General features: G+C 54.9%; 45 protein-coding genes and 6 tRNA genes (2 of these 51 cut by a window edge). 31 read left to right on the forward strand and 20 right to left on the reverse strand.

Going from position 1 to position 57,671, the window contains the following annotated elements; all coding sequences use genetic code 11:
* Positions 1–1,574, forward strand: partial view of a M28 family peptidase gene (locus tag A3850_RS09845; protein ID WP_068216062.1) — the 3' portion only. Its footprint begins 31 nt before the window's first position; 1,574 of the gene's 1,605 nt are visible here — the last part of the coding sequence; the start codon falls outside the window, past its left edge; the stop codon is at positions 1,572–1,574.
* Between the two features lie 35 nt (positions 1,575–1,609).
* Here the strand turns inward: A3850_RS09845 and A3850_RS09850 are convergent, their stop codons facing one another.
* On the reverse strand, positions 1,610–2,917 hold the full coding sequence (locus A3850_RS09850) for a Pycsar system effector family protein (RefSeq protein WP_068216064.1): 1,308 nt from the start codon (positions 2,915–2,917) through the stop codon (positions 1,610–1,612).
* A 48-nt stretch (positions 2,918–2,965) separates the two neighbouring features.
* Complete coding sequence (locus A3850_RS09855) at positions 2,966–3,349, reverse strand: YkvA family protein (RefSeq protein ID WP_068216066.1); 384 nt, start codon at positions 3,347–3,349, stop codon at positions 2,966–2,968.
* Between the two features lie 165 nt (positions 3,350–3,514).
* Between A3850_RS09855 and A3850_RS19925 the strand changes: the two genes are divergently transcribed.
* Positions 3,515–5,494: a peptidylprolyl isomerase gene (locus A3850_RS19925; protein WP_197494030.1), complete on the forward strand. Its 1,980-nt coding sequence runs from the start codon at positions 3,515–3,517 to the stop codon at positions 5,492–5,494.
* 69 nt (positions 5,495–5,563) lie between these two features.
* Positions 5,564–6,775 carry a M20 family metallopeptidase gene (locus A3850_RS09865; protein WP_068216068.1) on the forward strand — a complete coding sequence of 404 codons (1,212 nt, stop codon included), beginning with the start codon at positions 5,564–5,566 and terminating at the stop codon, positions 6,773–6,775.
* Here the strand turns inward: A3850_RS09865 and A3850_RS09870 are convergent.
* Complete coding sequence (locus tag A3850_RS09870; RefSeq protein WP_157501037.1) at positions 6,737–7,744, reverse strand: SMP-30/gluconolactonase/LRE family protein; 1,008 nt, start codon at positions 7,742–7,744, stop codon at positions 6,737–6,739. The two genes, A3850_RS09865 and A3850_RS09870, sit on opposite strands and share 39 nt — an antisense overlap.
* Positions 7,745–7,802: 58 nt before the next feature.
* Between A3850_RS09870 and rsmA the strand changes: the two genes are divergently transcribed.
* Complete coding sequence (gene rsmA, locus A3850_RS09875; RefSeq protein ID WP_068216073.1) at positions 7,803–8,564, forward strand: 16S rRNA (adenine(1518)-N(6)/adenine(1519)-N(6))-dimethyltransferase RsmA; 762 nt, start codon at positions 7,803–7,805, stop codon at positions 8,562–8,564.
* Positions 8,565–8,621: 57 nt separating this feature from the next.
* On the opposite strand, the gene A3850_RS09880 is transcribed toward rsmA, so the two are convergent.
* Complete coding sequence (locus A3850_RS09880; protein WP_068216075.1) at positions 8,622–9,209, reverse strand: FKBP-type peptidyl-prolyl cis-trans isomerase; 588 nt, start codon at positions 9,207–9,209, stop codon at positions 8,622–8,624.
* 31 nt (positions 9,210–9,240) lie between these two features.
* On the opposite strand from A3850_RS09880, the gene A3850_RS09885 reads away from it, so the two are divergent.
* Positions 9,241–9,915 carry a toxin-antitoxin system YwqK family antitoxin gene (locus A3850_RS09885; protein ID WP_157501039.1) on the forward strand — a complete coding sequence of 225 codons (675 nt, stop codon included), beginning with the start codon at positions 9,241–9,243 and terminating at the stop codon, positions 9,913–9,915.
* Between the two features lie 8 nt (positions 9,916–9,923).
* On the opposite strand, the gene A3850_RS09890 is transcribed toward A3850_RS09885, so the two are convergent.
* On the reverse strand, positions 9,924–11,426 hold the full coding sequence (locus tag A3850_RS09890) for a sulfatase-like hydrolase/transferase (RefSeq protein WP_068216079.1): 1,503 nt from the start codon (positions 11,424–11,426) through the stop codon (positions 9,924–9,926).
* A 111-nt stretch (positions 11,427–11,537) separates the two neighbouring features.
* On the opposite strand from A3850_RS09890, the gene A3850_RS09895 reads away from it, so the two are divergent.
* The gene (locus A3850_RS09895) at positions 11,538–12,842 is read left to right on the forward strand and encodes an aminotransferase class I/II-fold pyridoxal phosphate-dependent enzyme (RefSeq protein ID WP_068216082.1); all 1,305 of its coding nucleotides are present in this window, start codon (positions 11,538–11,540) and stop codon (positions 12,840–12,842) included.
* On the opposite strand, the gene A3850_RS09900 is transcribed toward A3850_RS09895, so the two are convergent.
* The 3 genes from A3850_RS09900 to metH all read right to left on the reverse strand — a co-directional run bounded on the left by A3850_RS09900 (position 12,843) and on the right by metH (position 18,658).
* The gene (locus A3850_RS09900; protein WP_068216083.1) at positions 12,843–13,673 is read right to left on the reverse strand and encodes an alpha/beta hydrolase; all 831 of its coding nucleotides are present in this window, start codon (positions 13,671–13,673) and stop codon (positions 12,843–12,845) included.
* Between the two features lie 30 nt (positions 13,674–13,703).
* Positions 13,704–14,852 carry a T9SS type A sorting domain-containing protein gene (locus A3850_RS09905; protein ID WP_068216086.1) on the reverse strand — a complete coding sequence of 383 codons (1,149 nt, stop codon included), beginning with the start codon at positions 14,850–14,852 and terminating at the stop codon, positions 13,704–13,706.
* Between the two features lie 86 nt (positions 14,853–14,938).
* Positions 14,939–18,658: a methionine synthase gene (gene metH / locus A3850_RS09910; RefSeq protein WP_068216088.1), complete on the reverse strand. Its 3,720-nt coding sequence runs from the start codon at positions 18,656–18,658 to the stop codon at positions 14,939–14,941.
* 452 nt (positions 18,659–19,110) lie between these two features.
* Here metH and A3850_RS20515 point away from each other — a divergent pair, with 452 nt between their 5' ends.
* Both A3850_RS20515 and A3850_RS09920 read left to right on the forward strand, forming a co-directional pair.
* On the forward strand, positions 19,111–21,936 hold the full coding sequence (locus tag A3850_RS20515) for a sigma 54-interacting transcriptional regulator (protein ID WP_157501041.1): 2,826 nt from the start codon (positions 19,111–19,113) through the stop codon (positions 21,934–21,936).
* Between the two features lie 168 nt (positions 21,937–22,104).
* A complete protein-coding gene (locus A3850_RS09920) occupies positions 22,105–22,431 on the forward strand; it encodes a co-chaperone YbbN (protein WP_068216090.1) in 327 nt (108 codons plus the stop codon).
* An 80-nt stretch (positions 22,432–22,511) separates the two neighbouring features.
* Here A3850_RS09920 and A3850_RS09925 read toward each other — a convergent pair whose 3' ends face one another.
* Complete coding sequence (locus A3850_RS09925; RefSeq protein WP_068216092.1) at positions 22,512–23,534, reverse strand: AraC family transcriptional regulator; 1,023 nt, start codon at positions 23,532–23,534, stop codon at positions 22,512–22,514.
* Between the two features lie 270 nt (positions 23,535–23,804).
* Here A3850_RS09925 and A3850_RS09930 point away from each other — a divergent pair, with 270 nt between their 5' ends.
* The 4 genes from A3850_RS09930 to A3850_RS20590 all read left to right on the forward strand — a co-directional run bounded on the left by A3850_RS09930 (position 23,805) and on the right by A3850_RS20590 (position 25,452).
* Positions 23,805–24,338, forward strand: a complete 534-nt coding sequence (locus A3850_RS09930; protein WP_068216094.1) for a hypothetical protein — start codon at positions 23,805–23,807, stop codon at positions 24,336–24,338.
* Positions 24,322–24,663, forward strand: a complete 342-nt coding sequence (locus A3850_RS09935; protein WP_068216096.1) for an energy transducer TonB — start codon at positions 24,322–24,324, stop codon at positions 24,661–24,663. The genes A3850_RS09930 and A3850_RS09935 overlap by 17 nt, the downstream gene beginning before the upstream one ends.
* 226 nt (positions 24,664–24,889) lie before the next feature.
* Positions 24,890–24,963: transfer RNA gene (locus tag A3850_RS09940), tRNA-Asp, on the forward strand.
* Between the two features lie 225 nt (positions 24,964–25,188).
* Positions 25,189–25,452, forward strand: a complete 264-nt coding sequence (locus tag A3850_RS20590; RefSeq protein WP_068216097.1) for a GIY-YIG nuclease family protein — start codon at positions 25,189–25,191, stop codon at positions 25,450–25,452.
* Between the two features lie 374 nt (positions 25,453–25,826).
* Here A3850_RS20590 and A3850_RS09950 read toward each other — a convergent pair whose 3' ends face one another.
* The 3 genes from A3850_RS09950 to fsa all read right to left on the reverse strand — a co-directional run bounded on the left by A3850_RS09950 (position 25,827) and on the right by fsa (position 27,708).
* Positions 25,827–26,336: a DUF937 domain-containing protein gene (locus A3850_RS09950; protein WP_068216100.1), complete on the reverse strand. Its 510-nt coding sequence runs from the start codon at positions 26,334–26,336 to the stop codon at positions 25,827–25,829.
* A 118-nt stretch (positions 26,337–26,454) separates the two neighbouring features.
* Entirely contained in the window at positions 26,455–26,961 is a 507-nt protein-coding gene (locus A3850_RS09955) for an NADPH-dependent FMN reductase (RefSeq protein WP_068216102.1), read from the reverse strand.
* Between the two features lie 87 nt (positions 26,962–27,048).
* Positions 27,049–27,708, reverse strand: a complete 660-nt coding sequence (gene fsa / locus A3850_RS09960) for a fructose-6-phosphate aldolase (RefSeq protein ID WP_068216104.1) — start codon at positions 27,706–27,708, stop codon at positions 27,049–27,051.
* Between the two features lie 446 nt (positions 27,709–28,154).
* Between fsa and A3850_RS09965 the strand changes: the two genes are divergently transcribed.
* Together A3850_RS09965 and A3850_RS09970 are read left to right on the forward strand one after the other, a co-directional pair.
* Positions 28,155–29,033, forward strand: coding sequence for a hypothetical protein (locus A3850_RS09965; protein WP_157501043.1), 879 nt, complete (start codon positions 28,155–28,157; stop codon positions 29,031–29,033).
* A gap of 24 nt (positions 29,034–29,057) precedes the next feature.
* Positions 29,058–30,212, forward strand: coding sequence for an adenylosuccinate synthetase (locus A3850_RS09970; RefSeq protein WP_068216109.1), 1,155 nt, complete (start codon positions 29,058–29,060; stop codon positions 30,210–30,212).
* 98 nt (positions 30,213–30,310) lie between these two features.
* On the opposite strand, the gene ftcD is transcribed toward A3850_RS09970, so the two are convergent.
* Entirely contained in the window at positions 30,311–31,312 is a 1,002-nt protein-coding gene (gene ftcD / locus A3850_RS09975) for a glutamate formimidoyltransferase (RefSeq protein ID WP_068216111.1), read from the reverse strand.
* Between the two features lie 53 nt (positions 31,313–31,365).
* Here ftcD and A3850_RS09980 point away from each other — a divergent pair, with 53 nt between their 5' ends.
* From A3850_RS09980 to A3850_RS10060, 17 genes are all read left to right on the forward strand, one after another.
* Positions 31,366–32,379 (forward strand): lipopolysaccharide assembly protein LapB, encoded by a 1,014-nt coding sequence (locus tag A3850_RS09980; protein ID WP_068216113.1) that lies wholly within the window; start codon positions 31,366–31,368, stop codon positions 32,377–32,379.
* Between the two features lie 170 nt (positions 32,380–32,549).
* Positions 32,550–33,476: a tyrosine-type recombinase/integrase gene (locus A3850_RS09985; RefSeq protein WP_068216115.1), complete on the forward strand. Its 927-nt coding sequence runs from the start codon at positions 32,550–32,552 to the stop codon at positions 33,474–33,476.
* A 104-nt stretch (positions 33,477–33,580) separates the two neighbouring features.
* A tRNA-Thr gene (locus A3850_RS09990) sits at positions 33,581–33,654 on the forward strand.
* A gap of 64 nt (positions 33,655–33,718) precedes the next feature.
* Positions 33,719–33,803 (forward strand) — tRNA-Tyr (locus tag A3850_RS09995).
* 338 nt (positions 33,804–34,141) lie between these two features.
* Positions 34,142–34,214: transfer RNA gene (locus A3850_RS10000), tRNA-Gly, on the forward strand.
* A 232-nt stretch (positions 34,215–34,446) separates the two neighbouring features.
* A tRNA-Thr gene (locus tag A3850_RS10005) sits at positions 34,447–34,518 on the forward strand.
* A 214-nt stretch (positions 34,519–34,732) separates the two neighbouring features.
* Complete coding sequence (tuf, locus tag A3850_RS10010; protein ID WP_068216116.1) at positions 34,733–35,926, forward strand: elongation factor Tu; 1,194 nt, start codon at positions 34,733–34,735, stop codon at positions 35,924–35,926.
* A 306-nt stretch (positions 35,927–36,232) separates the two neighbouring features.
* Positions 36,233–36,305 (forward strand) — tRNA-Trp (locus tag A3850_RS10015).
* 172 nt (positions 36,306–36,477) lie between these two features.
* Positions 36,478–36,672, forward strand: a complete 195-nt coding sequence (secE, locus tag A3850_RS10020) for a preprotein translocase subunit SecE (RefSeq protein ID WP_068216118.1) — start codon at positions 36,478–36,480, stop codon at positions 36,670–36,672.
* Positions 36,673–36,687: 15 nt separating this feature from the next.
* Positions 36,688–37,233, forward strand: a complete 546-nt coding sequence (gene nusG / locus A3850_RS10025) for a transcription termination/antitermination protein NusG (RefSeq protein WP_068216120.1) — start codon at positions 36,688–36,690, stop codon at positions 37,231–37,233.
* 421 nt (positions 37,234–37,654) lie between these two features.
* Positions 37,655–38,104: a 50S ribosomal protein L11 gene (gene rplK / locus A3850_RS10030; RefSeq protein WP_068216121.1), complete on the forward strand. Its 450-nt coding sequence runs from the start codon at positions 37,655–37,657 to the stop codon at positions 38,102–38,104.
* 137 nt (positions 38,105–38,241) lie between these two features.
* Positions 38,242–38,934, forward strand: coding sequence for a 50S ribosomal protein L1 (gene rplA / locus A3850_RS10035; protein WP_068216122.1), 693 nt, complete (start codon positions 38,242–38,244; stop codon positions 38,932–38,934).
* 27 nt (positions 38,935–38,961) lie between these two features.
* Positions 38,962–39,492: a 50S ribosomal protein L10 gene (rplJ, locus tag A3850_RS10040; RefSeq protein ID WP_068216123.1), complete on the forward strand. Its 531-nt coding sequence runs from the start codon at positions 38,962–38,964 to the stop codon at positions 39,490–39,492.
* A 143-nt stretch (positions 39,493–39,635) separates the two neighbouring features.
* On the forward strand, positions 39,636–40,013 hold the full coding sequence (gene rplL / locus A3850_RS10045; protein WP_068216124.1) for a 50S ribosomal protein L7/L12: 378 nt from the start codon (positions 39,636–39,638) through the stop codon (positions 40,011–40,013).
* A gap of 392 nt (positions 40,014–40,405) precedes the next feature.
* Complete coding sequence (gene rpoB, locus A3850_RS10050) at positions 40,406–44,230, forward strand: DNA-directed RNA polymerase subunit beta (protein WP_068216126.1); 3,825 nt, start codon at positions 40,406–40,408, stop codon at positions 44,228–44,230.
* 192 nt (positions 44,231–44,422) lie between these two features.
* Positions 44,423–48,913 carry a DNA-directed RNA polymerase subunit beta' gene (gene rpoC / locus A3850_RS10055; protein ID WP_231915306.1) on the forward strand — a complete coding sequence of 1,497 codons (4,491 nt, stop codon included), beginning with the start codon at positions 44,423–44,425 and terminating at the stop codon, positions 48,911–48,913.
* 113 nt (positions 48,914–49,026) lie between these two features.
* On the forward strand, positions 49,027–49,326 hold the full coding sequence (locus A3850_RS10060) for a hypothetical protein (RefSeq protein ID WP_068216128.1): 300 nt from the start codon (positions 49,027–49,029) through the stop codon (positions 49,324–49,326).
* An 85-nt stretch (positions 49,327–49,411) separates the two neighbouring features.
* Here A3850_RS10060 and A3850_RS10065 read toward each other — a convergent pair whose 3' ends face one another.
* The 7 genes from A3850_RS10065 to A3850_RS10095 all read right to left on the reverse strand — a co-directional run.
* Positions 49,412–49,780: a DUF2200 domain-containing protein gene (locus tag A3850_RS10065; protein WP_068216130.1), complete on the reverse strand. Its 369-nt coding sequence runs from the start codon at positions 49,778–49,780 to the stop codon at positions 49,412–49,414.
* A gap of 69 nt (positions 49,781–49,849) precedes the next feature.
* Positions 49,850–50,281: a hypothetical protein gene (locus A3850_RS10070; RefSeq protein WP_068216131.1), complete on the reverse strand. Its 432-nt coding sequence runs from the start codon at positions 50,279–50,281 to the stop codon at positions 49,850–49,852.
* 73 nt (positions 50,282–50,354) lie between these two features.
* Entirely contained in the window at positions 50,355–52,247 is a 1,893-nt protein-coding gene (locus A3850_RS10075; protein ID WP_197494032.1) for a sensor histidine kinase, read from the reverse strand.
* A 122-nt stretch (positions 52,248–52,369) separates the two neighbouring features.
* Entirely contained in the window at positions 52,370–53,590 is a 1,221-nt protein-coding gene (locus A3850_RS20185; protein ID WP_068216136.1) for an effector binding domain-containing protein, read from the reverse strand.
* 261 nt (positions 53,591–53,851) lie between these two features.
* A complete protein-coding gene (locus A3850_RS10085; protein WP_068216138.1) occupies positions 53,852–54,580 on the reverse strand; it encodes a glycosyltransferase family 2 protein in 729 nt (242 codons plus the stop codon).
* Positions 54,573–56,369, reverse strand: coding sequence for a glycosyltransferase family 39 protein (locus A3850_RS10090; RefSeq protein WP_068216140.1), 1,797 nt, complete (start codon positions 56,367–56,369; stop codon positions 54,573–54,575). The genes A3850_RS10085 and A3850_RS10090 overlap by 8 nt, the downstream gene beginning before the upstream one ends.
* Positions 56,362–57,671, reverse strand: the 3' portion of a protein-coding gene (locus A3850_RS10095; protein WP_068216142.1) for a glycosyltransferase family 39 protein. 193 nt of this gene lie beyond the right edge of the window; only the last 1,310 of its 1,503 coding nucleotides appear in the window; its start codon lies off the right edge, out of view — the gene reads right to left on this strand; its stop codon occupies positions 56,362–56,364. Before A3850_RS10095 ends, A3850_RS10090 begins: the two co-directional genes overlap by 8 nt.

Raw genomic sequence — 57,671 nt, forward strand, 5'->3', positions numbered from 1 at the left:
TTTCCCTTCTCACCGCATCTACGCTCAGCGCCCAGATCACACCGCAGAATTTGCGTACGAGTGATGACCAAGCGAAGGAGCTTGCGGCTACCATCACGCCGCAAGATCTCAGAAAGCACCTGACCATTATTGCCGCCGATAATATGGAGGGCAGGGAAACGGGTCAACCGGGCCAGAAAAAGGCCGCACAGTACCTGAAGGGGGAGTTTGAACGCCTGGGCCTGCCGGCTATTGGTGAGGACGGTGGCTACTTTCAGACCATCGTATTCAGCCGCCACAAATGGGACAATATTGAGATGACGTTGAACGGTAAGAAACTGCGCCACCTGTGGGAATACGCCAGCGCACCTTCACAGAACCAGAGCCGGGAAGCCGTTAAGATCGACGAAGTAACCTTCCTCGGCTACGGTATTGACGACCCGGCGTACAGCGATTACAAGGGCGTCGACGTGGCGGGCAAAACCATCATGATTCTGGATGGGGAACCGATGAGTGGTAAAGGTATCTCCGTCATATCCGGTACGGACACCCCCTCCAATTGGGCGGCCGATAAGGAAGGTAAACTTCGACTGGCCAAAAAAATGGGGGTGGAAACCGTGCTGTTTATCGACCCTGATTTCAAGACCAACATTCGCCAAATCCGCCAGGAGAGCATGGACGGGCGAATGCGGATGGCCGAAACGACCGAAGCGGAGCGCGACATGGCCAACGTCGTGTACATCACCCCGAAATTGAGCCGGCAGATACTGGGGAAGAAAGAGAAAAAGGTCATCAAAGCCCGCAAGAAAATGGGGAAGAAGGGTAAATCAAAAGCGGTGACCGTCCCCGTCGATATCACCCTGACTCAAACCAAGCAGACCGACGAACTGGTAGGCGAAAACATTTACGGCTTCGTGGAAGGATCCGACCCGGTTTTAAAAGACGAGGTGCTCGTGATCAGCGCTCACTACGATCATATCGGTAAGCGTGGGGATAACGTCTTCAACGGCGCCGACGATAATGGCTCGGGCACTAGCACCATTCTGGAAGTTGCCGAGGCTTTCACTACCGCCAAAGCGCAGGGTATCGGGCCTCGCCGTAGCGTCCTGTTCCTGCTGGTGAGTGGAGAAGAGAAGGGTCTGTTGGGCTCGGAGTACTACGCCAGCCATCCAAAATTTGCCCTTGAGAATACAGTTGCCGACATCAACGTCGACATGGTGGGCCGCGTCGATGAAGAGCACTCGGACAACCCCGAGTACATCTACGTCATCGGTTCCGATCGTCTCAGTACCGAGCTACACGAGATCAACGAGCGGATGAACAAGACCTTTACGAATCTGGAATTGGATTACACCTACAATGCTGAAGACGATCCCAACCGCTACTACTACCGGTCGGACCACTACAACTTTGCGGTGAAGGGCATCCCCAGCGTCTTTTTCTTCAACGGGACCCACGCGGACTACCATCAGGCGACGGACACGGTAGATAAAATCAACTTTGATAAGATGGCCAAGATCGGCCAACTCGTCTTCCATACGGCTTGGCAACTATCTAATCAGGACCGCCGGATTGAAGTGGATGTGACTGAGTAGGTTCAGCTCCCTTGCTGGTAACTACTGCCTTGGACCTACTGGTTTGGGATAAGCAGGTTCATCGTGTTGGCGGGAATAGGCTGTGTAGAGTTGTGGTAAATGATTGCGGCTAGAAATGCGGCGACCGCAACGATGATGCCGAAGAGGAAGATGTTGTAGCATACGCGTAAGAAAGCATACTTCTTGGCCAGGACGACACCGAGGTAATAAAGGTCCCGCGTCATGGAGCTGTAGAGGAAGTCTTCGTCCCGGATCATTTCCATCATGCCGTAGTGGAAATCATCGATCTGCATATTGTAGAAGTTGCCGAAGAACAGCAGGTTACTTCTCCGGGCTTTGATGTCTTCCAAGCTGCTTTTGCCCTCCGTAACCTTAGGCCGGGTGGCCTGAATGGCGTAGAAGAGTGAAGCCAAACAGACGGACACCAAGATGATGGTAGGAATCAGCAGGTGAGGATTAGAATCCAGTTTCGTTGCCAGGTTAGCGACCACGACGGAAAGCACGATGGCATTGACGGACAGCATGATGTTGGCCTTGTTATCGGCGATGCTACTCAGGTTTACGTGGGTACGGTAAGTGGCCCGGTACATCGTCTCTACCCCCCGACCCGGTTTGAAGGGTTGATCAGCACTCGCCCCCTCTTTGAGCGACTTTTTCAGCTTTTTCAGCTTCTTCTTTTTGCGCTTGGCCTGCTCCAGTTCTTCCAAGTTGGTAGGCGTTTGATCCGGGTAGAGGGCCTTTTTACGCTTGTAGAGTTGCTTTAGGTGTTTGTTCTTCCTTTTCCCGAATAGCTTGCGCGCTGCCTCCGTATGATACTCGTGGTTGAGCATGAAGCCGAGCTCGAAATCGATCCACGCCTGGTCCGACATATTCATATCACGAGTCAGGGCAAACTCCTGGCGGACGCGGCCGCAGCGATCCCAGTAACTCAGGTCACCCAGGTGGCTAAGGTCCGCATCGGCTACGATCTGTTCGACGAAACTCTGTGGATCCTGGGGCATTTTGGTAGCCCGGATGGCTCCCGCAATTGCTGATAGCAGCTCTCCATCATCTACTCCTTGCTGGCGGAGGAATTGTTCGGCGTTGGTGACCCCGCGTTCCTCGTGGTCTTCCCAACCTTCGGAATAGCCGGTATCGTGAAACCAGGCGGCCAACATGATGGCCAGTCGTTCATCATCACTGACTTCGTAATGGTCCGCCAATTCCTGGGCTGCTTCCACCACCGCGCAGGTGTGTTGGAAGTTGTGGTAGACGAAATTAGGGTCGACCTTTTCGTGGATGTGATTTTCCACGTAGGCCTCCACGTCGACGAGTAGCTGATTACGATCAACGGTGATATTCATGCCGGCCAAGATAGGGCTTTAGGGACAGTACTATTCTTGCGGAAAGAGTTACAATTTATCGTCTACTTCCGCCAGGGCCTCTTCGTCTAAGGCGTCAAACCACGTCGACATTTGGGCGCGGGCGTTGGCACGGACGTCGTCGTTAACGTAGGCGGCTATGGTAACGAGTGCGAAGCTCAGCACGCCGAGATCGTCCGTATATCCGATTAGAAAGCCCAGATCAGGAATGGCATCGATCGGAACAATGAGGTAGCCAAGTACACCAATGACGAGCCGCTTGGCCCACCCCGGCGTTTCTTTTCGCTGGTAGGCGTAATAGAGCAACAGCGCAGTGTAAACCGTCTTCGCACCGGCGGCGACGGCGTAATTTTTGAGCTTCTCCCAAAACTTGAACTCACTAAATCGGGCCCGGTACTTTTTTAATCCTTTCATGATCTATGAGATAGAACTACACTATTAACGCCTGAATCTGCTATTTCGGTTGTGTAGAGTGAAAGGACCTTAATCGGAATGGCGCCCCAGGGAGGTGCCGTACCTTCGCGGACGACTCACCCGCTTGGTATGAAAAACGTTGTTTGGAATCCTTTCTTAAAATCTTTGCTACTTATCCTTAGCGTCGTAGCGCTGAAAAGCTGTGTCCCCCCCGGTGAAACGACGTTTGAGGGAGTAGTCGTCGATCTAAATGACCCCGTTACCCGGCGTATTTACACCCACCAGAATGACCGTAATGTCGACAGTTTACTGGTGTACCTTGAGGCGGACGAACCCAGTTACCGCTACCAAGCGGCGCGAGCTTTCGGAAGTTTCCCCAAACTACCGGCCAGCGCCCGAACGCGACTGGTGGCTGTCCTGGGTGATCGTAACCCGCTGGTAAGGACGGCGGGGGCCTACGCGCTAGGACAAACCGGCACGGAAGAAGCAGCGCAAGACCTGGCCGCCTCTTTCGACACATTAGGTGTGTACGACGAATACAACGGGGAACTGTTAATGGCCATCGGTAAAACGGCTCCGGCCGCCACGCAGACCCAGGTGACTAATATCACCACGTACCGACCGGTGGATACGACGCTGCGAGCCGCTCAGGTTTGGAGCCTGTTCTATTTTGCCCGCAGGGGGATTCGCTCAGACCGGGGAGACAGTATTGCGCTAGCCCATTTACTTTCGGAGGAAACGCCTATGCCCGTATTAGAACCGGCCGCCTTTTACCTACAGCGATTCCCGGTTACACTGACGGCAAACCAAGAGCAAGCGATGCGTGGTTTGCTACGATCATCAACAAATTCAGACGTATTGATGGCTGCCGTCCGTACGCTGGGGGAAACGGGTGCAGCTCCCTCCAGGGTGGCGTTACTACGCGCATTGGCCAACCAACCGGACTGGCGAGTAAGGATTGAGATCCTCAAAGCTTTGGGCACCTACGATTACACACTCGTGCGACAAAACGTCTTGGAACGTCTGTCGGACGAGCACCCACTCGTCCGCCGCCAGGCAGCTACCTATTTGTTGGATCACGGTGATGCCAGTGACGCCACCTATTACCACCGCTTTGCCAAAGACTCGACGCGAACCGACATTCGGTACACGCTGTACGGAGCGGCTAATCGCTACCTCCCGCTTTACCTGACTGATTATCGTGGACGCATCAATTATGATCTCCAGCAAGCCTTCGCCGCTACGGAGGACGTGCAACAAAAGGCCGCCATCCTACAGTCACTCGCGGAGTTCCCGTGGAATTACCGGACGATCTACGATCTATACGTAGAAACTGGATCCCCCGCCGTACGGAGCGCCGCGGCAGAAGCGCTGCATACCATTAGCAGCAGGGAGGACTTCAATGAGTATTTCCGAGGGAGCGCGCCCAGAGTTCGGTTAGACCTGGCTAGCTTCTTCCAGGAAATGATTACCACCTTAGCCGTAGGGCCAGCTTACCACGCGGCGGAAGCCATCGCTGAACGCAGTGAGGTGTACCGACCACTCTACCCCGACCGCACCTGGCTGCGCTCCGCCATCAATGCATTTAAGCTACCGAAGGAAATTGAAGCCTATTACGCCGTGGATGCGGCCCGAGCAGCCCTGGCCGGAGAGCCCGCGCCCAAACCCAAACAACCCGATAGCAACGTGCGCGCCATTGATTGGGATTTGTTGGGAGAGGCAGATCAAACCGTTCAGGTCAGGACGGATGTGGGCCGTTTTACGCTAAAGATGCTTCCCGACATCGCTCCGGCATCCGTGTCCAACTTTCTTGCGTTGGCGGAAGACCAATACTACGACGGGAAAGTATTTCACCGGGTGGTTCCTAATTTCGTTGCCCAGGGCGGAGGGCCGTTAGGGGACGGTTTTGGCGCCGAGAATTATAGCCTGCGCACGGAAACCCCCAACGTGCGGTGGGATAGAACAGGCCTCGTCGGGATGGCCAGCGCGGGGAAGGATACCGAGGGCGTACAGTTCTTCATTACCCACCGGCCAACGCCGCACCTGGATGGTAATTACACCATATTTGCGGAGGTTACCGAAGGGCAGGAAGTGATCGATCAAATTACGGTGGGAACAAAAATTGAATCGATTACTATCCGCTAAGGGATAGATCCATCCTGACTTCACGAACCGCCCACCAAACGAATAATCGGCGAAAGCCTGAGTTCCCTTATGAACGATTCAATCAGTAAAATAGAGGTCGCTTCCGCTGCGGCGGATATACTCCCACTGGCCACCACGGCCCGGCGGCATTTACACCAAAACCCAGAACTTAGTTTTGAGGAGTTTGAGACCCAAGCCTACATCGCTCGGCAGTTGGATAACTTGGGCATCCCGTACCAGAAGATTGCTGGGACCGGTATTCTGGCGGAAGTACTGGGGGGCAGGGGGAATGGTCCAACGGTTGCCTTACGGGGAGATATTGATGCGCTACCAATAACGGAACGGAATACGGCCACTTACGCCTCTAAAAGGATAGGCGTCATGCACGCTTGCGGCCACGACGTACATACGGCAAGTTTGCTGGGGGTGGCCGGCATTATGCAGTCCGTGAAGAATCGACTCAAAGGGACAGTTCGTTTCCTTTTCCAACCGGGGGAAGAAAAACTGCCGGGGGGCGCTACGCATATGATTCGGGACGGGGCGCTTATTAACCCCACTCCCGCGGCCCTCTTTGGTCAACACGTTCATCCGCCCCTGGAAGTTGGTAAAGTAGGCTTCCGCCCGGGTATCTACATGGCCAGTACCGATGAGCTATTCCTAACGGTGCAGGGTAGGGGAGGCCACGGAGCAATGCCTCACCTGGCGGTTGACCCCATCGTCATTACAGCTCACCTGGTGACGGCCATCCAGCAGCTTATCAGTAGAAATACAGACCCAACGCTTCCGGCAGTCATCACCTTCGGAAAGATTGAAAGCGCTGGTGGTGCGACGAACGTGATCCCCAATGCCGTCAACCTACAAGGGACGATGCGTACGCTAAATGAGGAATGGCGAAAGGAACTTCACGAGCGCCTAAAAGTCCTCGTCACGGGGATGGCAAAGAGCATGGGGGGGAGCGCGGAATTGACCATTAACCATGGCTACCCCTTCCTGAAAAATGACGAGGTACTTACCCGTTGGGCGGCAGATGAAGCAACGGACTTTTTGGGGGCGGACAACGTTGTTGAGTTACCCATCCGCATGACGGGTGAGGACTTTGCGTTCTATACCCATCACCTGCCGGCCTGCTTTTATCGGTTGGGAGTTCGGAATGAAGCCCGTGGCATAGTTAGCAACGTACACACGGATACCTTCGACGTGGATGAACGGTGCCTGGAAACCGGTGCCGGTTTAATGGCCTGGTTAGCTATCCGCCAATTGGAGTTTGCTGGCACCCGTTGATGCGGTTTCATTTTTGCTGTCCTCCGTTTCCAGGTGGTTTATCCAGTTCCGGAAGAGGTACACCCCATCATCCGCAGTAACGAACAAGTGCTTTCCCTCAGCGGCAAGCGCTACGTTTACGGCCGTCTTTTCCGTTGGGATTTTTCCAAGTAATTCTCCCTGTTGGTTGGCTACGTAAACACCGTCACCACCACCCACGAGTAGATGTTCACCGGCAAAAACAGCTCCGTCGGGTACGCCCTTCGCGACGGCGAAGCAACATTTTCCTTCGCCGGAAATTTCCCCCGTCTCAGCGTTGTAGGCAAACCTCCAGACTGACTTTCTCCGCTTTAACTCAATGCTATCTCCGTGGGCCCCATCGTTACTGGTGTCCGTGACGAATAGGTACTTTTCATCGGGGCTGAGGGCCAGGCCGTGTGGCATCTCCAAGTTGCAACGGAAGCAGTTTAAACCTCCATCAGGGCAGGCGGAATAGATATTTGGTTCCAGGACTGGCGGTGGCCGAAAGTCCTGGCGAAAACCGTAATCCGGATCGCTGATGATCAGTTTCCCTTCTTGATCAAGTATGACCTTATTCAGTGAGTTGAATGGTTGACCGTCAAATCCATCAACTAACACAGAACGGGTCTTGTCCGCCAACGCAATGCGGCTAATTACGGAAGGCCGATTTTTATCGCCTTGCTCGGCTACGATCAGCGCTCGCCCATCCGCGGAGAGGCACATACTGTTTGCCATGTTAGCGTCGTGGTAGAAAAGTTTAGCTTCAATTTGCAGGGGAGCAGTCTCCGGCAAATCCGCCCACAACTCCTGCTCCGAACAGACGCCGAACTGGGAGAAATCCAGGTACATAATGTCCACTCGCTGATAGGTGTCGAGGTGGGTTTTCGTAGTAAAGTATAGCCGGCACTGCTGGGCTACCCACACCGGGCCTTCGTGGGCATCGGCGACGAAAAATAGTGGCTTGCTCATATTTCTATTACCCAGCCACCGAACGTGGGGTTCGCTGCCCTCCGTATCTTTGCCCACTATGCGCGCCAAAAAATCCTACGGACAACACTTCCTTACGAACGAGCATTACGCTCGCCAGATCGCTCAGTCGCTCATCCTGACGGATCAGTATGACCACGTGCTGGAAGTCGGCCCCGGCCAGGGGATGCTGACCAAACACTTGCTCGACCGGTCTGATGATTTTGAGTTAACCGTCAGCGAGGCCGATAAGGATATGATCGCCTACCTCGCCGAGCACTATCCACAGTTGGAGCAGCGGGTCGAGCCGGGCGACTTCCTCAAGCTGGACGTAAACAAGATCTTCGATGGCCGCCCCTTCGGGTTGATCGGGAACTATCCCTACAACATCAGTAGTCAGATCCTTTTTAAGATGCTGGACAACTACGAACTCATTCCCGAGATGTCAGGTATGTTTCAAAAGGAGGTAGCCGATCGCGTCGTGGCGGGTAATGGTTCCAAAACCTACGGCGTCGTCGGGGTCCTGGTGCAAGCGCGGTACGAAGGGAAAGTAATCCTAAACGTGGGGCCAGGTAATTTCAATCCTCCACCCCGGGTGGATAGTGCCGTTATTCGTTTGGTGCGTAGGGACGAACCTCTCGTTCCGGATGAATTGTGGGGACGATTCAAGCACATCGTAAAGTGCGCCTTTGGTACCCGGCGGAAGATGCTGCGGAATAGTCTCAAAGCATCTTTTGATGCCGAGACCCTGAAGGAAGAGTTCTTTCAACGGCGTCCGGAACAGGTCTCGCTGGAAGAGTTTGCGGCCTTAGCCTTGTGGTAGATTCCCATTCCCATTTCATGGCACCTGCGGCAGCGCCCGTATGATGGATCGCCAGGTTTAAAGGCCGTCCGGTGGCTCTACGGACTCTACTTCTTCGATGAGGAACTCCAGTACCGCGTGGGCTGGAACGAGGGTGTCACCTTTGGGCGTCACCAAGCCATCGGCGCCATAGGCCAAGTCACTTGGGGCCAGGAGGCGGATGGTGCCACCGTTTTTGATCTTGGGGATGGCGAGGTTCCAGGCCGGAATCAAATCGCCAATGCGAAAGGCTAATTTCTGGTTTCTGCTCCGGCTACTATCAAAAACTTTGCCATTGAGGAACCGACCTTGGTAGTGCGCTTCTACGTAATCACCTTCGGCGAAACCTACGGTTGAACCAGGCTCAATGACTTCGTAGAAATAGCCTTCCGACGCAGCGACCACGTCATAGTGCTGGTCAATGGCCCGGTTGATGATCGCGTTGCGCTGCCGCCCCGCGCGGTCATCCGTTGGGCTTAGCTCGAGCACCAGCCGTTCTTCGATGGCGGATCGGGTAGCCGCATCCTTTGCGGGAGCAGTGGAAGTTTTATCCTGACAGGACGAACAGCACAGGCTGGCAAGGAAGAGAACGAACAAGCGAAATGGGAGCGACTTATTTAATACCATTGGCAGATTGTAGTACGTTATCAAAGCTAATATGCCTTCACCCAAAAGTACCACCCAGATGTTGCGTCAACTTCTCTTTCTACTGATCGCCACCGTCTTTATTTTTGCCTGCAACAATTATGAATCCCACGATGAGCTGGATGAGGAAGGCTTCCGTACCGTATACCAAACTGATCCGGAAACCGGTGAGATAGAGGGAACTCTAAAGCAGTATCTACCCAACGGTACCCTACTCAAAGAGGAAAATTACGTAGCCGGGAAACTGGAGGGCGCCAGACAAGTGTATTACGAAGATGGCAAACTGCTGGCCAACGAAAACTACCGGAACGGGGCATTCGATGGCGCCTACATCAATTACTACGCAGACGGCCAACCCAAGCAGCGCGGTAACTACACCGAAGGAGAAATGGCCGGAAAATGGTTAGGCTACTACAAAAATGGAGCCCTCCGGGAAGAGGTGACCTTTTCCGAAAACGAAGAAGAAGGCCCCTTCCGCGAATGGTACGATAATGGCCGCCCGAAAGCCAGTGGTACCTACGTGCCCGGGGCCAAAGAGGATGGTATCCTCCACCTCTATACTACCAGTGGCGAATTGGAGAAGGTCATGAATTGCGAAGTTGGCCTCTGCCGGACAAGCTGGACGCCGGACAGCACCTTCTCCGCCCCCGAAGCACCGGACATGACCATGCCGAATTGGGAGGAGTAATTAACCGCTTACCAGGTCAAGGAAAGATCGTCTCCCAATTCCGCTTGCAGGGCCCGTAGGTCAGTCAGTAATGCCGCCGCTTTTTCGGGTTCCAGTGCGATGAGGTCACGCAATTCTCTGGGGTCTTCCGCCACGTTGTACAAGCGTTGCACTTTAGCCTTCGGATAGACGATGAGTTTGTATCCATCTTTCCGAATGCTCCGGGCGTAATCCACGTAGGCCCCGTAAATGGCGGGGTAGGGGGAAGGCGCATCATCTTGCAAAAGCGGCAGGAGGGAATTAAAGTATACGTAGTCGGGTTGCTCCACTCCGGCCAGCGACAACGCGGTGGGCATCACGTCCTGCAAGTAAACGTCCGTATCAATTTTGCGGCCCGCTTCAATGCCGGGGCCAACGACTATTAGTGGGACGCGCACGGAGTGATCGTATAAATTCTGCTTGCCAATGAAGCCGTGGTTCCCTACGGCCAGGCCGTGATCCGCCGTAAAGATGATGATGGTGTTATCCTTCACACCAGAAGCGCTGAGTGCCCGAAGGATGCGCCCGACCTGTGCGTCCAGATGGCTGATGCTGGCGTAGTATTCCTTACGGTGGGTTTTGACGGCTAATTCGGTGCGGGGGTAGGGTGCCAGGTCTTCGTCGCGCATCCCGCTGCCGTTTCCGATCAGGTTGGCGTGGGGATAGCGAGGTAGGAAACTAGCTGGTACCGTGATGTCCTCCACGTTATACAGGTCCTGGTAAGCTTGGGGCGCCTGCCTGGGGTCGTGGGGTGCGTTAAAGGCGAGGTACATGAAGAAGGGGGCGTCAGCATTCCGCACCTCCCCCAGGAATATTTCCGCATCGTCCGCTACGACCTCACTCCAGTGGCGCCCACCGGCGTAAAAGCCTTGGTAGCTGGTATCCGTAGGGCTCCAACTATCGTCGGTTGGATGGAGAGGGCGGTTGTAGCCGGCTGGCCAGTATTTCTTAAGCGAGTCGATCGGTACCACTTCGTTGTGGCGTTGTCTCAGCGCATCAATTACCGGGAACGGGTACCCATCGTGGGGCATGCCCGGTCGGACGTTGGCGGCGCGGTCGAACTGGTCCGTAGCGGGCGCGTCCACGTGCCATTTCCCCGTGAAATAGGTTTGGTAGCCAGCCGCTCGCATGAGGGGTGCCCAATTTTGATCCATCGCTTCCTGGTCTTGCGCCCGCCAGCGTTCGGTCATGCGTTGCGCCTGCCAAACACTCCGGCCGGAGTTGATCATGGCGCGGCTGGCCAGGCAAACGGCGGGTTGCCAGGCGCCCATATTGTAGGCGTGGGTGAAGGTGGTGCCTGAGTTGACCAATCGGTCCAGGTTCGGGGTAATTACTTGCCCATCACCGAGCGCACCGATGGCATCGTAGGCCTGGTCGTCCGTAAAGATGAAGAGGATGTTCGGCCGTTCGGGGATGTTAGTTGTCGAACTGGGCTCCGTAGTAGAACAGGTGGTCAACAGCAACAGGCAAGTGAAAGAAAAGAGCAACTTCATAGCCCGAAAATAAGACGCAGGGTAATCATTATCCTCACGTTACTTCACCAGGTGAGCGGGAGCCATCAGGCACCGCCCAACCTTGCTGACGAAAAAACAGTTCCCGTTCCAATGAAGCAGCCCTCTACCCTCAGCCCACGTGGCGCCGTTGCCGCCCGCACCCCCCTCCGCGCCGATTTCGACCTCTTCAACGAGGTCATGCAAAACGAGTATGACGCCGTGAAAAACCCGGAAGGGGCAATCCCTCTTTGTATCGCCGAGAACCTGCTGGGGTGGAACAGCCTCCGGGAGAAGCTACGAGAGATCGGTTCCCAAAAAGCTTGCCCAGACTGGGTCGCCAGCTACACCGATACCTTAGGCCATCCAGACTTGCGGGCCGCTCTGGCTAGCTTCCTCAGCCAGGAATTGGGCGGTGACGCCCTCGATCCCGAATGCCTGGCCGTTTCCGCCGGGGCTACGGCCGTAATTGAAATGACCTCTTTTCTCCTGGCTAGCCCGGACGACTACGCCGTGATACCGGGCCCCGCCTACGGAGGCTACACGCCGGACATTCAGTTCAAATCCGATCTGCAACGCTACGATCTGCAGCTTGCTGACTCGGTAGACCACCCCGGCGTTTATAATCTTACCATAAAGGATCTCGACCGCGCCTACGCCGACTTGAGTGAGCAATTCAAGCTGCTCATTCTCACCCACCCCAATAATCCGACCGGGCAGGTATTTACGGAGGACCAGATCTTTGCGGCCGTCACCTGGTGTGAAGAGCGTCGCATCCATTGCGTAGTTAATGAAATTTACGCCCTTTCTCTCATTGATCAGGACCACCCGGAATTATCCGCCGACTACGAAGACCGCCAGTGGTTCGTGTCCTGCCTTTCTCAGTTGGAGCAACGTAAATCAGATTACTTCCACTGGTGGTATTCCTTCAGTAAGGACTTCGGTATTTCCGGCTTGCGGGTTGGTGCGCTCTACACCAAGAACGAACAATTGATCACCGCCTACCGCAACTACGGAGCTCCCAGTACTACCTCCAACTACACCCAGTGGTTGTTATCGGAACTGCTACCACAGACGGACTGGATTCGTCAGTGGATGCAAACCGAACGTAATCTCACACCTAGTTACCTGATCGTTATTAAAGCCCTGCGCGAGCTGCAAATCGATTACGTGCCCGCCGTCGGAAGTCTCTTCGTCTGGTTCGATCTGTCCAAATTCTTAACGGAGGATACCGACGACGCCTGGGTCGAATTGTGGAAAGACATTTACGGGAAAACGGGCCTTTTGCTCACCTACCCGGTCGGAATGGGAAGCGATCAGCGTGGCTGGTTTCGCATGGTATTTACGGGCGTCCCCCCCGCCACTTTGCGGGAAGCTATGCGCCGCTTCACCTATTACTGCCGGGCTAAACAGGTCTAGCTAATCCTGCTTTTCCCACTGTCTGATGAGGTCCAGCGCCAGAATAGCGGCGGGCCGGAGCATTGGGCTGTGGCCAAAACCATCTAGTTCGTAGAGCGTAGCCTTTTTGTGCCCGCTGGCTACAAGCATGCGCCAGAAGTAGGCATTTTCTTCGTAGCGGCCGAATAATTCCAGTTCGCGGTCTCCCGTGATGAGGGCAATGGGCAGGTCACTGATCCGTAGGTGATGGATCGGTGCGTATTTGTCTACGACTACATTATTCCAGGCAAGCCCGCGCTCTTTGCGGGGCGTAAAGTGAGTGATGGTGTGGCCACTGAAGGGGATCAATCCGGCCAGGCTGTCCGGGTGTACGCCGTGGGCGGCGAGGTAGGTTGTGTCCATCCCGATCATCGAAGTCAGGTAGCCGCCGGCGCTGTGGCCGCTCACGTAGATCCTTTTCGGGTCACCGCCAAATTCATCGATGTGCTGCATCACCCAGGCAACCGCGGCGGCGGCGTCCTCGGTGTAGGTTGGGTTTTTCACCTTGGGGTGCAGGCGGTAATTCGCGGAAGCCACGGCAACGCCCTGATTTTTCCAAGCCTCAAGAAAGTGCTTCCCCCCAAATTCTAACCCGCCACCGTGGAAGTACACGATGGTCGCAAAACCGGTACTATCCGTAGGGTAATAAAGGTCGAGTTTGCACCGCTCCTGCACATAGTCGTCTTGCAGCGTCGGCTGGTAGGCAATGTCAGTGCGCGTCTCGTAGTTCTTCCGCACGGCCGGTTGGGCGCTGGCGCAGGTGCAGAGGAAAAGGGCAAGAAAGTAGGGCAAGGCTCGGAAGAAGATACGCATCTCGCCAAGTTAGGGACTTGAACGGTATTCCTACCGGACCAGCATTTTGCGGGAGGAGATGATGAGCCCCCGGTCATTCCGTAGGCTGGCTACGTAGGTGCCCGCTGGAAACTGGGCGACGTCCACGGTAAGCTTTGTCTGGTCACCAATGGCGGTAAACTCCCGGCGCAGCATCTCCCGCCCGAGGATGTTCACCACGCTGAGGTAGTAACGGCCTGCAGGCACGCCTTCAACCTTGTAAGAAAAGTAGTCGGTGACCGGATTAGGGTAAAGCATGATTTCCGCCTGGTTAGCGAAGGGGCCGGAGGTGGAAGTGGATTCCAGGGCTTGTTTGTACTGAAAGGAAATCAAATCACCCTCATTGGAGGTCTGCGCTTCCGCGATGGGTTCCTTACTGTCGTTGTTCCACCAGAGGTAAGTCACAACGGTATCCTGCTGGCCGAGGAAAGCGCCGAGGCCTTCAGCGTCGTCTCCCAGGAAGGCAGCAATGTCCGTGTAGCCAACGAAAGGTAACCGTACTTCCACGGAGATGAATGCCGACTGCAACCGTTTTTCACGGAGGACGGGATAGGAAGTCTCGTCCAACAATACCACGCCATCCGCATCGTACACATCCGTACGGGTAGTCGCTACCGTAAGCCGAATGGAATCGACGAAGGCGAGGGCGCCTTCGGGTAGTAAGGCGAGTGCTTCGGCGGGGATGCTATCGGGGGAGAGCGTTGTCACTACGTCGAACCCAACGTCAAAAGCGTCTCCGGTGCTGACGCCGGTACGCCGTTCCGCGATGGCAGGGGACACCGGGGTATCGAGACCAAAATCAGGTAGCAAAGCGACCCGGGTCGAGGTGCCAACCAATTCGAGCGCGTTGGCAGTGGTGCGGTAATAGTTTCGGTTGAAAAGGTTTTGGGTGATGACGAGGTCTGCCGCCGGGAAAAGGTCATCATCGGGAGCCGTTACCGGTGCGAGACCCTGCACGAGGGGTACCGGGTCACTGAAATCCCAGCTCAGGTCCATCCCTCCTTCCAGTTGCAGATCCAGCCCTGCCGCCCAGGCGCTATCGGCCGTGGTGGTCCGCAGCGTATCACCGACTACGGGAAAGTAGTTGGCAGTGAGTTCTTCCTGTGCGGAAAGGCTGACTGCACTTACCAACAGCAGTAGGAATAGTAAACATTGTTTCATTCAGTCCGGTGTTGATGTCAGGCGATATAAAGTAGAAAGGTCAGGGCGTTAAAATCGTTGGCCAAAAGCATCCTCAAGGTAGGAATTTATCGGATAGGGTCGAGCCAGCGGGCGGTGGTCGCATCGTCCCATCCTTTCTTGGCTTGGTACTCCGCTACCTGGTCATCCTGAATGCCCCGGACCGTAAAGTACTTGGCATCCGGATGGCTGAGATACCAACCGCTAACGCTGGAAGCGGGGTACATGGCCATCGATTCCGTGAGTTCAATTCCGGTGTTGGCTTCTACGTCGAGCAGTTCCCAGAGTTTGGTCTTTTCCGTATGCTCCGGGCAAGCGGGGTAGCCGGGGGCGGGGCGAATCCCCTGATACTCTTCGGCGATCAATTGTTCGTTGGTGACGGCTTCGTCCGGCGCGTAGCCCCAGAACTCCATCCGGACGCGTTGGTGCATCCGTTCGGCAAAAGCTTCCGCTAAACGATCTGCGAGCGCCTTGAGCATAATGGCGTTGTAGTCGTCACCCGCTTCCTCAAAGCGTTTGATGTGGGGTTCGATCCCGATGCCGGCCGTAACGGCGAAGGCGCCGAGGTAGTCCGTCTTCCCGCTTTCTTCCGTGGCGAGATAGTCCGTAAGTGATTGGTTGGGTCTTCCCGCGGCCTTCTTACTTTGTTGGCGGATGTGGTACAACTTACATTGCACCTGCGGCAGCGCCCCCGGATCGTGCACTTTGATGGTATCCGTCAGTGGGTCCGCAGTAGCCGGGAAGAAGCCGATGACGCCCCGTGCCCCGATCCACTTTTCGTCGATGAGCTGCCGGAGCATCGCCCGCGCCTCTTCGTAAAGTTGGGTCGCCTCTTTGCCAACGACTTCGTCAGTGAGGATTGCGGGGAATTTGCCCGCCAGGCCCCAACTGGAGAAGAAGGGCGTCCAGTCAATGTAAGCCTCCAACTCCGCAAGATCGTAGTTCTCGAATACCTTGGTGCCCGTGAAAGACGGGACGGGTGGGGTGTAGGCGGACCAGTCAATTTTGAGGTGGTTTTCCCGGGCCGTGGCAATCGGGATGGCTTTCTTGCCCCGTTGCTGCTTCGCCCGGTGGTCGCGTACGCGCACGTACTCCGCCGTGATGCTCTCCCGGTAGGCAGTTCGGTCCGCCTCTTCGCCATCCAGTAGGTTACCCGCAACGGTAACCGCCCGGCTTGCGTCTAGCACGTGGACAGTCGGCCCTTTGGTGTAAGCCGGTTCCACCTTGAGGGCGGTGTGGGTTTTACTAGTGGTTGCACCACCAATCAGTAGGGGTGTAGTCATACCCCGCCGCTCCATCTCCGCCGCCACGTTGACCATCTCATCGAGCGATGGCGTAATGAGGCCGGATAGTCCAATGATGTCAACGTCGTGCCGCTGCGCCTCGTCGAGGATCTTGTTGGCGGGCACCATGACCCCGAGATCGATGATCTCATAGTTATTACAAGCCAGGACGACGCCGACGATGTTCTTGCCGATATCGTGCACGTCACCTTTGACGGTGGCTAGAAGGATTTTGCCTTTGTACTGGCGGCCGGTGGTCTCCTCTGCTTTTTCTCCACCGGCTTCAGCGAGGTCGATTTTCTCCTGCTCAATAAACGGGTTCAAATAGGCCACCGCCTGCTTCATCACCCGGGCGGATTTGACGACTTGGGGGAGGAACATTTTGCCGGATCCAAAAAGGTCGCCAACGACGTTCATCCCATCCATCAGGGGCCCTTCGATGACGTGGAGGGGGCGGGGGTACTTCAGGCGGGCCTCCTCGGTATCTTCGGTAATGAATTCCGTAATGCCCCGGACGAGACTGTGTTGGAGACGCTGCTCGACGGTGCTTTCCCGCCACGCGAGATCTTTGACGACGGTACGGCCGCCGACGTTTTTGAGGCTTTCGGCGAGGTCGGTCAAACGCTCCGTAGCGTCCGGGCGGCGGTTAAGGATGACGTCTTCGACGGAGGTGAGTAGGTCGTCGGGTATATCCTGGTAAACCTCGATCATACCAGCGTTGACGATGCCCATATCCATCCCCGCTCCAATCGCGTGATACAGGAATGCCGAGTGCATGGCTTCGCGGACGACGTTGTTCCCCCGAAAAGAAAAGCTGACGTTGGAAACCCCACCACTGATCTTCGCCCCGGGGCAGTTCTCTTTGATGCGGCGGGTGGCTTCAATGAAGTCAACCCCGTAGTTGTTGTGCTCCTCAATGCCGGTAGCTACGGCGAAGATGTTGGGGTCGAAGATGATGTCCTGGGGTGGGAAGTCTGCCTGATCTATGAGCAGATTGTAGGCGCGGGTGCAGATCTCAACCTTGCGTTCTTCGGTGTCCGCCTGGCCAGTTTCGTCGAAAGCCATCACGATGGCCGCTGCGCCGTACGCCTTTACGAGGCGGGCCTGGCGGAGAAATTCCTCCTCGCCCTCTTTCATCGAAATGGAGTTGACGATACACTTGCCCTGTACGCACTGCAGGCCAGCTTCGATGACTTCCCACTTGGAGGAGTCGATCATGATCGGCAGTTTGGCGATGTCGGGCTCGGCCATGAGCAGGTTCAGGAAAGTGACCATGGCCGCCTTGGAGTCGAGGAGCCCCTCGTCCATATTTACGTCGATTACCTGAGCGCCGCCTTCAACCTGGTGGCGGGCGACGTCGAGGGCCTCATCGTAAAGACCGTTCATAATCAGCCGGCTGAATTTTCGAGACCCGGTCACGTTGGTGCGTTCCCCAACGTTGATGAAATTGGTTTCGGGCCTGACGACGAGCGGCTCCAACCCGGAATAGGTGGAGTAGCCTGGGAGCGTAGGTATTTTCCGCGGGGGCAAACCTTCCACGGCTCTCGCCATCGCCGCAATGTGGGCGGGTGTGGTACCGCAGCAACCTCCAATGAGGTTCACAAACCCGCTCCCAGCAAAGTCGCGGATGTAAGTCTGCATTTCCTCAGCATCCTGGTCGTATTCTCCCATTTCATTGGGGAGCCCAGCGTTAGGGTAGGCGTGAACGTTGCATTCGGCTACTTTTGATAAAGCTGCTAAGTGGACCCGCATTTCCTGAGCACCAAGGGCACAGTTGAGGCCCACGCAAAGTGGTTTAGCGTGCGCTACGGAAATGTAAAAGGCTTCGACGGTTTGCCCGGAAAGCGTTCGGCCGGAGGCGTCCGTAATCGTGCCGGAGATCATAACCGGTAGAGGTCGATCAATCCGTTGGCGCACGGTTTCTAAGGCGAATAGGGCGGCCTTAGCGTTGAGCGTGTCGAAGATGGTTTCAATGAGGATGAGGTCCACGCCTCCATCCGCCAAGCCTTGGATTTGCGTAGTGTAGGCTTCCGCCAACTCGGTAAAGGTGATGGCCCGGTAACCGGGGTCATTGACGTCAGGGCTAATGCTCAGCGTACGGTTGGTAGGCCCGACGGCACCGGCTACGAAGCGCGGTTTTTTAGGGTTGGCGGCGGTGTACTTGTCGGCAGCGGCGCGAGCAACTTTGGCGGCGGCGACATTCATCTCGTAGACGATCCCTTCCGTGCCGTAGTCTTCCTGGGCGATGGTAGTGCCGCTGAAGGTATTGGTTTCCAGTAGGTCAGCGCCCGCTTCCAGGTACTGTTCGTGGATTTCCTGAATGATATCGGGCCGCGTCAGGACGAGGAGATCGTGGTTGCCCTTCAGGTCGCTGGGGTGGTCTTCAAAATAGCCCTTACGGTAATCCGCTTCGGTGAGCCCGTAGCCCTGAATGAGGCTACCCATTGCGCCGTCCAGGACGAGTATTTTTTCGTTGAAGAGTTCCTCGATGGATAGCCGGTGCATAGGGTGGGTTTTTCCTTCCGCAAAGATAGTTTATCCCGTGGGGGAGGCGCGCGCAATAGGAATGGGAATTACGAAGAGCTGAATGGTGGACGTCGTGTTTCCGATTGTGCTATTTATGTTTCTATATATGCTGGAGAGTATGAATTCAAGGAACGACCTTTGTCAGGCCCTGCCTTTCGTGGGGTATGGGTCTCCTTGGTGATGTCCACTTTTGTGGATGTCGCCGGGAGTTTTTTATTAAGCGGGTAAATGGACCCGAAGGAAAACTCCTTTTCAATACGGTGGGGCCATTATTTCGCGGCACCACATTGTTAAGTTGAGTGTGAAATGTAGACTACGCCTAATTAAGCATTTTCGATCCTCCAAGTTGGTATATTTGTAGGCATTCCTACTGTTGTAGTTTGTTCCTGAATTTTCAGGCTTTTTGACCGACCAATACCAGCGCTACAAATTTGAGTTCTTCGCCTTATCCGGTATCCTTTTTTACCAACCTGTTCTCCGGGTTGCGGCTACCCGCTTTGCTGGTCGGGCAGAACAGTAAGGTGTTGACCCTGAACGAGGCCGCTGCCGACCTTTTCATCATGCCCTCCGAGGAAGTTGTGGGTCAGCGATGGGCCGGTTTGGATGCCAACGCAACCCTCAAACGGTGGCGGACGCTACTGAACGGCTTACAGATTGGAAACTCCCACGCTTACGATACTGAGTTGGAGACCGGTAGAGATTACTTACGGCCGGTTAGCGTCACGATCAGTAAGATTACTGATGCCAATACGTTGATCACCTTGCGCGATCTCATTATCCCTGAACTACGACGTGGCGAACGAAGGATGCTGGAGAGGGAGTCCGGGATTGGGAGTTGGACCTACCACCGGGTAGATCGGTCCATCACCGCTTCTGCTACTTGCCGTGCGCTGCTAGGGCTGCCCGAGGGTAATTTGGCCGGCGAATCAATTGGCGAACTTTTGCAGGATAAGATGGCTACGGAAGACTTCTTGCGTCTAGCCGAAATCGCTTCCGCCCTGCTGAAATCGCCCGGCCAACAATCGGCCGAATTCGTCGTAGAGTCTTCCTCACAAACGCACTTACTTGCCTTCACTTGCGAATCCGTTGGCAACGAGTTTAACGTTAATCATCTCTTCGGGACGGTTCGTAAAAGCGAAGTCACTAACCCAAAAGGAGAAATTGGCCAGGATAAATTTGCGGAACTGGCTGCCTTTAGTCTCCAACGCGCTAAAGATCTCATTTTCTGGACGAGGCCCGACGGTTCGGTGCGGTACGCAAACTCAGCCGTGGAACGGGTACTGGGTTACTCGCCCCAAGAAGTTTCAACTCTCCTAGTGCGCGACTTCGCGCCACGATTCACGGAAGAGGCCAAAGCCTCGTTCTGGGAGGAGCTGCGTACCGAAAAGTACCTGGAACTAGATTACGAGATCGTTAATAAGCAGGGAGATACAATAGTAATCACCTCCGTCGTCAACTACATCCGTTTTGGAAAGGAAGAGTTCGCGTGCAGTATCAGCCGTGACATTACCGCGAAGCGGCAAGAAGAAAAACGACAACGACTGATCGAATTCACCGTAGACCAAACGGAGGAGATGATCATTTGGGGGAAGCCAGACGGAAGCATATATTCAGTCAACCAGGCCTTCACGGACCAGACGGGCTACACAAGTGCTGATGCCAAGAAGATCCTCACCAGCGACCTGTACGACACCAGCAACCCCGCCCAGCAGGTATCGTGGGAGGAGTTGCGTTCAACCAAGGTGATCGTCCGCGAAACCCTACTGCGTAGAAAAGAGAATGACGGCCTGCCCGTCCGGATGAAGATCAACTATCTCAACTATGAAGGGGAGGAGTTGGCCTGTATCTACCTGTACGATATTAGTACGGAGGTCGAGAAGGAACGCTTGTTGCGCCTCTCCAAAGTAGCCCTCGATACGGCTGTCGACTGCATTTTATGGTTAGACGAAGATCTTCAGATACAATACGCCAACGAGACACTGCGCAAAGTCCTACCAGAACGGCTAGTAAAAAACATCATTGGGCTTCCCCTAGCCAAAGTGCTCCCTACGGTTGATCTCAACCTGATTGCACCAGGTGGCACACAAGATTTTACCTTACAAAAAGCCGATGGCTCGGAGATACAAATGAACCTTACCGTCGCCCAATTGAAGCACGACGGGCATAACTATTTTGTGCTGACGGCGAGGGATTTCTCCATCCACGCTCAGGAAAGAGAAGAACTGGAGTCCGCCTACACCGAGATCGAATTTATGCGTGACCGGCTTCGTGATGAAAACCTGACCCTGCGCCAGGAGAACGACACGAAGTACAACGTCAACAACATCATTACCGTCAGTAAAAAGTACCAGAAAATACTCACGCAGGTGGGGCAGGTAGCTGACGTCAACACGACCGTGCTCATTACGGGTGAGACGGGTACGGGTAAGGAGTTACTGGCGCGGGCCGTCCATCAGTTGAGTGCCAGGGAGGACTTCCCCCTCATCAAGGTAAACTGCGCAGCCCTTCCGGAAAGCTTGATTGAAAGTGAACTCTTCGGCCACGAGAAGGGCGCCTTCACCGGTGCGATCAACCGTAAGAAAGGTCGCTTCGAAATGGCCGACCGGGGTACAATCTTTCTCGATGAGATTGGCGAATTGCCCCTCGACCTGCAGTCCAAACTGCTGCGCGTACTACAGGAGGACGAGTTTACGCGGGTAGGAGGTGAGGAAACTATTAAGGTAGATGTCCGCCTAATTGCAGCTACGAACCGGGACCTCCAGCAAATGGTCCGGGAAGGAAAATTCCGGGAGGATCTGTACTACCGCCTGAATGTATTCCCAATTCACAACCTCCCGCTGAGGGACCGGCCGGACGACATCCCAGTGCTCATCGAATATTTCACGCAGAAGTACGCCAAGCGCCAGGGGAAAACCATCAGGAAGATCGGCTCTGCGGGAATCAAGCGCCTACAGAACTATTCCTTCCCGGGAAACATCCGCGAGTTAGAGAACATCATCGAGCGGTCGGTGGTGCTTTGCCAGTCGGATACCCTCTCCATTGAGTTCATTCGCCCACGTAAGGCCGTAGCAAGTGGGGGAGAGGTCTTCCTGAGTTTTGAGGAGATGCAGAGGAAATACATCATCGATGCCCTAAAGATGACGGGCGGCAGAATTACTGGTCCGCAAGGAGCAGGGGTATTACTCGACTTGAATGATCGCACGCTATTGAGCAAAATCCGCAAGCTGAAAATCGAGAAGAAGGAGTACCTGGTTTAAAGAATCACCAGCAGTAATTTCCTGGTTAACGCTTAATTTTGAGACGGCTGAAGTAAACGCAGGCGGACAAAATTAAACAATGTGCTTGCGCGGCCGTGAACAAGCTTTATCTTGCTTACGTATAGATGACAATAGCGGACTAGTTTCCGCTGCCCGAAGACCACCGTTGTGACTGACAAGAAAAATGCTAATGAAGATTACCTAGCAGACTGGCTCGCCAACAGCGAGCGCCGGGTAGTGGTTTTAGCGTTCACGGCAGCCTGGGTGGGCAGCTTCTTTCTCTTCCGCAATTATTTGCAAGATCTCAAAGAAGAACACGGGGAAGATATCGGGCTTCAGATCATCGATATTGAGAAGTACGGTAACATCGCCCGTAAGCTGGGCATCTCTCAGGTTCCTACCACGATAATTCTTCGCAACCACGAGATAGTGGACATGCTTTCTGGAACCACTTCCCGGAATAAATTACGCGCGTCCGTCGCTCCCTATCTGTAGAGCGCATCGCCACTTAGATATTAAATCTGTCGCGAATCCCTTTAGTTGGTATTCCAACTCTCACTCGCTAATCGGTTGTTTTAGCTTTCCTGTAGCTCATTGAATTTACTGGGCGCAACGCCATATTTCTCCTTGAACTTGCGGGAGAAGTATCCTCCATTAGCGTAACCAACGCAGTCGGCAATCTCTCCAATACTCATGCCACCCGTAGCAATCAAGGCGCTAGCCTGCGTCAGGCGGCGTTCCGTTAAATACTGATTGATCGTCATCCCGTACACTTGCCGGAACCCATTCTTTAGGGTCTGCTGGTTGATGCCCACCATTTTTGCCAGCATGGGAATAGTGGGGGGGCTCTGTAGGTTGCTGCCAATAATCTTTTCTGCGGCCTGGATCAACTTGATTTTCTCCGCGCCGCGCAAAATTCTCCGGTTCGAAAAATTAGACTGCCGTTTATACTCATTGAGGAGCAAGTACATGTTTTGGTAGATCATGGCCGAGCAGTGCGTGCTATGCAAAAGTCCGCGGTCCTTATTCGTCACTATTTCCTGGACGGCATCCACGGCGGGTAAGTGGAAAATATCGGTGTAGAGGAATTGCTGGTGGGTCTCTCCGCTTCCCTTTATTACCCTAAGTAACTCCGCTGGCAATTTGAGTACGCCACAGGCAATCTCTTCGAAAAACAGCTTGCGGTGAATCATCGTCATCAGCACCGTTACTTTAGTTTCGGATGGAAGGACCAAAGCATATTCCCCGTCACCGTAGTCGCCGTGGATAGCTGCCTGTAGTGGAGTTAAAGAAAAGCTTCCCTTTTCAGATTTTACGTTCAGGGCGCCCTCCGAAATAGTGAAGAGGTGCATCGGTTGGGCGTCGGGCCCATGCAGCGTCAAGTGCAATGGCTGCGAGAGTCTGCAGTCCAAAATCACGGCGTCAAGCCCATCGCTGGCGTGGTAAGACATAATGAATCCCTGGCCGAACGGTGGCGTCAGTTGCAGGAAGCTCTTCTGGCAATCTTTCTCCATCGGTAGCTTGAGGATCCGTGCCATTTCAGCAACCATCGCGGGTGCTTTGTCTCGCTTTACGTGCAGTTCAATCGGGGAATTCATACTATCTGAACCCACGCTTACTAACGATGTTTGGCCAATTATTGCAGGTGTATGGATAACAGGGCGCTGCCGCGGGTGCAAGGGAAGTGGGTGTTTGAATGTGGACAAACTTCCGTTGGAAAGATAACTGTTTGCAATCCAGTATCCACCAAATAGATATTGATCTGCATCTGTTGGCCAGTAGCTCAGCACTGAATTTGAAGTGCTGATCGCTTCAAGCAGACCCCCGGCCGGACGTATGCGGTAATTCCTAAATCAAACTCAAGTCCTATGTTTTCTCTTAACTTTAGTAGCACCACCGTGCTACTAGGGCTGGTAGCCCTGTGCGCCGGGACCGGCCTTTCTATTTATCTATTGCGGCGGATCGTGTTGCGTAAATCCGTCCTTGCAAGAACGAACTTGGAGCACCACCGCGCCATGTTCAGCCTGAGTGAGCCCATCCACGGTCTGGGATTGTGCGTAGCCATTGCCGCCAGCGTCCTCACCATCAATTGGACGCAGCCAAACGCCGGGCAACCTACCTTCGAAATCGAGCCAGGTGAGTTGGAGGTTATCGAAACCCACATTCCTCCTACGCCGTATAGCCCGCCACCCCCTCCGCCGCCGCCCCCTCCCGTAGTGGAAGCGCTACCCGACGAACTCATTGAGGACACCCCTCCCTTCGAAAGTATGGACGTGGACCCGGAAGACGAAGTCCTCCCCCCGGCGCCACCCGCTCCCCCCAGCCCGGCACCTCCGGCAGCCCCCGCCACCCCCGCCGAAAGAGCCGCTGCTTTTCGTGCAGCATATGCCCACCTTCGGTAAAGATTGCTGGGAGATGAGTGGAGCGGATCGCAAGGTGTGTTCCGACAAAGCCCTGATGACCTTCATTTACGGGCACATCAGTTACCCCGCCCCGGCGCGAGAAAACGGGATCGAAGGTAAAGTGGTGCTCTCCTTCGTCGTGGAAACCGACGGAAGCATCAGCGACATCAAAACCCTGCGCGGGGTAGGAGGCGGTTGTACGGAGATGGCCATCTCTGCGCTGGAAGCCATCAACAATGAAAAGGCCTACTTCCGGCCCGGGATCCAGAACGAAGCCAGGGTAAGGGTGCGCTTCACGATGCCCATCCAGTTTGAACTGAATTAGGCCACAGAATTGTAGACCAGACCACGGCTGCCAAGTATGAAAATGCTCGTGAAAAAAGTTCAATCTCCTTCGGCTTGATTATCAAGGCGATACGGTAGGGATGTAAAAAAAGAACGGGCATAAATGCTGAAAAGCTTGCGCATGTAATCTTGGCCGTTCTATATTTGCGCAGCATTTGGGAATCACGCAGTGAAAATGATCGCTGTTCCCGCTGCAAAAGAGCTACGGTCTGGTAGTTCAGTTGGTTAGAATGCCGCCCTGTCACGGCGGAGGTCGCGGGTTCGAGTCCCGTCCAGACCGCACAAAAGCCACTCCTTCGGGGGTGGCTTTTGCGTTTATGAGGAATGCCGCCCTGTCACGGTCCCGATTTGATCGGGACGGGTTCGAGTCCCGTCCAGACCGCACAAAAGCCACTTCTTGGGGGTGACTTTTGCGTTTAAGGGAATGCCACCCTGTCACGGTTCCGATCAAGACAACACTCATTTAATCTTCGTCGATGGCGTACCTTTCTAAAAATGCGACACTATGAGTTGGGTGTATATTATTCAAAGCGAGACTGACGGAAAATATTATGTCGGCTACACTAAGGACTTAGCTACACGTGTAAAAACGCATAATGAAGGAGGATCAAATTGGACCAAAGCTAAAGGACCATGGGTGCTGAGATATTCTGAAGAATTTGAAGACCATACCGAAGCGCGGAAGAGAGAAATTAGACTAAAGAAAGCAAAGAGTCATAAATACCTATCATGGCTTATCGAGAACGGCCCAGGCATAAAGCACAATTAGAATGCCGCCCTGTCACGGTCCCGATTAAATCGGGACGGGTTCGAGTCCCGTCCAGACCGCACAAAAGCCACTCCTTCGGGGGTGGCTTTTTGCGTTTACAGAATAATATTTGAAGCACGATCCCGGTAGGACCACGAAGTAGACGCGCAGCGCATCACCGTGATAGGCCGGACCTCGAAGTAGCTGCGCATCAAATCAGGTTTGACCAAAGGTCAAAACAGATCCCGGCCTCCTTCGTGGGTGAATTTTCGCGCTTCTAAAAGACTTTTGACTCACAACCCCGACCTACCAAAGAAGCTTTCGCAAACAGACCAACCAAAAAAAGGCGACCAATTCCGCAGAATTGATCGCCTTTTCACGAAGTGGTTGGCAGCTTATTTAAGCAAACCACCCAGCATCCCACCGATACCGCCGCCGCTGTCGCCACCTCCACCGAGGAGCTTACCAGCGTTACCGAGCAGACTACCCGCATCAAGGCCGAGGGTGCTCATGAGGGAACCAGCGTCAATACCGTCGGAATCCCCTTCCGCCTGCGTCGCGCCGCCCAGTTTATTCATGATCATCGGCAACGCGAGGCTACTGATGGTGCTGGCAATGCCGGAATCCAGCCCGAGGGAAGAGGTCAGCTTGCTCACGAAGGAGCCGGCGATACCTTTATATACGTTGTTGCTGAGCAAGCCTTCGCCGCCACCGCCAACGGCGGAAGTGAGCATGCCGAGGATGCCGTCCACGTTGCCGCCGGATACGGCGCTCGTGAGGCCTTCGGTGACGGATTCCTGCGCGAGGGGGATGGCCTGCTCAGCTTGACCCAAGTCGAGGCCGGTCTTTTCTGAAATGGTGCTTACGATCTGGCCCTTTACGGCGCCCATGATTGCGTCTAACATGTGGTGTTGTTTATGGGGAGAGAGAACCCCGGTATGAATGGATGAATTATCCGTCCGCTAATGTAATTATTCAAAGCGATACTATCCGTACGTATGGGCCACGTATCCATATTGTTGTCTACGGGAGCATTTCCAACAGCGCCTGAAGCATTTCGGCCGTTGCCGGGTTCGTGAATTGGCTTTCGCTGTCCGTCCTGACGTCATCGCGGTAAAAGGGCGCGGCGGCCACCACCCGGGCATCCAGCGCTGATAGTGACCAGAGGAGTGACTGCATCGCTTTCTCCCCACGCGGCGCGTTTGGCGTCAGCGTCATAGCTACGACCGATTTGCCGGACATCTCCCCACTAGAGGCTAGCCAATCCAACGCATTTTTAAGGACGCCGGGGATGTTGTGTAGGTAGGCCGGCGTACAGATGAAAATAGCTTCGGCGCTTGCGACGTCCTCTCGCCACCGCAGTACGTTTGCCGGCCAGGGTGCGTGGTCCAACGCTGGTTGGAAGACGGGCAGTTCCGCCAGGTAAGTAGCCGGTAGGTACTCACCGGTCCCGCTTAGCTGACCAATGGCGGCGAGAAAGCGACTATTGGAACTTTCGAGGTGGGGGCTACCGGAAACGAGCAATTTCATAACGGGATGGTTCAGGGTGTGGCCCAAACTACAAAACCCCACGCGGCAGTAGCAACGTGGGGTTTCGTAATGTTAGCGGTCGGTTCCTTACAGGCCGGCTGCCTTCTTGTGGTCGGCGAGGAATTTCGCCAAACCGTTGTCGGTAAGTGGGTGGTGAAGGAGGCTCTCGATGGCGCTCAGTCCACAGGTCACCACGTCGGCACCAGCCTTAGCGGCTTCTACGATGTGCTTGCCAGACCGGATGGAAGCAGCGAGGATCTCCGTCTCAAAGCCCTGCACGGCGTAAACTTCGGCGATGTCTTCAATCAGTTGCATGCCGTTCCAACCAATATCATCGATGCGGCCGATGAAGGGGCTGACGTAAGTCGCACCCGCCTTCGCGGCGAGGATGGCCTGGCCGGCGCTGAATACCAATGTACAGTTGGTCCGGATGCCCTGGTTAGTCGCCCAAGCGAGTGCCTTCACACCGTCCTTGATCATGGGGATCTTGATCACGATGTTGTCCGCAATCTTGATCAGTTGCTCGGCCTCCCGCTTCATGCCGTCGAGGTCGGTGCTGATCACTTCCGCGCTCACGTCTCCACTCGTAATGTCACAGATTTTCTTGTAGTGCTCGATCACGTTGGCTTCGCCACTGATCTTTTCGCGGGCCATCAGACTGGGGTTGGTCGTCACGCCGTCGAGGATGCCGAGAGCTTCCGCTTCGCTAATGTCATTAAGGTTAGCCGTGTCAATAAAGAACTTCATGCTGGGTGGTTTTTGTGTGGTTTACGACGGTCCAAAACGGTGCGTCGCTAGTACAAACGTACAAAACCCACCGTTGTTTCCCGCCAAATCACTAGGAACAATAAACTTTACTTTGAATTCACCATAAGTAAACGGGCGCTGCCGCAGGTGCAATGTTTAGGGGGACGTTAGAAATTAGATTTTAGATCCTAGACCGGATGTGGTTCCTGCAATTTGAGGACAGTCTACAGACTAAAGACTACAGACTGTAGACTACAGACGAAGGAATCAGGGGCAAGCAAGAAAAAGGAATAATATTTGTACTTAGTTTGCTTTATAAACTAAGTACCCGTACCTTTACGTCATCAAGATAGCTTAACAATTAAACTAAGCAATCTTGTAGTATGGCTCGCTCCAGTATGGATGGGGCCGTACAACTCTTTCTTCACCCTTTAAAATGTACCATCATGGGATACGGAAAATGGTCTAATAGCACCTACAACGCTTACCAGAAAAGATACGCCGGGAAATCGCGCGATCAACTTTTCACCGCCAACCACCACCGCCGGATCGACCCAGCTCTCGATCCCTTCCGCCTCGGCAAACGGGAGAGCCGCGACTCTGATGACCACCCCAACTCTCTGGCCATCGGTCTTTTCCTGGACGTGACGGGCTCCATGGGGATGGTCCCCGAAGACCTCGTCCGCAACCAATTGGGTGCCCTGATGGATACGATGATTAAGGCCGGCGTTGATGACCCACAGATCATGTTCTCCGCCATCGGCGACCAATACAGCGACCGGGCACCGCTCCAGGTGGGCCAGTTTGAATCCAGTACCGAACTCATCAATGAAGCCCTTAAAAAGCTCTTCCTCGAAGGCGGAGGTGGCGGCAGTGGCGAGGAAAGCTACCAACTCGCCTGGCACGTAGCGGCCAACCACACGAGTATCGACTGCTTCGAGAAACGGGGCAAGAAAGGCTTCCTCTTCACGGTTGGCGACGAACGTTCCCACCACATCGCCGAAGGGGAATTGCTTAGCCGGCTCTACGGTTACGAACGTACCCCGGCGAATCGTTCCGCGGCGGAACTACTGGCAAAAGCCCAGGAGCAGTACCACGTCTTCCACATTCACATCAACTCCACCGGCTACCGGAATAATAAGAACGTCTTTGGCTACTGGAAGGAGCTACTCGGTAAGCGCTTCATCCCGCTGGATGACCACACCAAGCTGGGCGAGTTGATTGCCAACATCGTAGCCGTCGTCAGCCAGGCCGAGTCCACCGATACGCTGACGGCCGGTAAAAAGTCCTGGCCCTACGGCGAGGACGAAGCCACGATCCTCTAACCATATCTTAAAAAGAATCGCACCATGAAAACCCAATTGGTCATCGGCCTCGGATTCGGCGACGAAGGCAAGGGGCTCACTACTGACTTCCTCTGCCGTCAGGCTGATTCCCCGCTCGTGGTGCGGTTCTCCGGAGGCCACCAGGCCGGCCATACGGTTGTTACCCGGGAAGGTACCCGCCACGTCTTTAGCAACTTCGGGGCGGGCACCCTGGCCGGGGCACCAACCTATTATAGTAGGTACTGCACCTTTAATCCGGTCGGGTTCCAGCGCGAACGGGAGGCGCTGCTCAAGCTCGGCACCACCCCCGTACTCTATACGGACGGACTGGCACCAGTGACAACTCCCTACGACGTCCTCTACAACCGCAAGCTGGAGACTAAAGAGCGCCACGGCAGCTGCGGCCTCGGCTTCGGTGCCACCGTTGCCCGCCACGAAGGGCCCGCCAAATTGCACGTCCTGGACCTCTACGATGACTTCATCCTCGAGCAAAAGTTGCAAGCCGTGGCTACCTACTACGGAAATCGACTCGGCGTTACGTACGATACGGATGCTCTCCGGGAGCAATTGATGGTTTTTCATGATGCAGTGAACTACTTCCGTTCACATCATCCCCAAAAGTACGTGGCGCATTCACTGGCGAGTCTGGCGAAGGGTTACGATACCATCGTCTTCGAAGGCAGCCAGGGTTTGTTGCTCGACCAGGATTTCGGCTACTTTCCCCACGTCACCCGGGCTCACGTTAGCTCTCGGAATGCTATGGAGTTAATCGCTACGGCCGGCCTGCCCTTGCCGGAAATATTCTACGTCACCCGGGCCTACCAGACGCGCCACGGGAACGGACCGTTGACCAACGAGCACCTCGAACCAAATCTCCATCCTACGCCCAACGAGACGAACGTTACCAACCCCTGGCAGGGCCCGCAACGGCGTAGCCTGCTCGATCTGGACCAACTTCGCTTCGCACTGGCGATGGACAACCACTATGCCCATGCTTGTCATAAAAACCTCGTTGTAACCTGCCTCGACCAGTTGAAAGGAGAGTGGTTCGCCACGGATGACGGTAGGCGTATCCGCCTCGGTTCTTCGGCAGATCTTGGGGGGCGCCTTGGCTTCACCGAGGATAGGGTTTATACTAATGCTAGCGAGGTGGGGGATTTATTAGTCTGTAGTCTATAGTCTGAAGTAATGAGGCTCTCCAGGCGGGCTTAAGCCCAAGCGGAGCGCAGCTTAAGGTTCCTGGAGCGGCCGGGCGTCGTTAGTCTATAGTCTGTAGTCTACAGTGAAGAGTCTGCCAGATGCTTAGCCATCAACCGTTCCAGGACACGGTCTTCGTAATCAAAATCCCCCAGATCATCCAACCCGAGTACGCTTACGGCGGCGGATAATTCACCTTCGGGGGTGCCGTCGAAACAGAAGGGTTTGCCGGCCTTGCGTAGGTACTTTTCTGGGATGAGGCCAATCAGTTCGGAGCCGGTGATACGGTAACCTGCCTCCTCTGCTAGGTTGACGGCGGTGAGGTAGACCCGGGCTAGGTCCGTTTTGTCTGGATCCACTACGTTGCAACTGATCTGGCAGCGGTTGAACTCCTCAATCTCCCAGCCAATAGCTTTAAGGCCGGGAAAGAGCCCTGGTGTTCCGCGTCTGCCGCTGCCGCGCAGTTTGGCGGCTAAGTCCTTAGCTACGGAGAGCGGCGTCCCCGGTTCCATATTGATGTTCCAGGCGATCAGGAAGGGGCGGGCGCCCAGGACGGTGGCCCCAAATTTGGCGTCGTAGTCCGGGCCGAAGTCTGGTTTCCAGTCCGGGCTTTTGGTTTTTTGCTCGAGCCCTTCGTATTCCCCTTTTCTAATGGTAGCCAGGTTACGGCGGTGCTCGGCGGTCGCACTTTGCTCGTAAAGGAATACCGGTATTTGTAGTTCCTCCCCGACCCGCATCCCCAGCACCTGCGACAGCGCCACCAGTTCTGCCTGACTCACGTCTTTGATATTGACCAGCGGACAAACGTCCACGGCACCGATTCGGGGATGCTCACCACTGTGTTGTTGCATATCGATCAGCCGCTGAGCGGTAGCGTATAGCTGAAAGGCCGCTTCGGTAACCCCCTCCGGAGTGCCGGCAAAAGTGAACACCGTTCGGTGAGCGCTCACGTTGGCATCCCGGTGGAGTAGTTGGCAGCCGGGAACTGCATCGATGGCGGCGGAAAGTTGATCCAGGACGTCAAGCGACCGACCTTCCGATACATTGGCCACGCACTCGATCAATCGTTTCGGCAGAGACATATTTCGGAGGAGATTTCGTTGACTAACTTTGCCGCGAAATTACCACCAAGCGTATGAAAAACCTGCTCTGTCTGCTCGCCCTCCTTTGTTGCCTGACCGCCTGCGATGGTGACCAGCCAACGGACGCGACGCCAGATACCAGCGCCGGAGACCCCGGGATTGCCGCTCTCGACCGGGCCATCCTGAGCAATCCGGAAGAGGCGGACCTCTACGCACAGCGCGCCGAAATGTGGTACAACAAGAGCAACTACGACGCTGCAATTACCGACCTGCAAGCAGCCCTGACACTGGATAGCACTAACGTGCCCTACCACTGGTTGCTCAGCGATGTTTACCTGGATTACTACCGTAGCCGCCTCGCTCTGCGCACGTTGGAACGCGCCGCCAAACTGGAGCCGGATAACCTGGAAACCCAGCTGCGCCTCGCCGAAACCCAACTCACCCTGCAGCAGTACGACGGCGCGATGAAGTCGCTCAACGAGGTCACCCGCATCGACCCGCGTAACCCCGATGCTTACCTGCTGCTCAGCGAGACCTTCCTCGAAACGGGAGATACCGCCCGCGCCATCAGCGCCGCCGAAGAAGCCGCGGAGATCGACCCCGACATGACGGATGCCTTTGTACGCCTCGGGCAGTTGCTCTTCGCCATCAAATCGAACCGTGCGGTGCAGTACTTCGACGCGGCGATGGGTATAGATGCGACCGACCCCATCCCGATCCACGCCAAGGCTGACTATCTCCGGGATTCTGATCGCCTTCCGGAAGCTATCGAACTCTACCGCGCCGCCAGCCGGGCGGACCGCCAGTACGTGGCCGGACATTTTAACGCCGGGCTGCTCCTCATGGAACTGGATAGCGTCGAAGCCGCCAAAACGGAGTTTGATCTGGTCATCAAAAACGACCCGATCCACATTCGCAGCTACTTTTTCCGCGGCTACGCCAAGGAGTTACTGGGCGATATCGCCGGCGCCAGAAACGATTACAAAAGTGCCCTCCGCTTTGCGCCCGACTACGACTTCGCGCTCGAAGGCCTGGAAAGGGTAGGGGAGGAGCCCACGGAAGAATAAGCGAGACCTTATAATAGGATATCACCTGCCGACTGCTCTTTGGGCGCTGCCGCGGGTGCGGGGTTAGGGATCAAGCAGTAAGGACGCTAACTTACGCTGACGGACCCAACCCGAAAATGTAATTGCTGGCGTCACTGTAAGACGACCTCCCAGCTAAACTGATCCCAATAATGCTCTTCCACGAATTTCTATCGTACCTGACCCACCAGCGCCGGCTGAGCGACCATACCGTCACGGCCTACCGCGGAGATCTAAGCCAGTTCGCCAACTTCTGCAAATTAGAGTATGGGGTGAAGGATGCCCGGTCGGTAACCCGTAATATGGTGAAGTCCTGGCTGGTGGATCTTGTTGGTGATAAGAAAATGGCGGCCAGTTCGGTCCGCCGAAAACTCTCGGCCGTCAAGACCTTTTATAAGTACCGCCGCCAGCGCGGTCAGCAGGCAGAGGACCCAACGGTAAGAATACCGGTGCCAAAGCTGCCCAAGCGCCTGGCCACCACGGTCGCGCCGGATGCGATCCAACGGCTCTTCGCCACCTTCCCTAATCCTCTTGAAAACGAGGATTTCTCGAGCCTGCGTGACCACCTGCTCCTGGCCTTATTATACCAAACGGGTATGCGCCGAGCCGAGCTGATTGGTTTGACCGACGCTAGCCTGCAATTGGCCGAGCGCCGGATCAGCGTTACTGGTAAAGGGGGGAAGCAGCGGTTGATTCCTTTTGGTGAAAGCCTGGCAGAATTACTGTACCGATACCAGGAAGTACGGGAGGCCAGTTTCCCAGGTACACCGCCTTCCTTGCTGTTGACGGATAAGGGAAAGGTGCTGTACCCAAAGTTTGTCTACAACAAGGTCGTTCGCTACCTGGGGGGAGTAACAACGGAGGATAAAAAGAGCCCGCACGTTTTGCGCCACACCTTTGCTACCCAACTGTTGGGGGAAGGGGCGGACCTGAATGCCGTCAAGGAATTGCTGGGCCACAGTAGCCTGGCGGCCACCCAGGTCTACACCCATAACGACGTAAAGCGCCTGCAGGAAGTCTACCGACAGGCTCACCCGGAAGGGGCACAAAAAAATGGACCGCGCGCAACTGAAAAATAAGTTCGTGATGTTTTGGTAATTGTACGGGAGGACTTACCTTTGCAATCGCTTACGGAAAACGACCGTAGGTTTGCTTTGAAACGAAGGTTTTGATCACCAGATTTGCCGATATAGCTCAGTCTGGTAGAGCAGCTGATTTGTAATCAGCTGGTCGGCGGTTCGAATCCGTCTATCGGCTCTATTTTAGCTCAGATTGTTGAGTTGAAATCTTGCTCATTTGATGAGTGATCATGGTAATTAAAGGGGGTGCGCTACAGTTGGAGAGGTAGGTTGGACTGTAAATCCAATGTTTCGGCTGAGTAGGTTCGAATCCTACCACCCCCACCATCCTTGACATGCGATATGTGATTCTAGATATTTGATTCTTGATTTGCTACCGCGTGATTCAAGCACCCGCATTGCGGGTTTAATTTTGTGTGATGTATTCCGATGAAGTTATGTGATTCACTATGGAACGTGAGTAAAATCGCATATCGAGAATCGAGAATCGAGAATCGCATATCCATTGCGGAAGTAGCTCAGTTGGTAGAGCGCTTAAATCTAGGGTCCCATCCCCAGATTACGCACCAAGCTAAGGGTCGTGGCTTCGAGCCTCGTCAAGTAGTAAGGTTGCTTTCCGATACCAAACTATAGACTATAGACTCCAAACTATAGACTATAAAAATGCGGAAGTAGCTCAGTTGGTAGAGCATCAGCCTTCCAAGCTGAGGGTCGCGGGTTCGAGCCTCGTCTTCCGCTCTAGTTCCTACGGATGAGTAGGGATAGGGAAATGTTGCTGGGTCGCGGGTTAGCTACGCTGCTACTTCGTGGTCGAGCCTCGTCTTCCGCTCTAGTTTCTCGTAACGACGAGAATTTTACGATCTGCGTTTGTTGACCTTGAAATCTCCATCGCGAATGGCACTGCGCACTGTCTGGTGCTGCATCAAAATCGCATGACGAGGTTCGAGAATCGAGAATCGCTTATCATCTCGCCGACGTAGCTCAGGGGTAGAGCACTTCCATGGTAAGGAAGGGGTCGTGAGTTCAAATCTCACCGTTGGCTCAAGGTTGCGCTTGTAACCTTACAACGTTTGTTCGTCACATCGGCGCCGTTAGTAACACCCTACTATCTGGCGCATGCTACTTTGTAGTCGATTGGCTGGAGGACAAAAAATTTAGCTTTGCTCATCATCTTGAGCAGGGTAGGGGCGACCGGGGTGCGGTTCGCAATTCCCTGACCAAACTATTTTTTTACCCCCTAAATGCTTTAAGCTACTATGGCTAAGGAAACATTTGACAGAAGTAAACCGCACGTTAACATTGGCACGATTGGCCACGTTGACCACGGTAAAACCACCCTCACCGCCGCCATCACCTCCGTACTCGCTGACGCTGGATCCGCTGCTAAAATGTCTTACGACAGCATCGACTCCGCTCCCGAGGAAAAAGAGCGTGGTATCACCATTAACACGGCGCACGTTGAGTACGAAACGCAGAACCGCCACTACGCTCACGTTGACTGCCCAGGTCACGCTGACTACGTAAAGAACATGGTTACTGGTGCCGCCCAGATGGACGGTGCAATCCTCGTTGTTGCCGCTACTGATGGCCCTATGCCACAGACGCGTGAGCACATCCTCCTTGCTCGCCAGGTAGGTGTACCTAATATCGTAGTATTCATGAACAAGGCTGACCTTGTTGATGACGAAGAAATGCTCGAGCTCGTAGAAATGGAAGTTCGCGAACTTCTTTCTCAGTACGAGTACGATGGCGACAACGCCAGCGTAATCATCGGTTCTGCACTCAAAGCCCTCGAAGGCGACGGCGAAGGTGTAAAGCAGGTACTCGAACTCATGGAAGCAGTTGATGCTGAGATCCCTGAGCCAGAGCGTCTGGTTGACCTCCCATTCCTGATGCCCGTTGAGGACGTATTCTCTATCACGGGTCGTGGTACAGTTGCTACCGGCCGTATCGAGCGTGGTGTGATCAACTCTGGTGACTCCGTAGAGATCATCGGTATGATGGAAGCTGGTAAGAAGCTCACTTCTACCATCACTGGTATCGAGATGTTCCGTAAGATCCTCGACCGTGGTGAAGCTGGTGACAACGCCGGTCTCCTCCTCCGTGGTATCGACAAGACCACCATCAAGCGTGGTATGGTAATCTGTAAGCCAGGTTCCGTAAAGCCACACACGAAGTTCAAGTGTGAGGTTTACGTACTGAGCAAAGACGAAGGTGGCCGTCACACGCCATTCTTCAACGGCTACCGCCCACAGTTCTACTTCCGTACGACTGACGTAACCGGTGACGTGAAGCTCCCCGAGAACGTTGAAATGGTAATGCCAGGTGATAACGTTACTCTCGAAGTAACACTCCTCGCTGAGATCGCCATGGAAAAAGGCCTCCGCTTCGCTATCCGTGAGGGTGGCCGTACGGTAGGTGCCGGTCAGGTAACTGAGATCCTCGACTAAATGGCAAACGGCTCCGGCCGCAAGCTTTTCTGACTACAAGCAAGAAGTTAAGCATCCCTCCGCGGGTGCTTAACTTCTGCTTTGTCAGATAATATGGTTACTTTCGCACCCGCTTCGGCGGACGTGTATTACGGGCGTAGCTCAATGCCCTTTGGGGCTGCTTCGCGGTGATAGCGCACAAGGTTTTTGATGAAAGGCCTTTTTTAGAATTTACAATTACGGGCGTAGCTCAATGCCCTTTGGGGCTGCTTCGCGGTGATAGCGCACAAGGTTTTTGATGAAAGACCTTTTTAAGAATTAATAATTACGGGCGTAGCTCAATTGGTAGAGCACTGGTCTCCAAAACCAGCGGCTGGGAGTTCGAGTCTCTCCGCCCGTGCAAATTATCTCAACGGAGATAATCACTTTTAACCGTACAGTCGGAAAGATTTTCCCCTCTGCACTTGACTCCAACCGCGCAGCAGCGACGCAGTCAAACCAGCGGCTGGGAGTTCGAGTCTCTCCGCCCGTGCACATCACGCTTGCTTTGCAAGCGGCAACTGTTTCCAATTATGGATAAGATCGGACTTTACATGCGGGAAAGCTACAATGAGCTGGTTCACCAAGTGACCTGGCCTTCGTACAGCACCCTACAAACCAATACCATTCTGGTACTGGTTGGGTCAGCCATTTTCGCGCTGCTCATATTCGGTATGGATGTCGTATGGCAATTCGTCGTCGACAACATCTACAGCCTCACGGCTTAATAACTACGCAGCGTAATGGCAGTAACCAAATGGTACTCTCTCCGTGTAATCAGCGGTAAAGAGAAGCAAATCAAAGAACGGATCGAGAAAGAGATCGCTCGGAATAACTGGGAAAACCACGTTATGAAGATCGTTGTCCCCACTGAGAAGGTCTATAAGATCCGCGGTGGTAAGAAAGTGATCTCCGACCGTAACATTCTACCCGGTTACATTCTCGTAGAAGCTGACCCTTACGCTCTAAATGGCGAAGTTCTGGATGGTATCACTAGCCTCCCTAACGTAATCCATTTCCTCGGTAAGCAAGAGCCCATCCCCATGCGGGATTCGGAAGCCAATCGCTTACTCGGTAAAGTGGACGAAAACCTCGAAGCCAGCGATGCACTGATCGAACCCTTCATCGAAGGAGAGACCGTCAAGATCATCGATGGTCCTTTCAACGAATTCGTTGGTGACATCCAGGAAGTCAACGAAGAGAAGAAGAAACTGAAAGTCATCGTCAAGATCTTCGGCCGCGGCACGGAGGTTGAGCTGAACTTCATGCAGGTAGAGAAGCAGAGCTGATTCACCGCAGAGATTTGATCCTGCATGGTAAAACCCATCTACGGTAGCGACTGTAGATGGGTTTTTTGTACTCTAATGCCCCTCATCAGTTTAAGCATTTGTAATAACGGCAATCACCAACAGGAGCGTGTTACCTGCTACGTTGTTTGACGTTGATGCGGTGGGAAGTAGACGCGCCTCGAGAAATTGCGTGCTGTATTTGATCTGAGAGGTGGGTAGCGAACGCTCGAAATAGTGCAACTCTATAGAAGGTCGTAAGATGATATATTTGTTTTCGATTTGCCAGATCAAATTCTTTGGATTACCTTTGCACCCCGAAAAACGGTGCTGCGCGGAAGCTCGCGAAATGCCGTAAGATTTTTCACGTCGGAGAGTGTAACAACCTATTATACATTCGCTATCACGACACAAATAAGCTACAATGGCTAAGGAAGTAGACGTACAAATCAAACTTCAGGTACGCGGCGGCGGTGCAAACCCCGCTCCACCGGTAGGCCCCGCGCTGGGTGCCAAAGGTGTTAACATCATGGAATTCTGTAAGCGCTTCAACGCCGCTACGCAGGATCAGCAGGGCAAGATTCTGCCGGTTGTCATTGATGTTTACAAAGACAAGTCCTTTGACTTCGTCATCAAGACCCCACCGGCTGCGGTTCAACTCCTGGAAGCAGCTAAGCTCAAAAGTGGATCCAAAGAATCCAACCGGATCAAAGTAGGTAGTGTGACCTGGGATCAGGTACGCGCCATCGCTGAAGACAAAATGCCTGACCTCAACTGCTTCGAAGTAGAAAGTGGCATGCGTATGGTAGCCGGTACGGCACGCTCTATGGGAATCACCATTTCCGGCGACGCCCCCTGGGAAGCGGAAGCTTAATCCACACTACCACTCACGCTCCGTTCAGTATGACTGAACTGGGGTCAACTCATAATTAACGCCGGTTACCCACTGGTCTCCGGTAGTAGGGAGCATCCTTAATCGGGATGCGTCATTTACCTCAAACTTCATTTATTATGGCAAAAATTAGTAAAGCGCGGAAAGCTGCTGCTGAGAAGGTCGACGCCAATAAGCAGTATGCCCTGAGCGAAGCGATGAGCCTCGTCAAGCAGGTCAATACGGCTAAATTTGACGCTTCCGTGGACGTTCACGTTCGCCTCGGCCTCGACCCCCGCAAACCAGACCAGGCCCTTCGTGGTACGGTCACCCTTCCTCACGGTACCGGTAAGACCAAGCGCGTTGTCGCCTTCGTCACCCCGGACAAAGAGCAGGAAGCAAAAGACGCAGGCGCAGACTTCGTAGGTCTCGATGACCTGGTCGCTAAAGTAACTGGTGGTTGGACGGACTTCGACGTTGTCGTTGCCATGCCACAGACAATGGCGAAAGTTGGTCGTCTCGGTCGTGTACTCGGTCCCCGTGGCCTCATGCCCAACCCCAAAACTGGTACGGTTACCATGGACGTAGCCCAGGCCATCACCGACGTGAAGGGTGGTAAGATTGCTTACCGTCTGGACAAGTTCGGTATCGTTCACTCCAGCATTGGCCGCGTAGGTTTCTCCGCGGAGCAGCTGGTGGACAACGCCAACGAACTTCTCGGCACACTTTCTCGTAGCAAGCCTTCCAGTGCGAAGGGTATCTACATGAAATCCGTGACCGTTGCATCTACCATGAGCCCCGGCATCAAGGTGGACCCCAAATCAATTGCTTAATCGTCCATCCCCAAAACTTAAGTTAACATGACTAAGACAGATAAAGGAGCAGCGATTCAGCAGCTCAAGGAAGCGTTTGAGAACAATGAGTTCTTCTACATCGCTGACGCCTCAACCCTTCCTGCGGACAAGACCACGGAACTTCGTGGTGCCTTCCACGCTAAGGGTATCAAGATGCAGGTTGTTAAGAACACCCTCGCCATCAAAGCACTCGAGCAACTGCCCGAGGAGAACAACTACTCCAGCGTTTTTGAAGCCCTGACCGGACCAACGGCCATCCTCTTTACGGAGACGGCCAATGCCCCCGCTAAGGTCATCAAAGAATTCCGTGGTAAGGACGGCGAGCGCCCCATCCTCAAAGCGGCCTACATTGCTAGCTCCGTTTACATGGGCGATGACAAGCTCGACGAACTCTCCAAGCTCAAGTCGCGCGAAGAACTCGTTGCGGATGTACTCACCTTGCTCCAAAGCCCCATGCAGAATCTGCTTTCCGGCCTCAAGAGTGGTGGGTCACAGATCGCTGGCCTTCTCAAAACTTTGGAGGAGCGCGAAGCCTAAGCGCTGCGCTGCATAGTCTTCAGTCTGTAGTCTATAGTCTACGGTACCTGACTGAAAGACTACAGACTATAGACTACAAACTAACCATTGCTTCCAAGCTGATACGCGATTACTCGTAAATCACTTTTAAATACTTTTCTATTATGGCAGATGTAAAAACACTCGCCGAATCTCTCGTTAACCTGACCATCAAGGAAGTTAGCGAACTGGTAACCATCATGAAGGACGAATACGGCATCGAGCCCGCAGCCGCAGCAGTAGCTGTTGCAGCAGGTGGTGGCGGAGACGCTGACGGTGGTGCCGCTGAGAAGACTGACTTCAACGTTGAGCTCGAATCTGCTGGTGGCAGCAAGCTTGCCGTCGTGAAGGAAGTAAAGAACCTTCTCGGTGTTGGCCTTAAGGACGCCAAAGGCCTCGTTGACGGCGCTCCAGCCATCATCAAGGAGAACGTTCCTAAGGACGAAGCCGAAAGCATCAAAGCTGCCCTCGAGGCCGCCGGTGCTACGGTTAACCTGAAGTAATTCGGGTTCCTGCTGAAAGATCTAGCCGGGGATGGCGCGCTTACCGCCCGTCATCCCCGCTACTTCTTGTCAGCTTTTTTGCGGCTTAGCGGAGGTACGATCTCGCTAGGCTTTTCGCGTATCTGAAGGGTGGGCTATAAACTTTGGCATATTGCCGGGTTCAACGCAAACGCCTCTCGATATTTTCGATCGTAACCGTGAGCGCTAGGGAACGTGCACGGTCTACCAGTTGCTTCCTGAAGCATGCAACTAAATCCGGTGCTGAATTGTCTTATCTATTCGCACACCCCACCCCGCCCGGCCAATATGTTGGTCGGATCCCCTGTAACCCCCTCGAGGTTGAGCCACCGCGGACGGCTGAACTTTGAGCCAAACATAAAGGAATACTGCTAATGACGTCAAACGGCCAGATCCTAAGCGCTGAAGAACAACGGGTAAGCTTCGGCAAAATCAAATTGACAGATCACTCTCCCGATCTGCTCGAAATCCAACTCAAGTCTTTCCAGGAGTTCTTCCAGCTCGAAACCACCCCCGAAAACCGGGGTTTAGAAGGTTTATACCGAGTGTTCCAGGAAAACTTTCCGATTTCGGACACCCGAAACATCTTTAACCTGGAGTTCCTCGATTATTTCGTGGACCCTCCCCGCTACACCATCCCCGAGTGTATGCAACGTGGTCTCACCTACAGTGTGCCACTCAAAGCTAAACTACGCCTCTCGTGTAACGACGAAGAGCACGTAGACTTCCAGACAATTGAGCAAGATGTCTTCCTCGGAAACATCCCCTACATGACCCCCAAGGGCACGTTCGTCATCAACGGCGCCGAGCGGGTCATCGTTTCTCAGTTGCACCGTAGCCCTGGCGTATTCTTCGGCCAGAACTACCACCCCAACGGTACAGCGATCTACTCCGCCCGCGTAATTCCTTTCAAGGGAGCGTGGATGGAATTCGCTACCGATATCAACACGGTGATGTACGCTTACATCGACCGGAAAAAGAAGTTCCCCGTCACCACCCTGCTCCGGGCCATCGGCTACGACAGTGATAAGTCCATCCTCGACCTCTTCGGTCTGGCGGACGAGGTGCCCAACACCCGGGAAGCACTGAACACCGCTATCGGCCGCAAGCTGGCCGCGCGGGTACTGCGCGCCTGGACGGAAGATTTCGTTGATGAGGACACGGGTGAGCTCGTCATCCTCGAGCGTAACGAGATCATTCTCGAGCGCGACACCGTACTTACGGAGGACAACATCGAAGATATCCTTGCCGCCGAAGGCATCGAGAACGTCATCCTGCAGAAGGAAGACCTCGGTATGGACTACGGTATTATTTACAATACCCTCCAGAAGGATCCTTCCAGCTCCGAGATCGAAGCGGTCCAGTACATCTACCGCCAACTGCGTGGTTCCGATCCACCGGACGAAGAGACTGCCCGTGGTATCATCGACAAGCTGTTCTTCAGCGATAAGCGCTACAACCTCGGTGAAGTCGGTCGTTACAAGATCAACCGTAAGCTGAACGCCGGCACGGATGATGAGACCCTCGTACTTACGAAGGAGGACATCATCGCCATCGTACGCTACCTCGTAGCACTGATGAACCAGCGCGCTGAAATCGACGACATCGATCACCTTTCCAACCGTCGCGTGCGCACGGTAGGGGAGCAGCTCTACGCTCAGTTCGGTGTGGGTCTTGCCCGTATGGCCCGTACCATCCGTGAGCGCATGAACGTTCGGGACAACGAAGTATTTACGCCGATCGACCTGATCAACGCGCGTACTCTCTCGTCCGTCATCAACTCCTTCTTCGGTACCAGCCAGTTGAGCCAGTTCCTCGATCAGACGAACCCGCTCTCCGAGATCACGCACAAGCGTCGTATCTCCGCCCTCGGACCTGGTGGTCTGAGCCGTGAGCGTGCCGGCTTCGAGGTTCGTGACGTTCACTACAGCCACTACGGCCGCCTCTGTACCATTGAGACACCGGAAGGACCGAACATTGGTCTGATCTCCACCCTCTGTGTTCACGCCAAAGTGAACAAGATGGGCTTCCTCGAGACTCCCTACCGCGCCGTTGAGGATGCGAAGGTGGTCATGGAAGGAGACCCAATCTACCTTTCCGCGGAAGGGGAGGATTTCAAAAAGATCGCCCAGGCCAACTCTGCCCTCGATGAGAAAGGAGCTTTCGTCTCCCAGGAAGTAAAGGCGCGTGACCACGGTGATTTCCCCGTCCTCGCTCCCGAAGAGCTGGAATACATGGACGTTGCCCCGAACCAGATTGTAGGGGTGTCTGCCTCCATGATCCCGTTCCTGGAAAATGACGATGCCAACCGTGCCCTGATGGGCTCGAACATGCAGCGTCAGGCCGTACCACTCCTTCGCCCCGCCAGCCCCATCGTGGGTACCGGTCTCGAAGGCAAAGTCGCCCGTGACAGCCGCATGCTCATCAACGCCGAAGGCGAAGGTGTCGTCGAATACGTGGACGCTAACGAGATCATCGTCAAGTACGAACGTACCGACGAGGACCGCCTGGTTTCCTTCGACGAAGACAAGGTTACCTACACGCTGACCAAGTTCCTCCGTACTAACCAGGGAACATGTGTGAACCTGAAGCCCATCGTAAAGCGGGGCCAGAAGGTGAGCAAAGGTCAGATTCTTTGTGACGGCTACGCTACCGAGAAAGGTGAACTAGCCCTCGGCCAGAATATGAAGGTGGCCTTCATGCCCTGGAAAGGATACAACTTCGAGGATGCCATCGTATTGAGCGAGCGCGTCGTCCGTGAAGATGTCTTCACCTCCCTGCACATCGAGCACTTCGAAATGGACGTGCGCGACACCAAACTGGGTGAGGAAGAACTGACCAACGATATCCCCAACGTTTCCGAGGAAGCGACCAAGGACCTCGACGAGAACGGTATCATCCGCGTCGGTGCCTGGATCAAGGAAGGTGACATCATCATCGGTAAGATCACGCCGAAGGGCGAATCCGATCCGACCCCGGAAGAGAAACTCCTCCGCGCCATCTTCGGTGATAAGGCCGGTGACGTTAAGGATGCCTCCATGAAGGCATCACCATCCCTTAAAGGTGTGGTGATCGGTAAGGACTTGTTCAGCAAGACCAAGAAAGACCAGGCCCAGAAGGACGCCGAGAAGATCAAACTCCAGAAACTGGAGGACGATCATAAGGTTAACCTCAACAAGCTCAAGACCCGCCTCGTCGACAAGCTCGACCAGTTGGTCCGTGGCCGCGCCAGCCAGGGTGTGAATACCATCTACAAGGAATCAGTGGTTCCCAAGGGTGAGAAGTTCACGCAGTCCCTGCTCCGCGACCTCGACTACACGAGCATCGACTACACCGGTTGGACGACCAGTGACGACCTTAATAAACTTATCGCCCGCCTGCTGCACAACTACAGCATCAAGGTGAACGAGGAAGTTGGCCGTTACAAGCGCGAGACCTTTAACATCAGCGTCGGTGACGAACTGCCCGCCGGTGTCCTGAAGCTCGCCAAAGTGTACCTCGCCAAGAAGCGCAAGCTGAAGGTGGGTGATAAGCTCGCCGGCCGCCACGGCAACAAGGGTATTGTATCCCGCATCGTGCGCGATGAGGACATGCCCTTCCTGGAAGACGGTACGCCAGTTGACATTATCCTGAACCCACTGGGTGTTCCCTCGCGGATGAACCTGGGCCAGATCTTCGAGACCGTCCTTGGTTGGGCGGGTGAGAAGCTCGGTATGAAGTTCGGTACGCCGATCTTCGACGGTGCCAGCCAGGATGAGATCGAAGGCTACATTCAGAAAGCCAATCTGCCTTCCCTCGGCCAGACATACCTGTACGACGGTGAAACGGGTGACCGTTTCCACCAGCAGGCAACCGTTGGGGTGATCTACATGCTTAAGCTCAGCCACATGGTGGATGACAAGATGCACGCCCGTTCCATCGGCCCTTACTCCCTCATTACCCAGCAGCCGCTCGGTGGTAAGGCGCAGTTCGGTGGCCAGCGTTTCGGCGAGATGGAGGTGTGGGCCCTCGAAGCCTTCGGTGCCTCTAACATCCTCCAGGAACTGTTGACCATCAAGTCTGATGATATCCAGGGCCGGGCTAAAGCTTACGAAGCCATCGTTAAGGGAGACAACCTGCCGGAGCCTAACATTCCGGAGTCGTTCAACGTACTCGTCCACGAGCTACGGGGTCTGGCGCTCGACGTCAAGTTCGACTAGGCCTTCTCCTTTACCCTCCTGGGCAAAAGGAGGGCCCACCCCGGCAACGGTCGGGGTGTCCAAATCCAATTGATTTTTTGCGCTGCCGCAGGTGCGGAGTTATGGATCAAGGAATGAGTACTGAGCTTCCCGCTCTCTAATTGTTACTCGATCCTGAACCTGGCACCCGCGGCAGCGCCCATAATAAAGAATATGGCATTCAAGAAAAATAACAGCATCCAGAAGCAGGATTTCGACGCGATCACCATCTCCCTGAGTTCCCCGGACGATATCCTGGAACGCAGCCACGGTGAGGTGTTGAAGCCCGAGACGATCAACTACCGGAGCTACAAGCCGGAGCGTGATGGTCTTTTCTGTGAGCGGATCTTCGGCCCGGTGAAGGACTACGAATGTTACTGTGGTAAGTACAAGCGCATCCGCTACAAGGGGATCGTTTGTGACCGCTGTGGCGTCGAAGTGACCGAGAAGAAGGTGCGTCGTGAGCGCAACGGACACATCCGTCTGGTGGTACCCGTCGTGCACATCTGGTTCTTCAAGAGCCTCCCCAACAAGATCGCCTACCTGCTCGGTTTCTCTTCCAAGAACCTCGAGTCAATCATTTACTACGAGCGTTACGTGGTCATCAACGCCGGTATCCGGGAGAGTGATGAGATCCAGCACAAAACGCTGATCACGGAGGAACAGTACCTCGATATCCTCGAGACGCTGCCCCCCGAAAACCAGCAACTGGAAGACGGCCACCCCGATAAGTTCGTCGCCAAGATGGGCGCCGAAGCGGTGCGTGACCTCCTCGAAGGACTCCAGCTCGACGAGCTTTCCGACCAATTGCGCCACCAGGCCAGCACGGAAACCAGCCAGCAGCGTAAGAGCGAGGCCCTCAAGCGCCTCCGCGTGGTGGAAGCCTTCCGTGACGCACAGAAAAACGTCGTCAACAAGCCGGAATGGACGATCATCCAGTACCTGCCCGTCGTTCCCCCGGAACTGCGCCCGCTCGTACCACTGGATGGTGGCCGTTTCGCCTCTTCCGACCTCAACGACCTGTACCGTCGCGTAATCATTCGTAATAACCGCCTGAAGCGTCTTTTGGAGATCAAGGCTCCGGAAGTAATCCTGCGTAACGAGAAGCGGATGTTGCAGGAGGCCGTTGATAGCCTCTTCGATAACAGCCGGAAATCCAACGCCGTAAAGGCCGAAGGTGGCCGCGCGCTGAAGTCGCTCTCCGATATCCTCAAGGGTAAGCAGGGCCGTTTCCGCCAGAACCTCCTCGGTAAGCGGGTTGACTACTCCGGACGTTCCGTAATCGTAGTAGGCCCTACGCTGAAACTCCACGAATGTGGTCTGCCGAAAGGCATGGCCGCTGAGCTCTTCAAGCCCTTCGTGATCCGTAAGCTCATCGAGCGCGGTATCGTGAAGACGGTGAAGTCCGCCAAGAAATTGGTCGACCGCAAAGAGCCCGTGATCTGGGAGATCCTCGAAAACATCCTGAAGGGCCACCCCGTCATGCTCAACCGGGCACCGACGCTGCACCGCCTTTCTATCCAGTCCTTCCAGCCGAAGCTGATCGAAGGAAAAGCCATCCAGCTGCACCCCCTCGTATGTTCCGCGTTCAACGCCGACTTCGACGGTGACCAGATGGCCGTTCACGTGCCGCTGAGCCAGGCAGCTATTCTTGAGGCCCAGGTCTTGATGCTGTCCAGCCACAACATGCTGAACCCACAGAACGGTACGCCAGTGACCCTGCCTTCACAGGATATGGTACTGGGCCTTTACTACATCACCAAGAACAAGAAGTCCACGGACGAAGTGAAGGTGAAAGGTGAAGGTGGCAAGTTCTACAGCCCCGAGGAAGTCATGATTGCCTACAACGAAGGCAAGCTGGACCTCCACGCCACGATCCACTGTCGCGTACCCGTAGAGGTTGAGGGTGAGGACGGTAAAATGTCGCTCAAGAAGAAATTGGTCGAGACCACTACCGGTCGGATCATCTTCAACAGCGCCATGCCCGCCACCGTACCCTACCAGGACGTGCTGCTCACCAAGAAGAACCTCAAGAAGGTGATCGGTGACATCATCGACCGGACGAGCTTCGCCGTGACGGCTACCTTCCTTGACAAGATTAAGGACATGGGTTTCAAGTGGGCCTTCAAGGGAGGTCTGTCTTTCAACCTTGGTGACCTGATCACACCTTCCGTAAAGGAAAAGGTACTGATTGAAGCCCGCGCTGACGTTGACGATATTCTCGGCAACTACAACATGGGTCTCATTACCAACAACGAGCGCTACAACAAAGTCATTGACAAGTGGACGAGCGCGGATAACGAGATCACCACGACGCTTATGACCGAGCTGGCCGAGCACAAGCAAGGTTTCAACTCGGTGTACATGATGCTCCACTCCGGAGCCCGTGGTTCCACGCAGCAGATTAAGCAGCTCTGTGGTCTCCGTGGTCTGATGGCCAAGCCGAAGAAGTCGAACGATGCCGGCCCCGCCGTAATCGAAAACCCGATCCTCTCTAACTTCGTCGACGGACTTTCCGTACTGGAATACTTCATCTCTACGCACGGTGCCCGTAAGGGTCTCGCCGATACGGCCCTGAAAACGGCCGATGCCGGTTACCTCACCCGTCGTCTCGTAGATGTTGCGCAGGACGTGGTCGTCATGATTGACGACTGTGGTACCCTTCGTGGTATCGATACCTCCGCACTGAAGGAAAACGACAAGGTGATCGAAAGCCTGGAGAGCCGGATCGCCGGCCGTTACGCGCTGGAAGACATCCTGCACCCCGTCACCGACGAGGTGATCGTGAAGGCTGACGAGTACATCAGCAACACCGACGCTAAGTACATCGAAGCGGAAGGTGTTGAAGAAGTGACCATCCGTTCCGTCCTCACCTGTGAGGTAGAGCGTGGCGTCTGTGCCAAGTGTTACGGTAAGAACCTCGCTACCGGCCGGAAGGCGGAGATCGGTGATGCCGTTGGTATCATCGCCGCTCAGTCCATCGGTGAGCCGGGTACACAGTTGACGCTGCGTACCTTCCACGTAGGTGGTACGGCATCGGTGACTAGTACCGACAACAGTCTGGAATCCAAGTTCAACGGTAAGCTGTCCTTCGAGGACATCCGTACCGTCGACGCCGTCGACATGATGGGTGATACGCAGACGATCGTACTTTCCCGTTCCGGTGAGATCAAGATCACCAACCCGGAAACGGGCAAGGTGTACACGACGCAGCACATCCCCTACGGTGGTACGCTCTTCGTGAAGGATGGCCAGGACGTCAAGAAAGGCGACAAGATCGTTGAGTGGGACCCCTACAATGCCGTTATCGTTTCCGAATTTGAGGGTATTGCCCGCTTCTCGGACATCGACGAAGGTGTCACCTTCCGTACTGAGCGTGACGAACTGACTGGCTTCGAAGAGAAGGTCGTCATCGAAACGCGGGACCGGAAGAAGATCCCGACCATCACCATCCTGGACAAGGACGGCGCCGAACTGCGCCAGTACAACCTCCCGGTAGGTGCCTACATCTCCATCAAGGACGGCGCTAACGTTGCCCTCGGTGAGAAGATCGTGAAGATCCCCCGGAAGGGTGGTAAGATTGCGGATATCACCGGTGGTCTGCCGCGGGTAACGGAGCTTTTCGAAGCGCGTAACCCCTCCAACCCCGCCGTTGTCTCCGAGATCGACGGTATCGTAACCTTCTCCAAGAAGATCAAGCGCGGTAACCGTGAGTTGATCGTCCAGGCGAAGGACGGCCAGAAGCGTAAGTACCTCATCAACCTGAGTAAGCACATCCTCGTACAGGATCAGGATTTCGTCCGTGCCGGTATGCCACTGTCCGACGGTGCCATTGCCCCACGGGATATCCTGAACATCAAAGGTCCCTTCGCCGTCCAGACCTACCTGGTCAACGGCGTACAAGAAGTCTACCGTTCGCAGGGTATCACGATCAACAACAAGCACATCGAAACCATCTGCCGCCAGATGATGCGTCGCGTTCAGATCGTCGACCAGGGTGATACGACCTTCCTCGAAGGGGAAGCCGTCGAGCGCTACGAGTTCTTCAAGCAGAACGACTGGATCTACGACAAAAAGGTGATTACCGACAAGGGTGACAGCGAGAACTTCCGGGAAGGCAAGATCGTGACGATGCGTGAAGTGCGTGAGGAGAACTCCCGCCTGAAGCGCGAAGACATGAAGATCATGACCTTCCGTGACGCGCAGGCTGCTACCTCGTTCCCCCTCCTTCAGGGTATCACGAAGTCCTCCCTCGGTACGCCGAGCTGGATCTCCGCCGCCTCGTTCCAGGAGACGACCAAGGTACTTTCTACCGCTGCGATTGCCGCCAAGCAGGACTTCCTCGAAGGCCTCAAGGAGAACGTTATCGTTGGTAAGCGGATCCCGGCCGGTACGGGTATGCGCAAGTACGACCGCCTTTTCGTTACGACGAAGGAAGCGCAGGATCAGTGGGAAGCCCGTCAGCGTGCTTTCGCCGAGGAAGAAGCCGCCGCTAAGGCTGCGGAAGAGGCCAGCGCCGCTTCTGCTTTGGCTAACGCTCAGGCTACCGCCGCCGCCGGCCCAACCGACGTCGCCGTTGAGAATGCGACGGATGCGACGACCGATATCCTAGAAGCTTCCGGTGATATGGATACTACCGTAAATGGAGATGGAGGAGCTGAGTAGGCTTTTCTTTCTTTGGAATGAATAGAAGGCGCTCCGCTGGCTTTGGCTGGTGGGGCGTTCTCGTTTTTAGTGTACCCCGTTAAATGCACTAGTTGTCACACCTAACTTTGAGTATGATCCTCGACGCAAAATCTAAACCGCCCAGTCGATTTAACTGGAAGCGGTATTGCACGCCACTCTTCATCGTTACGGTACTCTGTGTGCTTTGCGGTGTGTTGCAAGTATTGCAGACGCTTTGGTCAGCAAGCGTTGATCCCTACGGGATTACACCCGTTTTAGTGGCCATTCTTTTTGCTGTTGCGGCCGTTACTTATTGTGTGGATCGGTTTTTGGTGCAGTCACTCAGTCTTGGGAAAGTATGGTTTGTTGAGGTGGGGGTGATTGCGTTTGGTGCGATTGTTGTTGGGATGTAGTATGCGAATACTTTATTGAATCCAAGCGCAAAGTGCGTAAACCTCGGTTTGGATGCTATAGAATTACCAACTCTGCAATGCCGTTTCACCCAACCCGCAAAATCTTCTCCATCTTCCGCCCCCGCGCCAATTCATCCACCAACTTATCCAGATACCGGCACTGGCGCGTCAGATCATTCTCGATCTCCTCCACCCGGTAACCGCAGATGACGCCTTTGATGAGGTGGGCATTGGGATTAAGCGTGGCCCCCGCAAAAAAATCCTCAAAGGTGGCAGTGGGGGAGGTAATGAAATCCTGCAGCGATTCCTCGTCGTAGCCAGTCAGCCAGGTAATGACTTCGTGGAGTTCGGCAACCGTACGGCCCTTCTTTTCCACTTTGGTGACGTAGTGGGGGTAGACGCCGAAGAACTTCATCGTCCGGATGCGCTCGTGGTGTTTTTCGGAGGGAGTCATGAGAGTCGTATTGATATTTAAGTCCGTGCCTGCATTGCTTGGAGTGGCATTATGGGTAATGCGAATAACTTATTTCCCCCGCAACCCAATCGCCAGTGTCCCGCCCAACCAAGCCATCGGCAAGTAGGCCAGCACGATATCCACTACAGTAAACCAAAGGGGGCCGGGGAGCATCACGTTCACGGCGATGCCACCAATCAGGAACAACACGCCGATGGCCAGCGCGTACCGCATCTTCCGCGTCCTGGCGATCAGGGCGGCGACGAGGGCACCTACGAACGTCCCCAGCGCGTGGCCGAGGAAGGGGAAAAGGAAATGCTTCGCCTCCATGCCGGGCATCGCCGCAGCCAGGGCCTCCATGTCGGAAAGGTCGATCCCCTCGAGGGGAAAAACCGAATGGCCAAGGGAAACCAGGCCCATGTTGACGGCGCTGCCGACTATCCAGCCAGCAATCATGGCCAAGATGCCGTAGAGAATGTTCTTTGATTTTTCGTTGCTCATCGGAGACGCTTTGTTAGCGTTAAGCTATGGAATTTTATCCTCTTGTCTTGAGGTGCCGTTAGCTGTATTACCCCTACTCCGTTTCTGGAAAACGTAAAGTGACCGTCGTCCCGTTGGTTGTTGCAATCTGAAGCTCTGCCGCTAACTGCTCGGAAAGGGTAGAAATGAGCAGGCTGCCGAAGGAGTTGCGGGTGTCAGTAGCCGCTGGGTCGTATCCGGAACCATCGTCGGCAATTTGCAATACAATGTCATCTCCCACTTTTTGCAAATTAATGGAGAGTAGCCCGTCTTCTCTGCCGGTGAAGGCGTATTTGAGCGAATTGGTGATGAGTTCGTTAGCGATCAACCCGAGAGGTATCATCCGGTCAATATCCAATTTAATGTCTTCCAGATGCATCTCTAGTTTCAGCGCCAATCCTTTCACGTTCAGTACCCCAAGCAATTCGGTGACTAACTGTTCTAAGTAGTCTTTTACGCCAATTTCCGGAGAAAGGCTATCGCGCAGGTACAGGCGTTGGTGAATGATGGCCATGGATCTAACCCGCTGCCGCCCCATCTCCATCGCCGATAAGGCCGCGGGGTCGTCAATAAAACGACTCTGGAGAGATAATAGGCTGGAAATCATTTGTAGGTTGTTCTTTACCCGGTGGTGGATCTCCTTCAGCAGGGTCTCTTTTTCATTTAGCGCTACCTCAATAATTTGGTGTTGGCGGCTGATTCGTTGTCGCTGCTGCCAGATGAAGTAGAGAAATCCGGAGAGCACGCTCATGATCAGCAGACCACCAATGATCAGGTTCCGTTGGCGGCTCAACTTATCCCGGTTGATGCCATCTTCGTAGGCTAACCGCTCTATTTCAGCCTGCTGCTCCTTAGTCTGGTACTTGGCCTCCATCTCCGCAATGGATTCAATCCGGTTCTTTTCGATAGCTGCCTCCCGCGTTGCGGCGGCCTTTTCAAGATAGTGTACGGTCGAATCCAACTGCTCGGTTTCCCGAAACACGAAGAGTAATCCCTTCTCACCACCGGCGATAATATTACTTACGCCGCGCGCGCCGGCGACAGCATTACGGTAGTATTTTTCTGCCTCATTGTAGCGCTTCAGTTTCAAGTGAGCCGTACCCAGCTGAAGGTTCATGAATGCGCGCTGGCGAAAGTATTCGTCTGGTTCGAAGGCGTGGATTGCTTTGGTAGCATAGTTAATCGCTTCCTCGCGATTGTTGCGGCTGTTTGCCAGTTGGGCCAAATTAAGGTACACATTCCCTTTATTGATGTCTCGCTTTTCTACGGGCAAATCGTCGGCGCGAGCCAGTGCCTGCTCGTAGTAGTCGTTTGCTCCGTCCAGGCGGTTCTGCTTTTTCGCAATTATTCCGAGGGTTGAAAGGATGATCACTTCATTTTCGATCATCCCCAGTTTGCGAATCAATTCCAGGCTCTGCAAACTATAGGTCTCCGCTTTGTCGAAGTTGTTTAGCCTCCGGTGCGTATTACCAAGCTCACTGAGTAGGGATAAGGTGTACTCATCATCGTTTACCCGTTTAGCCTCTACCAACGCGCGTTGCTGGATCTTGAATGCCTCCTCTAACTTCCCCATTCGCGAAGCTACCAATCCAGCTAGTTCGCCGGCCCTGGCCGCTAGCCTGCCCTCCCCTAAGGATTGATGGATGTCAAAGGAAGCAACTGCCGAGGCGAAAGCAACTGACCAATCTTGTACACTTTTCGCCCGGTAGGCCTCGGCATATTGGTAGCGGCCCGATCGACTGTCGTCGCCTTGGGTCAGTCCATTTAGGGTATCAAGAGCCTGACGACTGGCCGTAGTATCTCTTTCGTCCACCAGTAGCAGGACGACTGATTCATAGGCGGTAAAACGCTCTTCTTCGTTGGCGGTGGTTCTAAAAATGCTCCGCAAACTATCCACTGCTATACTTTGGGCGCTGACGCAGGTACCGGGCAGGAGGGCAAGCAACAAAGAACACCAGGAAAGACGTATTGCCAACTTCAACATACCGCTAAAATACGGATGTATCCTGTTTGGACGTGGTGCAAGGTCAACCCCTTTTCTCCGCAAGTTTTAGACGTAAGGAGGCCCTGTCAAGCATTCACCCCCACAAAAATCTCCACCTCCGCAGCCTGCGGGTTCATCGCCTTAACGCCGTACACCTCAAAATCGGCCCGGTAGGCGCGGTTGAGATCGGTCGCCCAGATGTCGCGCCAGGCCTGGTAGACGACGCCTTGTTGGAGGTCACCCTTGCAGGTAAATTGGGCGAATTGGCCGCCGGGTACGGTGATGCCCGTAAAGCCCTCCGGCACCGCGTCGAGAGAAGTTACGCGGTAACCGAGCACGGTCAGGTATTCGCCGGTGTGGTCCGATTCGTAGTCGGTGTAGACGCAGTAGATAGTGCCATCCACTTTGTTCGGGATTTGGGTGGCGAGATTATCTCCCAGTAAGCGTTGCCAGAGACCTCCAATGGCGGCGGCGGCCGCTTGCGGGTCCGCATTCGAGGTGCGGACGGAGATGCCCACTACGGGGAAATCAGAAATTTGCTGGGTCGTCATGTCTTCGTTTTTTGGTGACGCCCCAAAGTTCCCGCCCCGCAGTGACAGCCCTATGTCAGGGGTGCGGTAATAATTTTTGCGGCACTCCCGCAGGTAGTCTTCCAGCGTCATCCGGTGAGGCTCGAAGTGCTCCGCTAGTTCCCGAAATTGCTGAATGCGGTCCAGGCGGAAGGCGCGGAAATCAGCCTTCGTGCGGCACCTGGCGATCACGATCCAGTTACCCCCGGAGGTGTACACAGCGAAGGGTTCAATCACCCGTTCGCTCCGGTGGCCGCTCTCGGAAACGTAGGCCAAATGGCAGAGGTGGTGGTGGGTAATGGCGTGCTGCACGTCCATCAGGTGCACGCTCGTCCGCCGCGCCTCCGGGTTGTCGCGGGATTGCAGGCGGGCGGCCAGCAATTCCGAGCGGTCCTTGGCGGCGCCCGGTAAAATGGCCCGCAGTTTGGTCGTCGCTGCCCGGTAGGCCTCTACCAGCGAGGCGTCGCGGTTAGCCCGCACGAGTGTCTCGGCCGTGATCAGGGCCGCAGCCTCAGCTTCGGTGAACATCACCGGCGGCATCCGGTAGCCCTCCACCAGGGAGTAGCCCTTGCCCTCCACGTTGATGACGGGTACGCCGGCCTCCTCCAGCGTCCGCACGTCGCGGTAAATCGTCCGTACGCTCACACCGTGCGCCTCCGCCAATTGCTGGGCCGTCACCAATTTACGGGCTTGCAACTGGGTCAGCAGGGTCGTCAATCTGGTGAGGCGGTTGGGCATTGGTGGTCGCTTATTTCTAACTTCTTGGGCGCCCCGACTGAGTGCGGGACTTACTGCGTGGCGCTGTCGCAGGTGCAGGGTGGGGGATTGAGTAATACGGTTGCAACGGACGAAAAAGGACCAATCCCTCAGCAAAAGCCCTATCCCCACTACTCGATCCTTACTCCGCACCCGCGCGAGCGCCCAACTCGCCCCGCCAAGAATCGGGGGCAGCGCCCAAAAAATGCGTGACGAGTCAAGTAATGGACTAACGCGTAGCCACTACCCAAAAAGACCGTACTTAACGATGCAGTAGATGGCCCGGAAGCCATCCTTATAATTGATCTTTTTGCCCTCCGCGTAAGTGCGGCCGTAGTAACTGATGCCGACCTCGTAGATCCGGATATCGGTGAAACGGGAGGTTTTGATGGTCACCTCCGGCTCGAAACCAAAGCGGTTCTCCTGAATGTCGATGGACTTGAGGACTTTGGCCGGGAAGAGTTTGTAACAGGTCTCCATGTCCGTCAGGTTGAGGTTGGTGAACATGTTACAGAGGAAGGTGAGCAATTTGTTGCCGATGGAATGCCAGAAGAAGAGGATGCGGTGGGGCTTTCCGCCGATGAACCGGGAGCCGTAAACGACGTCCGCGTGCCCATCCACGATGGGCTGCAGCAGCAGGTTGAACTCCCGTGGGTCGTACTCGAGGTCGGCGTCCTGGATGATGATGTGGTCACCCGTAGCGGCCTGGATGCCCGTGCGCAAAGCGGCGCCCTTGCCTTTATTTACCTGGTGGCGGGCCGTCAGGATATTACGATCGGGGTGGGCGGCGACGTATTCCTGCAGCAGTGCCAACGACCGGTCCGTGGAGCAATCGTCGACCACCACGATCTCCTTGTTGATGCCGGCGATGAGTTCCACCTCGTGGAGCTTATCGAGTACGCTAACGAGCGTAGCCTCCTCGTTGTACATGGGGACGATAATACTGAGTAGTTGAGGAGCGGGATTATTCATACAGGGCGGCAACGCTAAGATCGGTGACGGTAAAGGGAAGGGGGCTGCCGACGTTCCAGAAGTCGACGGTAATGGTATCGATGGGGATGAGGGGCTTACGGACGTCCAAAAATAAGCGTTTGGTTTCGCCGTGCTCCATGATGCGCTGGATCTTGTAAAAATCGCGGGTGATCTGGGCGCCCTCGAAGTAGGTCTCGACCCGGAATTGGGTCATGTTGTAATGGTTCCACTCCTTGAGCCCCATCTGGCCGGTGACGTAGACGCGGATCCATTCGTAGTCCTCCGGCAGCAAGTCGCTGGGAATCTTGGTGACGCCCGCCCAGGTATTGTCCGGGTTGAGCTCCTTCCGGTAGCTCGTGTCCCGGTACACCTCGACTTCGCGGGATGGCTCGCCGGGGAAAATGCGTTTCTGCCCGTCGAGCATCCGGAGCTTGACGGGATTCTTGTCGTAGGTGAACAACGTATTCCAGAAGTAAGCCTCCGTCATGACGCCCACGTGCAGCAAACCGCCCCGGTGCGCCTGGTGGGTGAACCAGAGATTGGCGTAGATGAATAGCAACGTGAGGGCACCCACGATCCACTTCATCACCGTTCTTCCCTTCAGACAGGCCGCCACGAACGCTGTGAGCGGAAAGGCAAGGATGGGGTAGCACTGCACCATCGTCCGTTGGCCGAGGGAGCCGCCGTAGGTCCAGTGGTCCCAGGCAAAAGCAACGTAAATGAAAAGGATGGAGAAAATGATGGTCGGGAAGAAAAGCCGGCGGTCCCGCCGGAACAGGAAGTAGAAGCCGATCAGGGAAAAGACCATCAATGGTGAGTACAGCAGCCAGCCCGATTCGTAGCTGACGAAGCCTTCCCTGAGGTGGGGTGCCAGCCAGCTGAAGCCCTCCTCCTCGTAGCTGTACACGATCCAGTTGCCCGTTGCGTGGTGCCAGTAAAACAATTGAAGACTGCCGATAGCCAGCGTAATCAGTGCGGCGGTGCCAAGTGCGGGAAGTTGGCCACCCAGGACCTTTAGACGTTGCTGAATGGACTCTCGCGAGGTCAGATCCACCCCCCACAAGAGCGGGATCAGGCAACTAAGGATCTCCGTCGGCCGCGTCAACGCCGCCAAACCCACCAATACGCCGATGATGGCTCCCTTCGCAAGATCGGGTCGCTCGTAAAAACGGATGGTCGTATAAATCAGCAGGGTATAAAGAACGAAGAGGGTGTTGTGCGTCATCGCCCCGTCCAGCGCCGTATAGTTGAGGTAGTTGGAGCCCAGCACGATGCCCGCCATTGTCAGCGCCACCGGCCACTCGTCGAAGTAACGGCGCAGGATCTTCCGTAAGAAAATGAGCCCGATGATGGCGTAAATCAGAAAGCCGATGGAAACGGCCAACTGATAGGGAAAGGAGTACCCATCCGGTGGATACTGAGGGCTCGCCGTTGCGTAAGCGTGGGCCGCCAGAAAGAAGGGCGTGTAAATGAGGGCCTGCCCGGCGGAATATTTCATGACGAGGTTGCCGGACTCCTCGTGCAAGAAAGCCTGGTTGACGTGGGGCGTAGGCATGTACTCATCCACCACGTCCTGTAGGAAAACCGGATTGTCCAGCTGGTCGTGGATGAAGACCGCCGGCAGGTAGGCGTAGTAGCCGGATACGTCCCAGGAAATCGTCGTGTGCAAGCCCGTCTGCTTCCAGCGCGGCGCGTAGAAGAAGTGGGTCGCCAGCACCGTCAGGATGAGGGCCAACAGGGCGTAGCGGGATACCTTTCCGGACCTGCGTTGGGGTGTAGCGTCACTCATTACCTGAGGTAGAAGAATTGGATGGTGGAGGGGTAGGCTCTGGTGATTTCAATTTGAGGACCTTGACGCTACCGCGGGCCAAAAGTACGCTATCTACGTAGGGAACCAACTCCGCCGAATTGTGCCACTCCTCCAGCGTGGAGTAGAGGTAGTTAATGTTGTGGTTACTCACCAAGTCGTTGACCCACTCCACGGGTATGGGTTCCGTAAAGGCGTGCCCCCGCTTATCGATCCGGTAGGCCACCACGTCGTTGGATTGCTCGCTCATGATGAGGCACAGGGCATCGCGGGGGACGGCCGCCTTCAGTTCTTCGGAGTAAGCCAGGATGTCTTCGTTGACCCAGGATTCCTTGACGCCCCACCAGGCATCCGTCCGGCTCGGTGCGTAAAGGGCCGCCCAAATGCAAAAGGCGGGAGTGATGTACTTGAGGTAGGGGACGTCCAACAGCCACTTGAAGCCTAATCCCATTACGGGAAGTAACCAGGCGAAGAAGGGCATCAGGTAGTAGTCGTGGTTGGTATAAATCGGTTGTAGTTCCAGCGCGAGGAAAAGACAGGTGATGCCCGCCAGCGCCCAAATCCACGGATACTGTTTGGCTTTGCGGAATAGCTGGATGAGCCCAATCCAAAACGGTACCCACATGGGCGGGATGGTAATGAGGTAGGGGAACATCTTATCGTAGTGCCATTTCAGCAGGTAGCGGATGAGTTCCCAGTCCGTTTCCCCGTCCATGCCGCCGGTGAGGACGGGGTTGTCCGTCCAGGTCGGGATGACCCACGCGTACCAGGCCAGGGCGGGGGCCACCGTCAGTAATTGGATGCCGGCGTAGGCGAAGGGCTGGCGCTTTTGGGATGACTTCCCGAATAGGTCCATCAGGAAGTAGACAATGCTCACGATGGCGAACATCAGGTAAGGCAACTTCGCTAGCGTGGCCAGCAGGAGGCAGAGGCTCGCCGCCCACAAGTGCTTTCGCCGCTGGCTTTCCCGGTGGGTGACGATGAAGTAGACGTACCAAATGGCCGCGGCCAGCGCCAAATGATCCGGCAGCGGGTTGATAGCGTAGTAATAAAACACGGGGGAGTACTGCAACAGCACGGCCGTCAGTAGCGCCGCCGGCCAGCTGTTGGTGAAGCGGTGAACGAGGAAGAACATCCCAAGCACCGAAAAGGCACAGATGAGGAAAATGCTCAGGCGCACGGTCAGGATACTCTCCCCAGTCACCTTTTGTACCATGGCGATGGACCACTGCATGATGGGGAATTCCCTCCGCTGGATATCACTCTTGAACCCCGTTACGTCGT

This window comes from Lewinella sp. 4G2 (assembly GCF_001625015.1).
GTDB lineage: Bacteria > Bacteroidota > Bacteroidia > Chitinophagales > Saprospiraceae > Neolewinella.

Excerpts from the sequence above, each read along its gene's own strand:
- A3850_RS09985 (WP_068216115.1), top strand. The coding sequence starts at position 32,550 with ATGCTCTTCCACGAATTTCTATCGTACCTGACCCACCAGCGCCGGCTG.
- rsmA (WP_068216073.1), top strand. The coding sequence starts at position 7,803 with ATGCGCGCCAAAAAATCCTACGGACAACACTTCCTTACGAACGAGCAT.
- A3850_RS09865 (WP_068216068.1), top strand. The coding sequence starts at position 5,564 with ATGAACGATTCAATCAGTAAAATAGAGGTCGCTTCCGCTGCGGCGGAT.
- fsa (WP_068216104.1), bottom strand. The coding sequence starts at position 27,708 with ATGAAGTTCTTTATTGACACGGCTAACCTTAATGACATTAGCGAAGCG.
- A3850_RS09900 (WP_068216083.1), bottom strand. The coding sequence starts at position 13,673 with ATGCGTATCTTCTTCCGAGCCTTGCCCTACTTTCTTGCCCTTTTCCTC.
- rplL (WP_068216124.1), top strand. The coding sequence starts at position 39,636 with ATGGCAGATGTAAAAACACTCGCCGAATCTCTCGTTAACCTGACCATC.
- A3850_RS09925 (WP_068216092.1), bottom strand. The coding sequence starts at position 23,534 with ATGAATTCCCCGATTGAACTGCACGTAAAGCGAGACAAAGCACCCGCG.
- A3850_RS09890 (WP_068216079.1), bottom strand. The coding sequence starts at position 11,426 with ATGAAGTTGCTCTTTTCTTTCACTTGCCTGTTGCTGTTGACCACCTGT.
- A3850_RS10085 (WP_068216138.1), bottom strand. The coding sequence starts at position 54,580 with ATGAATAATCCCGCTCCTCAACTACTCAGTATTATCGTCCCCATGTAC.
- A3850_RS10090 (WP_068216140.1), bottom strand. The coding sequence starts at position 56,369 with ATGAGTGACGCTACACCCCAACGCAGGTCCGGAAAGGTATCCCGCTAC.
- A3850_RS09930 (WP_068216094.1), top strand. The coding sequence starts at position 23,805 with ATGTTTTCTCTTAACTTTAGTAGCACCACCGTGCTACTAGGGCTGGTA.
- rpoB (WP_068216126.1), top strand. The coding sequence starts at position 40,406 with ATGACGTCAAACGGCCAGATCCTAAGCGCTGAAGAACAACGGGTAAGC.
- ftcD (WP_068216111.1), bottom strand. The coding sequence starts at position 31,312 with ATGTCTCTGCCGAAACGATTGATCGAGTGCGTGGCCAATGTATCGGAA.
- secE (WP_068216118.1), top strand. The coding sequence starts at position 36,478 with ATGGATAAGATCGGACTTTACATGCGGGAAAGCTACAATGAGCTGGTT.
- A3850_RS10070 (WP_068216131.1), bottom strand. The coding sequence starts at position 50,281 with ATGAGCAACGAAAAATCAAAGAACATTCTCTACGGCATCTTGGCCATG.
- A3850_RS09850 (WP_068216064.1), bottom strand. The coding sequence starts at position 2,917 with ATGAATATCACCGTTGATCGTAATCAGCTACTCGTCGACGTGGAGGCC.
- A3850_RS09980 (WP_068216113.1), top strand. The coding sequence starts at position 31,366 with ATGAAAAACCTGCTCTGTCTGCTCGCCCTCCTTTGTTGCCTGACCGCC.
- tuf (WP_068216116.1), top strand. The coding sequence starts at position 34,733 with ATGGCTAAGGAAACATTTGACAGAAGTAAACCGCACGTTAACATTGGC.
- rplA (WP_068216122.1), top strand. The coding sequence starts at position 38,242 with ATGGCAAAAATTAGTAAAGCGCGGAAAGCTGCTGCTGAGAAGGTCGAC.
- rplJ (WP_068216123.1), top strand. The coding sequence starts at position 38,962 with ATGACTAAGACAGATAAAGGAGCAGCGATTCAGCAGCTCAAGGAAGCG.
- A3850_RS09855 (WP_068216066.1), bottom strand. The coding sequence starts at position 3,349 with ATGAAAGGATTAAAAAAGTACCGGGCCCGATTTAGTGAGTTCAAGTTT.
- A3850_RS09870 (WP_157501037.1), bottom strand. The coding sequence starts at position 7,744 with ATGAGCAAGCCACTATTTTTCGTCGCCGATGCCCACGAAGGCCCGGTG.
- A3850_RS10065 (WP_068216130.1), bottom strand. The coding sequence starts at position 49,780 with ATGACTCCCTCCGAAAAACACCACGAGCGCATCCGGACGATGAAGTTC.
- nusG (WP_068216120.1), top strand. The coding sequence starts at position 36,688 with ATGGCAGTAACCAAATGGTACTCTCTCCGTGTAATCAGCGGTAAAGAG.
- A3850_RS09965 (WP_157501043.1), top strand. The coding sequence starts at position 28,155 with ATGGGATACGGAAAATGGTCTAATAGCACCTACAACGCTTACCAGAAA.
- A3850_RS20185 (WP_068216136.1), bottom strand. The coding sequence starts at position 53,590 with ATGCCCAACCGCCTCACCAGATTGACGACCCTGCTGACCCAGTTGCAA.
- A3850_RS09880 (WP_068216075.1), bottom strand. The coding sequence starts at position 9,209 with ATGGTATTAAATAAGTCGCTCCCATTTCGCTTGTTCGTTCTCTTCCTT.
- A3850_RS09935 (WP_068216096.1), top strand. The coding sequence starts at position 24,322 with ATGCCCACCTTCGGTAAAGATTGCTGGGAGATGAGTGGAGCGGATCGC.
- metH (WP_068216088.1), bottom strand. The coding sequence starts at position 18,658 with ATGCACCGGCTATCCATCGAGGAACTCTTCAACGAAAAAATACTCGTC.
- A3850_RS10060 (WP_068216128.1), top strand. The coding sequence starts at position 49,027 with ATGATCCTCGACGCAAAATCTAAACCGCCCAGTCGATTTAACTGGAAG.
- A3850_RS09950 (WP_068216100.1), bottom strand. The coding sequence starts at position 26,336 with ATGTTAGACGCAATCATGGGCGCCGTAAAGGGCCAGATCGTAAGCACC.
- A3850_RS09970 (WP_068216109.1), top strand. The coding sequence starts at position 29,058 with ATGAAAACCCAATTGGTCATCGGCCTCGGATTCGGCGACGAAGGCAAG.
- rpoC (WP_231915306.1), top strand. The coding sequence starts at position 44,423 with ATGGCATTCAAGAAAAATAACAGCATCCAGAAGCAGGATTTCGACGCG.
- A3850_RS09905 (WP_068216086.1), bottom strand. The coding sequence starts at position 14,852 with ATGAAACAATGTTTACTATTCCTACTGCTGTTGGTAAGTGCAGTCAGC.
- A3850_RS09895 (WP_068216082.1), top strand. The coding sequence starts at position 11,538 with ATGAAGCAGCCCTCTACCCTCAGCCCACGTGGCGCCGTTGCCGCCCGC.
- A3850_RS09885 (WP_157501039.1), top strand. The coding sequence starts at position 9,241 with ATGCCTTCACCCAAAAGTACCACCCAGATGTTGCGTCAACTTCTCTTT.
- A3850_RS20590 (WP_068216097.1), top strand. The coding sequence starts at position 25,189 with ATGAGTTGGGTGTATATTATTCAAAGCGAGACTGACGGAAAATATTAT.
- A3850_RS09955 (WP_068216102.1), bottom strand. The coding sequence starts at position 26,961 with ATGAAATTGCTCGTTTCCGGTAGCCCCCACCTCGAAAGTTCCAATAGT.
- rplK (WP_068216121.1), top strand. The coding sequence starts at position 37,655 with ATGGCTAAGGAAGTAGACGTACAAATCAAACTTCAGGTACGCGGCGGC.